The sequence below is a fragment of the Actinobacillus lignieresii genome, assembly GCF_900444945.1.
GTDB classification, from domain to species: Bacteria; Pseudomonadota; Gammaproteobacteria; order Enterobacterales; family Pasteurellaceae; genus Actinobacillus; species Actinobacillus lignieresii.
Genome location: NZ_UFRM01000001.1, coordinates 822,227 through 879,897 on the forward strand (window position 1 = coordinate 822,227; position 57,671 = coordinate 879,897).

Sequence of the window (57,671 nt, forward strand, 5' to 3'; positions counted from 1 at the left end):
TATTAGGCCCTGCCGGTGGTGTAAACAGCCAACCGTTTGAAGAACGTCGCGGCGGCGGTCGTCGTAACGATAGAAACGACCGCAATGATCGTCGTAGTGATCGCGGCGGACGTTCTGACCGTCGTGAAGGCGGCTTTAACGACCGTAAAAAAGGCGGTTTTAAAGAAAAACGTTTTAATGACAAAGGTCGTGGTCGTCGCGACTAATTGATCCCGTTAATAAATGCCCCGATTTTGGGGCATTTTGCTATTAGAACAAGCGGTTAGCTTTTTTCTCTTTTTTGCAATTATGTTTATCAAACCTCAAATCACGCAATGTTCTCTTACCATTTCGGAACAAGATATCCATTTTATGCGGTATGCGTTGGAATTAGCGGATCGTGCCGAAGCGATAGGTGAAATTCCAGTTGGTGCGGTATTGGTTGATCAAGAAGGCAACATTATCGGCGAAGGCTGGAATCAAGTGATTCAATTGTCCGATCCTAGTGCGCATGCGGAAATGCTTGCGATACGTCAAGCGGGCAAAGTACAACGCAATTATCGCTTATTAGACTGTACGCTTTATGTCACTTTAGAACCTTGTACAATGTGTGCCGGTGCGATTTTACATAGCCGCTTACGCCGTTTAGTGTTTGGCGCAAGCGATTATAAAACCGGAGCTATCGGCTCTAGATTTCATCTGTTTGAAGATTATAAAATGAATCACTTTCTTGAAATTCGAGGCGGTGTGTTAGCAGAAGAATGTAGCCAAAAAATCAGTCGATTTTTTCAACGCCGTCGTCAAGAACAAAAACGGCAGAAGCAAGCGGTCTAATTTCATTGATTTTTTACAAAATCCAATTCGATCTAAGGACACCTAAATGATGTCCTTAGATTTACGCTAAAAACTACTCTTTTAGTTGTTGTAGAAACAATTCCATAACACGCGTATCCGATGTTAATTCCGGATGAAATACACAAGCCAGTAAATTGCCTTGCTTGGCAAATACAACATTGCCCTGCCATTCCGCCAGCACTTCTACCTCACTGCCTATACGACTGATATAAGGTGCGCGAATAAAAACCGCCGGAAAAGGTTCAGCAAATCCTTTGATCATCAAGTCCGTTTGGAAACTATCAACCTGCCGACCGAAAGCGTTACGCTGAACTTGAATATTCATTTTGGCTAAATGAGGAGGCTCGCCGCCTTCAAGTTTATTCGCTAACAGAATCAATCCGGCACAAGTACCTAATATCGGCTTATCAAATGATTTGAGCGCCTGAAATAAATCGCTCGAATGCATCAAGCGCCTCATTGCGGTACTTTCACCGCCGGGTAACACCAAAGCATCAATTTGCTGCAATTCGGATAACGACTTTACTGCTATGGCTTTTGCGCCCAAAGTTTCTATTTGAGCGATATGTTCCGAAACCGCCCCCTGTAATGCCAATACGCCTACGGTATATTTTGTATAATCGTTCATTACCAACCACGCTCTTGCATACGATCTTGTACCGCTAATTTGCTGATTTCCAACCCTCTCATCGGTTCGCCTAAATCCGCCGAAAGACGAGCGATTAAGTCATAATCTTGGTAATGTGTAGTGGCTTCTACAATCGCTTTTGCAAATTTCTCCGGATTTTCGGATTTAAAAATCCCCGATCCGACAAATACGCCGTCTGCGCCTAATTCCATCATTAATGCGGCATCCGCCGGTGTGGCAATTCCGCCCGCCGCAAAATTTACTACCGGTAATTTGCCTAACGTTTTAATTTGCAACAATAGTTCAAACGGTGCGCCTAAGTGTTTTGCTTCGGTCATCAGTTCGTCATGACTCATATTAATCACTTTACGTAATTGCGCATTGACCTTGCGTAAATGGCGAACCGCTTCCACTACATTGCCCGTTCCCGGTTCGCCTTTAGTACGCAACATCGAAGCGCCTTCACCGATACGACGCAGTGCTTCGCCTAAATCTCGGCAGCCGCATACAAAAGGCACAGTATAATCGCTTTTTAACAAATGAAACTCTTCATCTGCCGGCGTTAATACCTCACTTTCATCAATATAATCTACGCCCATTGCTTCCAGCACTCTCGCCTCAACGATATGTCCGATACGAGCCTTTGCCATTACCGGAATGGACACCGCTCCCATCACTTCACGCACAATAGCTGTATTCGCCATTCTTGCTACTCCGCCTGCGGCACGAATATCGGAAGGCACACGTTCTAATGCCATCACGGCAACTGCGCCGGCAGCCTCTGCAATGCGAGCTTGTTCCGCATTCACCACATCCATAATGACTCCGCCTTTTTGCATTTGAGCCATTCCACGTTTAACCGGATCAGAACCTAAAATTTTAGTCATATGAATTTCCTTTTTATTGATGTGAAAAACGATGGCTATTTTTATTTTAAACAGATATGATTAAAAGCATCAATTTAATAAATATTAATGAGGTCAGAAGTGAAAAAATTAAGCTATCTACTCAATAAGCAACAAACTACGCCGCTTTATTTACAACTTTATCAGCAAATCAAGCGGTCTATTTATAGTCAAGAATTGCAACTCGGCGATAAATTGCCGTCTAAACGTCATCTCTGCGAGCATTTACAAATCAGTCAAAATACGGTGGAAAGTGCTTATGCACAATTATTGGCGGAAGGTTATATTGAATCTAAACCTCGCAGCGGTTTTTTTGTCTGTTTTCAGGCGGAGTTGGCTTATCCGAGTGCTAATGTCGTAAAAAATTTTGTCAATTCGACCGCTTCTCCCGACTATGAGATCGATTTCAACCCGAATAAAATCGACAACCAATCTTTTCCGTTTAACCGCTGGAAAAAGTGTGCCAATTGGGCAAATAAAGATTTTTTAAATATGGGCGATAAGCAAGGCGATCTCAATTTACGTCAGCAAATTTCTCAATATCTATTAGCTTCACGCGGGGTAAATTGCGAGCCGGAACAAATCGTGATTGGGGCGGGCGTAGAAAGCTGCTTACAGCAATTGATCTTATTATTTCAGCAACTCAACCCTACGATGAATTGGGCGATGGAATCTTACGGTTATCCGACAGTAGAAAAATTGCTGAATCTCTATCAAAAGCCGATTTTCAAAATGCCGTTCAGCTCGGAAAACTATCAGCTGGATATTCCTTTCTTAGAACAAAATCGAATTAACGTCGCTTATTTGACCCCCTCACACTTATATCCGTTCGGTCACATTTTAACCATTGGACAACGCCAACAATTACTCGAATGGGCGGTCGCACAAGACGGACGTTATATTATTGAGGATGACTATGACAGTGAGTTCCGCTACACCGGTAAACCGATTCCCTCGTTACAAAGTTTAGACCGACAAGATACAGTGATCTATTTGGGATCGTTTTCTAAATTACTTATGCCCTCACTACGGATTACGTTTTTAGTGCTACCTCGCAATTTATTAAGCGAATATCAGCAATATTGTGAATTTTTTAATGCCTCGGTTTCTCGCTTGGAACAGCAACGTTTAGCCAAATTTATTCAATCAGGAGAATTTGAAAAACATATTAATCGAATGAGGAAAATATACCGCCGTAAAATGGAATTATTGTGTGAGCTACTCTCACCTTATACCAAACAAATTAACTATTACGGCGAACATTCCGGCTTCTATTTGTTGATCGAATTATTAAACGAAACAAGAACATTAGATCAATTAGTCGAACTGGCAAATACAGAGAAAATTAAGGTCTATCCGATTCATCATCAACAACGTAGATTATTTAGTTTAGGCTTCGGCCATTTGTCGGAGGAACAACTACGAAAGGGATTAGATAAGTTATTACATTGTTGGAATATTGCTTGCTAACAAGCGGTCGAATTCGGCAATTTTTTGCAAAAATAAAGGCACGTAACTACGTGCCTTTCTCTTCATTACGTAAAGATTAGAAATCTAGTAATTCTTTTTCTTTTGCCGCTAATACTTCATCAACTTTTTTCACATAACCGTCAGTGATTTTTTGGATTTCGTCTTGTGCTTTACGCTCTTCGTCTTCGCTGATTTCTTTGTCTTTTAATAACGCTTTGATTTGATCGTTTGCATCACGACGTACGTTACGGATTGCAATTTTACCTTGTTCGCCTTCACCTTTTACGATTTTGATTAAATCACGACGACGTTCTTCCGTTAATGGCGGAAGCGGAACACGGATGGTTGCACCTGCTGATGAAGGGTTTAAACCTAAATCGGAAGTTAAAATCGCTTTTTCTACCGCGCTAATTAAAGAACGGTCGAATACGTTTACCGCTAAAGTACGCGCATCCTCCGCCACCACGTTCGCTAATTGACGAAGCGGTGTCGCAGAACCGTAGTATTCCACTTGGATACCGTCTAAAAGACTTGGTTGCGCACGACCGGTACGAATTTTAGAAATATGGCTTTTTAACGCTTCTAAGCTCTTTTCCATACGATCTTGCGTATCTTTTTTAATTTCATTGATCATTTGTTATTCCTTTCAATATTTGAGTCAATAATCCTGTCAATTCTACCTAAATCCCTTTCGTTTTCATAGCCCTAACATCAAATTTCTCGCTTACCGAACAGTGACGAGCAAACAAAAACGGTCTGCTTTCTTTATTTGCAAATAAGTTAAAGAAAACAGACCGCTTGTATCGCATACGGGGTATTAAGAAATAATCGTACCTTCGGTCGTACCGGTAATCACTTGTTTTAACGCGCCCGGTTTTACCATATTGAATACGCGAATCGGCATACCGTGGTCGCGCGCTAACGTAAACGCCGCTAAGTCCATAACTTGTAATTCTTGATCGATAACTTCCGCATAAGTTAATTGATTATATAATTTCGCATCGGCAAATTTAGCCGGATCTTTATCATATACGCCGTCCACTTTAGTCGCTTTTAAGACGATGTCCGCTTCGATTTCGATACCGCGTAAACAAGCTGCGGAATCCGTAGTAAAGAACGGGCTACCGGTACCGGCGGAGAAAATTACCACACGTTTTTCACGTAACATTTTGATTGCTTCGGACCAGTTGTAAGTATCGCAAATACCGTTTAATTGGAATGCGGACATTAATTTTGCATTTACATCCGCACGGTGTAACGCATCACGCATTGCCAAACCGTTCATTACGGTTGCAAGCATACCCATATGGTCGCCCACAACACGGTTCATACCGGCTTTCGCTAATTTCGCACCACGGAATAAGTTACCGCCGCCGAGTACTACACCGACTTCCACACCCATTTCAATCAATTCTTTAATTTCTAATGCCATACGATCCAAAATAGACGGATCAATACCGAAGCCTTCATCGCCTTGTAATGCTTCGCCGCTTAATTTTAATAAAATACGTTTATAGATTGGGTTGCTCATTTTAATTGCCTCTTAATGCTGTATGGACTAAAAACAAAATTACGCTATTATAGACCATCCGATTTAAACAGGAAATAAATAAGAAATCATATTTATAATTTGGAATAAAAAATGATACAAAAATTAACAAAACAACAAATCATTTATACCGTTATTGCCGTTCTATTCGCAATCTTTTCGGGTTATGTGATGTTGAAAGGCTCAGGCTTTTTTCCTTCTCCGACCTTAGCCGAAATACTGTTTGCCGTAATACTGATTATCGCGTTAGGCAGTTCTAAGATCTCTTTTTACGGCTTATTGTTACCGATTACAATCGGTTATGCGCTTTACACCCCGATTGGGTTATCCTTCGGCGCACCGTCTTATCAATATATCGCCTCTTTATTCGCCACCGATTTATTGGAAGGCAGAGAATTTCTTTCGCAATTGCCTCTTACCAACTATTTACTGGCTGTCGGAATGTTGGTAGCGGTCATTTTTTTCCGAAAAATCACTAAAAAATATCGAATCAACTTTTTAAATAATCGTGCGTTTATCGTCTGCTCGCTGGTCATTTCCTTATTCAGTCTGGCACCCTTTAAATTCTTTCACGAATTTTTTAACGAAAGTATGAAAGTAAAACAAGAATTGGAAGCCTTAAATAACAGTACGGAAATTCCGTCCGAGTGGGGAACTTCAACCCTTTCCGCCGATTCAAAATATGATGATTATGTGCTGGTAATCGGCGAAAGCGCACGTAAAGATTACCATCACGCTTACGGCTATCCGGTTGAAAATACGCCGTTTATGAGCAATGCGAAAGGCACTTTGATTGACGGTTTTACCGCCGGCGGCACCAATACCATTGCTTCGCTCAAATTATTATTGACTAAGCCGAATACGCAAACTTGGGAAGGCAATTACCGCTTAAATTTGGTTGAGCTAGTCAAATCTGCCGGGATTAAAACTTACTGGATTTCCAATCAAGGCTATTTGGGACGTTTTGATACACCGATTTCTTCATTGGCAAATAAAAGCGATGAGAAAATCTTTCTAAAAACGGGCGATTCGTTTAGCCAAAATATCAGTGATTTCGCCTTATTACCGAAATTTAATCAGATCGTTTCACAAAACGCTCAAGGTAAACGCTTTATCGTGGTACATCTGTACGGTTCACACCCGATTACCTGTGATCGCCTAACCGATTATCCGAAAATCTTTGATGATGCGAAAATTGCGCAAAAATATCACAACGTGAACTGTTATCTTTCTTCAATGAAAAAAACCGATGAATTGCTGGAAAAATTATATAACGAGTTAAATCAAAATAAAGCGAAAACCGGCAGAAGTTTCTCTATGGTTTACTTCTCCGATCACGGCTTAATTCATAGCGAAGACGACAAAGGCATTCATATTTTAAATACCGCACAAGGTAAGTTACACTTTGACGTGCCGTTATTTAAAATTTCAAGCGATGATACCGAACGCCACGTTTATAAAGTGTTTAAATCCGGTTTAAACTTTACCGATGGTATCGGCAAATGGATTGGCATTACTAATGAGAAATTAAATCCGCAAGCGGATTTATTCAGTAATCAAAGCGATAAGAACGATTACGGGTTGAAGCAAGTGATTGAAAAAATCCCGGCAAAAGCCGATCCGGCGATTGTGATTCCGACCAAATAATCTTGCAAAATAATAAGCGATCATTTTTAAACTGAAATTTGCAAAAATCCGAATAAAAATGACCGCTTGTAGCAGACAGAAAAAAAGCAGGCAATCGCCTGCTTTTTATCATATTGAGAATTAAGCGTTACCGCCGGTGATTTTAGCAACTTCCGCTGCGAAATCTTCTTCAACTTTCTCGATACCTTCACCAACTTCTAAACGGATAAAGTTAGTTACTTTCGTATTTACAGATTTTAAGTAGTCGCCTACAGATTGTGAAGGATCCATTACAAACGCTTGACCTGTTAATGAAACTTCACCGGTGAATTTCTTCATACGACCTTCAACCATTTTCTCTGCGATTTCTTTCGGTTTACCAGAGTTGATAGCGATGTCGATTTGGATTTGGCGTTCGTGTGCAACAACTTCTGCAGAAACATCTTCAGGGTTTACGAATTCAGGACGGCTTGCCGCAACGTGCATCGCAACTTTTTTCAATTCTTCGTCCGAACCTTCACCCGCTACTAATACACCGATTTTAGCACCGTGTAAGTATTGTGCAATCACTTGACCGTCTAAGTATTGAACACGACGAATGTTCATGTTCTCACCGATCTTAGCCACTAATGCCGCACGTTTTTCTTCGAATTGTGCCGCTAACGTTTCAATCGTTGTACCTTTGTTTGCTAATGCGAAATCGGCAACTTCGTTTGCTAAACCTAAGAAACCTGCATCTTTTGCTACGAAGTCGGTTTCGCAGTTCATTTCAACTAACACACCAAAGCCTGCACCGATACGCGCTAAGATAACGCCTTCTGCCGCTACACGACCTGCTTTTTTAGCCGCTTTAGCTTGACCAGATTTACGCATATTGTCGATTGCTAATTCGATATCACCGTTTGCTTCCACTAACGCTTTTTTACATTCCATCATACCTGCGCCGGTACGTTCACGAAGTTCTTTTACGAGTGATGCTGTGATTTCAGCCATTTTGTATTCCTCTAAGGTTAAATTAGATAAGAAAAGCAGGAGGATAAAAATCGCCCCTGCTCTAAAGTGATTTAAGGGCTATGCCTTAACAATGATTATTCAGCTGTCGCTTCTAACTCAGCTTCAACGTTTGAACCACGACCTTCTTTAACTGCTGCTGACGCTGCGTCTAAGTAAAGTTGGATTGCACGTGTTGCATCATCGTTACCCGGAATGATGTAATTAACGCCGTCCGGAGTAGAGTTGGTATCAACGATAGCAAATACTGGAATACCTAAGTTGTTTGCTTCTTTGATTGCGATATGCTCGTGGTCGGCACCGATAACGAAAATCGCATCAGGAAGACCAGCCATATCTTTGATACCGCCTAAGCTTAACTCTAATTTTTCTAACTCACGAGTACGCATTAACGCTTCTTTTTTAGTGATTTTGTCAAAAGTACCGTCTTGAGTTTGAGTTTCTAAATCTTTTAAACGTTTGATTGACTGACGAACTGTTTTCCAGTTAGTTAGCATACCACCTAACCAACGATGGTTTACGTAGAATTGTTGGCAATCTACTGCTGCTGCTTTAACCGCTTCAGACGCCGCACGTTTTGTACCAACGAATAAAATTTTACCGTTGTTGCTTGAAATGCGAGTTAATTCCGCTAAAGCTTCGTTGAATAAAGGTAAAGTTTTTTCTAAGTTGATTACGTGAACACCGTTACGCGCACCAAAAATGAACGGTTTCATTTTTGGGTTCCAGTAACGAGTTTGGTGACCATAGTGAACGCCCGCGTTAAGCATATCGCGCATAGAAACTTGTGCCATAAGAATTTTCCTTAAATGTTGTTTGCTTTGTCACTTATGAAAGACAAAGCGGGGTTTAGCCTCCACATATCCTAATAAATCAACCACTTACGTAGCACCCCGATCATTAGCTTGTGATATGTGTGTGTGTTTTAGTGTTAAAAAATAAATGTGAATGTTTTTCGCCTAAAATTCCTCAGACAAAAAACGGGGCGAATTATGCCAAAAAACAGACAAAATTGCTAGCAAATTTTTGCAAAAATACCGGTAAATTTAACCGCTTGTTTTAGCTGCAATAGCCGCAATCCATGCACTCGCAACGTTCCCTTTCACTTAAATTGATCTGCTTACTGTGGAACTGTTGTAAGGTACAACGATGCCCCACGCTGATGATAATACTGTTCGGCAATCGCTCTCGAATCGTCCGATATAAAATCGCTTCGGTCGGTTCGTCTAATGCCGAGGTGATTTCATCAAGGAAAATCAATTCCGGCTTCGCAAGTAGGATACGGACAAACGCTACTCGTTGCAATTCGCCAGGCGAAAGCGTCGCTTGCCAATCGGTATTGAAATCCAACGAATCTACATATTTATACAAACAACATTCTTGCATCGCCGCTTTTAATTGTTCGTCCGTAACCGATAAATTCGGATAACAAATCGCATCGCGTAAACTGCCTTGCGGCACATAAGGGCGTTGTGGTAAAAACAGCGGCTGTTCTAAACAGGCACGTTCCGCCACTCCGAAGGTTTCAAACGGATAAATCCCCGCCAACGCTTTTAGTAAAGTAGTCTTACCCGTACCGGAAGCCCCTTGAATCAACAATGAATCGCCGGCTTGTAATTCAATATTGATATTTTTCAGCAAAATTTGACCGCTTGCGTCTTTGACCCCAAAATCTTTCAGCACAAAGCCTCTTGAACACGGATAAGACGCATTTACCGGCATTTGGTCGAGCTTATCCAAGGTAATGAAGAAGCCGTATAAACGATTCAAACGAGCTTGGTATAAAGTAAATTCTTCATAAAACAAGCGGAAAAAAGACAATGCGCGCATTAAGCGATTAAATGATTGTACCGTTTGGTGCATATCGCCTAATGTCGCTTGGCCGGCAAAGAAACGGGGCGCTTGTAACATCAAGGGTAAAATCATCGCAACTTGTGTTACGCCGGTATTAAAGCCGTCCAACCCCAACATTTTGCGCACAATCTTCCAGCGGTTTGCAATGATATAATCGAATTTAGCGGTTAAATTACGTTGTTCTCGAGATTCGCCCGAATAGAAAGCGATACTTTCGGCATTGTCTCGCACACGAATCAACGAATAACGGTAATCCCCTTGTAATTTTTCTTTATTAAAATTCAAACGAATGAGCGGTCGCCCAATCCAAACCGATAAAGCGGTCGCAAAAATGATAAACAGATAAATAAAGAACACCACACCCTTCGGAATATCTACACCAAATAGCGTCAGCAGTCCCGATAAGCCCCATAAGATAATGGTAAATTCAATAGTTGCTACAATCGAATTAATCACGCCTCGAGTGACTTCCACCGTCCCCGTTACAAAAGCAGTCGCATCTTGTTCGATACGTTGATCGATATTATCCGGCAACGTTTTCTCATACTGTAGCAAATAGTAATTTTTATTTTGCAACCAGCGATTTAACATCTCACTGTTGAGCTTTTCCAACCATTTAATTTCAAACGATTGGGTAAGAAAATAATTGATGATCGAGTGAATAATTTTCACGATCACCAATAACGCATTAATCCCCGCAAAAAACCAAAATGCTTCGACCGCTTTATCTTGTAACGATTTATATAAACCGTTGTAGAAAAAGGTATTTAGTACGCTAATCCGTACTTCCAGTAAGATCAAAAAGATCAATAATAAAAGTAAACCGAGCGTTTTCCCTTTATGGCTTTTTTGCCAACACGGTCGGGTAATATGCCAAAAACGATGCCCGAATTCGGTTTGCTTGAGTAGCCAACCGGTTGCAAGAAGCCCGACGGATGCGCAGCAAAGCGCCGTTATCAGCCATAAAAAACTATTATTTAACTCTGTTTGCCAGTTCATTTAAAAATTCGTAACCCGATAAAGAGCATAAAAAAAAACAAGCGGTCGGAATTGGCAAATTTTTTGCAAAATCCGACCGCTTGCCAAATGGCTATTTAGAATGAATATTCCATATTTGCCCAGTAAGTACGAGGCATACCTAACACGGCGAAACTGCGATCATACTGACCGCGCTGTACCTGCCAATAGTGCTTGTTAAAGGCGTTTTCTACCCCACCGCGTAAAGTCAGCGTTTGTTTATCCGCCACTTCCACGACATATTTCGCACCGAAATCCACTGTGGTATAAGACGGTAAACGATAATTCGCCTTACTATCTTGATAAGATTTACCATAGTATTGTAATGCGGCATTCAGCGTTAAGTTAGCCACAAACGGCGTATCCCATTCCACATTCGCTTTTGCCATCCAACGAGGACTGGTCACTTGCACGCCGTCGGTAATCACATCGGCATAAGTCGGGAAATCAAAGACTTTCGCTTGATTATAAGTTAGCCCTAATGACGGGCGTAATGTGTTATTTAACAAACTTGCATAGGCGTTAAATTCAATTCCACGGTTACGTTCTTTACCATGCTCTTTGCCCGCAAATGCTTTCAACGCTGCTTTATTGCCACGAATAATACCCGGACGGCGAATTTCATACGCACTTAATGTTGTCGTTAGCCAGTTATCCCAGTTTTTACGTACACCGACTTCAATTTGCTTGCTGACACGAGGGCTATTCATCTCACCAGTTTCCGCATCAATATTACCCGGCTCTAGATCTTCCAAATAGTTACCATAAAATACTAAATCCGGATTCGGCACATAAGCAAGTGTTACCATCGGGCTAAAGCGATCCGCTTTCACTTCCGTACCGGCTTTTTTATCCTGTTGCTTAATCCACTGGAAACGACCGCCTAAAGTTAAGCGAACGGTATTTTCCACAAAGCCCAATGTATCTGCGAAGGCAAGGCTATTGGCGCTCAGTTTTGAATCCACACCCTGCGTATTTGCAGTTAAATCAAAATTCTTTAATTGAGCAAAATTCGGGGCATAGATTGTGCCACCTTTAATTTTTCCGTTAGTTTTACTGCTTTGGTCATGATCTCGCTGGCGTATCACCGAATCAAAGGCTAAATTCCAGTTATGTGAAATAGCCCCCGTTTCAAAATCGCCTTGTAATTTCAAATTACCGCTAGTTAGCGGAACTATCGAACATAAATCATGGTTCCCCTTAAAGGTAGGTTCTCTTCAAGTTATTCCTCAACAAGTTGATGTGGCAAGTAAATCAAGAGCATTTAAAAAGAATACTTTTAATATTCCAATTGATTTAATGGTGGTTGCGGATTTATCGGGCTCTATGGACTATGATTTAAGTAATGTTAATAAAATTCCTAATTCGCCGATGAGTAAACTAAATATTTTAAAATCAGTACTTTCTGAAATAGCTCAAAAAACTTTATTAAGTGATGATGCAAATAGAAATAATCGAATTTTTGTAACTCCTTTTGCAATGGGAGCAGAAATTAATAGTAATTCCTGTGCTATACCATATCAATGGACACCACCAAAAACAGATACAGAACTACAACAAATTAAAAATACATTAAATAGTAAAAATTCAGGAACTTCATTTACACGAGCAGCGCTTATTCATAATTTAGTTTATCGATTAGATACAAAAAAAACTCTAGAAAAAATCGGAGAAAATAATACTCGAGTGTTCTCTTTCCCTAAAGGATTATTCTGTTTACAGCGGATGAGAAATACTAACCCATCGTGGTATGGTCAAACTCAACGTGATAGTTTTGTTAATTATGTAGAAACTCTTAAAGCCGATGGTGCAACACTAGCGAGTTCAGGTTTATTAGTTGCAGCTAATAGAATGTTAAATGAGAAAAGTAGAACTGAACAATTAGGAGAACAAACAAAACGAGTCATTCTTGTTCTATCTGATGGTAACGATGAAATTCTAAAAGGTGAAACAGAAGGCGTCCCTTTTGTTAATTATAGCCGTATTACTGATAATTTAATCTATGGAAGACAAGAAGAATTTAGTAATACTCCGGAGATCAAATCTTTCAGAAATGGGAATGGATATAAAGAACTAAATATTTATTTAAAAGAAAAACAAACATCTAAAGATAAGAATAAAGGTGCTTGTCATGTAATACGTGAGAAACTTAATAAATTAAATAGTGATGAGAATACTAAAATTGTATTTGTTGAATTTGGTTATAAATCAAAATCTAAAGAAGCCTGGGAGTATTGTGTAGAAGGAACAAAAAATTATTACTCTGCAACAGATAAAGAATCTCTCCTCAACTCATTCAAACAAGCCATTGGTGAAACGGATGATGTAGGACGTAGTATTAACTAATAATATCCATATAAATAAGCAGTCTGAATTTGCAAGATTTTTACAAATTCAGACCGCTTTTATTTGCTCTTTTTTAGCATTTAACCGCTTTTAAGTTTATTAGGTAGGATACTTTGGAACAGTTCTCGGCTTTTTAACGGTTGAGAACCTAAGTAAGGTTTTAATGCCATACGAGTAAAGCGTTTCGCCGCTTGTAAGGTGGCTTTATCGGAAAAATCCAATTGTTCGAAGGCCAATAAATCTTTACCAAGAAAACTGGCGTTATTCCGTAGCAATGAAGCAATAAAGCCTTCATTTTCTTTAAATTGATAAGTCATCGAAGGAGATACCGGATCACCGGTGGCGGCACAAATAGAAAAGTTTACCCCATAACCTAATGCTTTAAGCATTTGAAATTCAAATGTGCGTAAAATCGGCTCAATTTGTTCCGGCTGAGCGGCAAGGCGTGTCATACACTGCAAATAGTGCTGAAATAGTTCTGGGTAAGCGGTCTGGTTTTCCAGTACTCTTGCAAGCACTTCATTGACATAGAACCCGCTATATAAGGCTAAGGTTTGCATCGGTAAAGTTAATGACGCAGGTTCCGCTTTAGTCAAAGTTTTTAGATCGCCCTTACCGCTCCAACGTAACAATAAAGGCGTAAATGGTTGTAATACGGCTTTCAGCGGCGAACGAGGTCGTCTTGCACCTTTAGCAAGCAGTGTGATTCTTCCGTGTTCTTCGGTAAAGAAATCGACTAATAGACTTGTTTCGCTATATTCGCGACGGTGAAGAACAAAACCCCGATGCCAGTTTTCAATCATTATTGAAGTTTACTCGTCCATATAGCCTAAGCTGCGTAATGCACGTTCGTCATCCGCCCAGCCGGCTTTCACTTTCACCCATAATTCCAAGTGAACTTTGTTATCAAACAAGCGTTCCATATCGGCACGCGCTTCCATTCCAATCGTTTTGATTTTTTGCCCTTTTGCGCCGATAACCATTTTTTTCTGACCTTCACGCTCTACTAAAATCAAACCGTTGATTTCATAAGTGCCGCGCTCGTTCAGTTTAAATTGTTCGATTTCTACCGTGACCGAATACGGCAATTCCTCGCCGGTAAAGCGCATTAATTTTTCACGAATAATTTCCGATGCCATAAAGCGTTGGCTACGGTCGGTAACATATTCTTCAGGGAAATGGTGAACCCCTTCACGTAAGGATTTACGTACGATTTTTTGCAGGATATGTACGTTTTTACCACGTTGTGCCGAGATCGGTAAAATTTCTGCGAAATCGAATTTTTGTGAAAGCTCGGTAATATGCGGTAAAAGTTCGTCTTTTTCTTTAATGTTATCAACTTTATTAATCGCTAATACCACCGGCGCTTTTGCTGAACGCAATTTATTTAATACCATTTCGTCATCGTCGGTCCATTTTGTACCTTCAACGACGAAAATAATTAAATCCACATCGCCGATTGCCGAACTTGCCGCACGGTTCATTAAACGGTTAATTGCTCGTTTTTCTTCGATATGCAACCCCGGCGTATCCACGTAAATCGCTTGATATTGATCTTCGGTATGAATACCGACAATACGGTGACGAGTTGTCTGCGCTTTACGAGAAGTAATTGAAATTTTTTGACCTAAAATTTTATTTAATAAGGTCGATTTGCCGACATTCGGGCGACCGACAATGGCGATAAAGCCGCAGTAGGTTTTAGGTTGTTGATTTTGTTCTGTCATTTTTTATCCTTTATTTTCCACAGAGATACCAACAAAATACGGTATCAGTGTATATTTCTGTGGTTTCTTCTATTTCGTCGTTAGTTTAGCCAATACTTGTTCGGCTGCATTTTGTTCCGCTTTACGGCGGCTGGTACCGATGCCGATAAAGATTTCTTCCAACATTTCAATTTTGCAAGTCACTTTAAAGGTTTGATTATGCGCTTCACCTTTAATATCCAACACTTCGTAAGTTGGTAACGGCAATTTACGGCCTTGTAAAAATTCTTGTAAGCGTGTTTTCGGATCTTTTTGCGCATCGCCCGGTTTCATCTCGGCTAATAAATCCTGATACCACAGATGAACTTGTTCAATCGCCTTATCCATGCCCGCATCTAAGTAAATAGCGGCAATAATCGCTTCGACACAGTCGGAGAGAATCGATTCACGGCGATAACCGCCGCTTTTTAATTCGCCCGCACCTAATTTCATATATTCGCCTAAGCCGAATTGACGCGCTAAAATCGCTAACGTTTGTTCGCGTACTAATGTTGCGCGCATACGGCTTAATTCGCCTTCATTAGCCTTAGGAAACTTCTCAAATAACGCTTTACCGATCGCAAAATTTAAAATCGAATCGCCCAAAAACTCTAAACGTTCGTTATTTTTTGCGCCGGCACTTCGGTGAGTTAAAGCCTGTAATAGATAATCCAAGTTAGTAAACTGATAACTTAATTTTTTCTGTAATCTTTCGAGTTGCATATTATTCATTCTAAAACAGAGTAAAAATACAAGCGGTCGTATTTTGCCGATTTTTGACAAAAAAGACCCGCTTGTATGATGTACTTCGCTCAAATATTAATTGATTGAAGTAAACATTCTGTCAAAACGTAAACCGCTTGGATATTCATTCGGTTTTTTATCTAAACTTAACCAAATAAATGTCGCTTTACCGACTACGTTTTGTTCCGGTACGAATCCCCAGAAGCGGCTGTCTTCACTGTTATCACGGTTATCGCCCATTACAAAGTAATGTCCTTCCGGTACAATCCATTCGCCCGGAGGCATACCTTCTTGTGCAAATAAGTACGGTTCATAATTAAATGCAAACGGGTTATTTAAGATTTGGTGGGTAACGTCGCCTTTCTCGGTACGTTCAATTTGCATTTCGCCGTGATAGAAGAAATCCGCATTCGGCTTACCTTCGCCGTATTCAAATACCGTTTGTTTACCATCTGCGTGAGTAACGGTTAATTGCTGTGTATGCGAATCGTATTTCACTCGATCACCGCCAACACCTACTACACGTTTAATATAATCGACATGCGCTTGTTTCGGTGCTTTAAATACAATCACATCGCCACGTTCCGGATGACCAGTTTCAATTAAAGTATTTTGCCAAATCGGATCTTTAATGCCGTAGCTGAATTTATTCACGACTAAGAAATCCCCTACACGTAGGGTCGGTTCCATCGAACCGCTCGGGATTTGAAACGGTTCAAAAATAAACGAGCGTAGCACCGTGACAAAAAACAATACGCCGAAAAGCGAAGCGAAGAAATCACCGATAGCGGAGCGAGGTTGAATTTCCGCTTTTTCTTCTTCGGTTAAAGGACGGTTTAAACGTTTTTCTTCTCTGGCAATTGCCGCATTACGACGAGGATCCGCACTAAATTTATAGAATGCCCAAAAACCGCCGCAAATAACGACTAATGCAACCAATAATATAGAAATGGTGTTCGGTAACTGCATTGAATCCAATGTTTTCCAAACACCATATAAAATTGCGATAAAAATAATCGGCATAATTTGCGCCATTGTTTTCTCCTTAGTTTATTGATTACGGAAAACACGGAATATGCGGTCGATTTTGCAACATTTTCACAAAATTTGACCGCTTATATTCCGTGTATGCGTAACAACTAGTCTTTACCTACATGAAGAATCGCTAAGAACGCTTCTTGCGGTACATCTACGTTACCGAGGGATTTCATTCGTTTTTTACCCTCTTTTTGTTTTTGTAGCAGTTTTTTCTTACGACTCACGTCACCGCCGTAACATTTCGCCAATACGTTTTTACGTAACTGTTTTACGGTCGAACGAGCAATAATATGGTTGCCGATTGCCGCTTGAATCGCAATATCGAATTGTTGGCGCGGAATCAACTCTTTCATTTTTTCCACTAGCTCACGTCCACGATAAGGCGCGTTATCTTTATGTACGATTAATGCCAACGCATCGACACGATCACCGTTGATCATAATATCGACACGCACCATATCCGCCGTTTGGAAACGTTTGAAACCGTAATCCAAAGACGCATAACCGCGAGAAGTCGATTTTAAGCGGTCGAAGAAATCTAACACCACTTCGCCCATCGGGATCTCGTACGTAAGTGCGATTTGGTTACCGTGGTAAACCATATTGGTTTGTACGCCGCGTTTTTCCACACAAAGGGTAATCACGTTACCTAAATACTCTTGCGGCACTAACATATTACATTCGGCAATCGGTTCGCGAATTTCCGCAATATTACTGATCGGCGGTAATTTTGACGGGCTGTCCACATAAATGCTTTCGCCGTTGGTTTGTACCACTTCGTAAACTACCGTCGGTGCGGTGGTAATTAAGTCGAGATCATATTCGCGCTCTAAACGTTCTTGAATGATCTCCATGTGTAATAAGCCTAAGAAGCCGCAACGGAAACCGAAACCTAATGCGGTCGAGTTTTCCGGTTCATAGAAAAGCGAGGCGTCATTCAGACTTAATTTACCTAATGCGTCGCGGAACGCTTCATAATCGTCCGAGCTAATCGGGAACAAGCCCGCATAGACTTGCGGTTTAACTTTTTTAAAGCCCGGTAACACTTCGGTCGCCGAATTATGATGATGGGTTAAGGTATCGCCCACCGGTGCGCCTAAAATATCTTTAATCGCACAGACCACCCAGCCCACTTCGCCGGTTTTAAGTTCTGCGGTATCCACTTGTTTCGGTGTAAAAATACCTAAACGATCAACGTTATACGATTGACCGGTACTCATCACTTTAATTTTATCGCCTTTTTTGATTGTACCGTTTTTCACACGTACTAAAGACACGACACCTAAATAGTTATCAAACCACGAGTCGATAATCAGCGCTTGTAACGGTGCATCGGGATCCCCTTCCGGTGCCGGAATTTTTTTCACGATGTCTTCCAACACGTCTTCAATACCTAAACCGGTTTTTGCCGAACAACGCACCGCATCCATCGCATCAATCCCCACGATGTCTTCAATCTCTTCCGCCACTCGTTCCGGTTCTGCCGCCGGTAAGTCGATTTTATTCAGAATCGGTACAACTTCTAGATCCATTTCAATTGCGGTATAGCAGTTTGCCAATGTTTGCGCTTCCACACCCTGACCGGCATCCACCACTAATAACGCCCCTTCACAAGCGGCAAGCGAACGAGAAACTTCATAAGAGAAGTCCACGTGTCCCGGTGTGTCGATAAAGTTTAATTGATAAGTTTCGCCGTCTTTCGCTTTATAATTAAGCGTTACGCTCTGTGCTTTGATCGTGATTCCACGTTCGCGTTCTAAATCCATCGAGTCTAAAACTTGCGCTTCCATTTCACGATCCGATAAGCCGCCGCAAGTTTGGATTAAACGGTCGGATAAGGTTGATTTACCGTGGTCAATGTGGGCAATAATTGAAAAGTTACGAATATTTTGCATTTTCATCGGGCAATAAATGTCCTGTGTTGTAATAAATTTATTTAAAGGGAAAATTAACCGACCAATTCTACTTTAAATCCGCTACTTTGGAAAGGAAAAGCACAAAAAAGCAAGCGGTCGTTTTTCCAAGAAATTTTGCAAAAAAATCTTGAAAAAAGACCGCTTGTATAAATAAAAAATTATAATAGTCGTTTGACGGCTTGAGAAACATCCGAAGCTAAACTAATTGCAGTAATTACCGCGACGCCGTCCGCTCCGTTTTGTTTCAAGGTTGCCACGTGTTCGGCTTTCACTCCGCCGATAGAAACAATCGGCTTACGAATTCCGGCTTCACGGGCTTTTTTAACAAAATCCAAACCGATCGGCGGATTATGTTTTTCTTTGGAATTGTTCGGGAAGACCGGACCTAATCCGCAATAATCCACTTCAATCATTTGCTCGGAACGCCAAAGATCTTCTAAGGTATTATTCGATAAGCCGATAATCAAAGGTTTATCGGTCATCTGCCGAATCATTATCGGAGACATATCCTTTTGTCCGACATGTACACCGTCCGCATCAATCTCGATTGCTAACGCAACGTTATCGTCCACAATAAACGGAACCTTGTATCGGCGACATAAATCACGGCATTGAATCGCTAATGCTTTTTGCGCATTCGGCTGATCTTCCAGCGAGTTTTTGCTTTTATCACGAAATTGAAAGCAAGTAATCCCCGCTTGCAATGCCTGTTCTAAAATCAACAAGAGATTTTGGCTTCGATCTTCGGTCGGATTCAGACAATCTTGCGTGCCGGCAATAAAATAAAGTTGGAGCATTTGTCGAATATCGTACATTATCATTTCCTTATTTTGACAGTTCCTGATACGCCCAATGGTTTGTCGGCCCATGCCCTTGCCCGATATTCAGCGGATGCGAAATCGCCGCACTGATATAGGCTTTTGCAACTTTTATCGCATTTTCTACCGCCTGTCCTTTGGCTAATTCCGCAGTAATACAAGCGGAAAACGTACAGCCGGTGCCGTGCGTATGACGGGTCGGGAAACGTGGACATTCCAAAGTAAACTGTGAATTTGGTGTAAATACCCAATCACGGCAATGCGTACTTTGCGAATCGGCTAAATGCCCGCCCTTAATCACTACTGTCTTAACACCTAAATCTTGCAATTTTTTTGCCGCCTGATAAGCGGTCGTATCATCGATAATTTTCACACCGGTTAAGGCTTCCGCTTCGGGTAAATTCGGCGTAATCACATCTGCGAGCGGTAATAAATGCGTCTTTAAGGCGTTAATCGCATTTTGTTGTAATAACGGCGCACCGCCTTTAGCGATCATTACCGGATCAAGTACTAATTTACCGAAATTATACTGACGTAAAGCATTTACCACACATTCAATCACTTCCGCCGTACCTAACATACCGATTTTAAAGGCTGAGATTTGAAAGTCTTCTGCGATTGCTTTAAGTTGCGATTCAATTGTACTGAGCGGCACGCTATGAATATCGAATACGCCCAACGTATTTTGCGCGGTAATCGCGGTCAGCACCGATGTGCCGAAAACACCTCGCATTTGGAAGGTTTTTATATCCGCCTGAATCCCCGCTCCGCCACCGCTATCCGAACCGGCGACAGTTAAAGCCTGTGCTATCTTTTCCATATATTTCTCTCTAGTAAGTCGTTCACTATGGTTTCAATTCAACCGTATATGTTTTTAGCTCGGGTACAGTTTTAGTCAAACCGTTCTTTTGCATAAACTCGCTGAATTTTTGATATTTTTCACGATCTAATTTACGAGGTTCATCCGCTAACTTCGGTAACGTATCACGCCACGCGAGACGATTTAATTCCGTATCCAATTCCTTTGGCTTATAGCTGACAAAGCTATGCCACGCTTCGTCCGGCGACTGTTTTAAATAATGCGTTGCTTGTTCTAAAGCGGTCAAAAATGCGGAAAATTTTGCATCGTTCGCTTTATCTTTATGCGCGACCAGAATTAATTCTTCATAAACCGGTACGCCGAAATCTTCCACAAAGAATGCTTTACCTTCATGTTTTTCCAACTGCATCTGGTTTAATTCAAAATTACGAAAGCCGCCGATAATCGCATCAACTTGACCTCTAATCAGACTGGGAGAAAGTGACCAATTTACATTGATCAATTCCACGTCTTTCGCTAAAACCCCCGAATTAGCTAACATAGTATTAAGCAACGCATCTTCAAAACCGCTTACCGAATAACCGATTTTCTTACCTTTTAAATCGGCGATATTTTTTACCGAGCCGTTTTTCAAAACGATTAAGCTATTCAGCGGTGTCGGAACCAACGTACCGAAACGGACTAACGGCAAACCTTGATCGACTTGTAGTTGTAATTGCGGTTGGTAATCCACCGCAATATCCGCCTGCCCTGCGGCAACCAGTTTCGGCGGCATAGACGGATCCGCCGGCTCGACAAGCTCGACATCCAAACCGTTTCGCTTAAAATAACCTTGTTGCTGAGCCACAATAATCGCAGCGTGATCAGGATTAACGAACCAATCTAATAAGACCGTCATTTTTTCGCCAGCCTGTGCTTGTAATGCCAAGCTACAAGCGGTCAGAAAAGCTAATTTTTTTACATATTTCATCCTTTTCTCCTTTAAGAAAGATTATATTGTTTGATCAAGCCCCATTTGCCAAAATTCGACTTCCATACGTGTCGCCGTGGTAAAAATCTCTTGTAATTTTGCGAGATGTTCCGCCGGCAAGTTTTCGCAGAGCTGATTAAGATAATCAGCCAGTTTTGCCACTGCCGCTTGGTATTCGGGAGCCGCATAGGTATCAATCCATGCCTGATACGGTGTATTTTCTACCGCACTGTCGGCTAACTTTTTACCGATTTCCGCATAGCCGATTGCACAAGGTGCTATCGCGGTAAATAGTTCGGCTAATCCGCCTCGCATACCGCAATCGAGTACATAACGTGTATAAGCGACACACGCCGAGCTTTCCGGCGTTTTACGCACCTCTTGTTCCTCAATCCCCCATTCACGACAAAACTGCAAGTGCAGTTCCACTTCGTTTAAGATGGCTTGTGTCGCATCCAATGCGTAACGCATTTGGTCAAAATTTTCCGCTTTATAAATACCGAGCGATAATGCTCGGCAATATTGATAAAGATACAGATAATCTTGTTTCAAATAATGCTGAAAGCTACTTTTCGGCAAGCTACCGTCCGCCATTTTTTGCACAAAAAGATGTTCAGTATATGCACGCCAGTAAGGCTCTGCATTTTGGATAAATTGCTGAATAGCGGTCATTTTTTCTCCTTTTTTAACCATATCATTTAAGATAACGTTCTACCTAAATACGGTTCCCAATCTTTCCAAACCGGTTGTAAGCCCCGTTTAACCAATTCGGCAGCAATAATTTGCGGAGGACGCTCATCATCCGGTGAGAATTGTTCGAGATGTTTATCGTCTTCTTCCGCATAGCCGCCCGGCTGTGTTTTCGAGCCTGCGCTGATGGTATTGATCGCAATCGGAATCACGTTATTGCGGAAATTGGCACTTTCACGAGTCGAAAGCGAAAGTTCTACTTCCGGGAAACAAAGACGGAATGCACAAATAATTTGTAACAGTTGCTTATCGCTCATTTGCGAAGCCGGCTGTAATCCACCAACACAAGGTCGTAAACGAGGAAATGAGATTGAATAACGGCTTTGCCAATATTTATTTTGCAGGTAATTCAAATGCTCGCCGACAAAGTAAATATCGGTACGCCAGTCATTTGAAAGCCCGATTAATGCACCTAAACCGATTTTATCTATGCCCGCTTGCCCTAAACGATCTTGGCTGTCCAAACGGTAAATAAAATCCTGTTTCTGACCGCGTAAATGATGTTTGGCATATTCGGCGGCATTATAGGTTTCTTGATAAACCAGCACGCCGTCCAAGCCGAGTGTTTTTAATTCGGCATATTCTTCGGATTGAAGCGGCTGTACTTCCATTAATAAGGCGGAAAAATGCGGGCGGATCAGTTTTAATTTTTCTCTAAAATAAGCCATACCGACTTTGGTTTCGTGTTCGCCGGTTACCAGTAATAAATGCTCGTAGCCCATCGACTTAATCGCTTTGATTTCATTGAGAATTTCTTGCTCGTCAAGAATCTTACGCTTAATGCGGTTACTCATTGAAAAACCGCAATAAGTACAGTCATTGGTACATACATTAGAGAGATAAAGCGGTAGATAAAAGCCGACCGTATTACCGAAACGCTGACGAGTAAGCTGTTGAGCCAGCTGTGCCATCGGTTCTAAATAGGCTTCCGCTGCCGGCGAGATTAATGCCATAAAGTCATTTAAATCTCGGTTTGAACTTTGCAGCGCATTCTCTACGTCCGCTGAAGTTTTTGCTCTTAACGATAAAGCGAAATGCCCCCAATCGAGCGTTTGCCAATAATCGCTAAAATGCGAGAACTGATTCGTTTTCATTGCAACTCCCTAGCCTAAAAAGCCGGTTAATGGGCTGGTTGCCTGTGCGGTTTGACTTACTTTGCCAAGCCCTGCCAAATAACCTAAACGACCGGCTTCCACCGCTAATTTAAAGGCTTGTGCAACTTGAATCGGATCACGGGCTACCGCCATTGCCGTATTAACTAATACCGCATCCGCACCCATTTCCATTGCTTGTGCAGCGTGGCTCGGTGCGCCGATACCGGCATCCACTACCACCGGCACTCGGCTTTGTTCAATAATAATGCGTAAAAAGTCTTGGGTTTTTAGCCCTTGGTTGGTTCCAATCGGTGCCCCTAACGGCATCACCGCCGCACAACCGACTTCTTCCAAACGTTTGCATAACACCGGATCCGCACCGCAATAAGGCAATACGATAAAACCTTCTTTCACCAACATTTCCGCACCTTTTAGCGTTTCAATCGGATCCGGCAGCAAATAACGAACATCAGGGTGAATTTCAAGTTTTATCCAGTTAGTTTGTAGTGCTTCTCGTGCCAGTTTTGCCGCAAAGACCGCTTCTTCCGCCGTTTTCGCCCCCGAGGTATTCGGTAACAGTTTTACGCCGCTCTGAATCAACGGCGTTAAAATATCATCTTGTGTCTGTGCTAAATCCACACGTTTCATCGCCATTGTGGCTAATTGAGAACCCGATGCGACAATACTTTGTTGCATCACTTTAGGGTTTGAAAATTTGCCCGTGCCGGTAAAAAGACGGGAGTGAAATTCGGTATCACCAATTTTAAGCAGATCTGTCATATTCTTTTTCCTTATTTATATGCCTTCCGAGTGAAGGATTTTTTCTAAAATATTACTATTTCTAATTTGTACTAAACGTTATCAGCCGCCGGCTATCGCTTTAAATACGGTAAGCTTCGCCCCTTCTTGCAACAGATAATTTTGCCATTCGCTTTTCGGAATAATCTGTTGATTTAATGCGACCGCCACACCTTGTAAATTAGCTTGTGAAAGTGCTAACGCCGTTTGGATAGACGTATTTTCCGCTACGTCAAACGGTTGATTATTAATGAAAATTTGCATATTTCCTCACTTTCAAAATTCGTTTATAACTTATAATGTTCCGCATACTCGACAACGTTTATCTTTTACCATTTCAATTTGTTGCCACATCAAACTTCTTCCGTCAAACACACCGAACTTTCCGTCACAAGAAACGGGTAAACCCAGTAAAAATTTCAGCGCTTCTAACGCCTGTAAACTGCCGATAATACCGACAATCGGTGCTAAAACACCGGCGGTGCGACAATTTAGATTACCGATCTCAGTATCGGGAAATAGGCAGGCGTAGCAGCCGTGTTGATAAGGCGGAAACACACCCAATAATTGCCCGTCCATACCGACCGCCGAACCGGAAATCAGCGGAATTTGGTTTTCCACACACACTTTATTAACCGCATGACGGGTTTCCATATTGTCCGAGCAATCCAACACTACATTGACTTTATTTACCCAATACGTCAAATTGTCGGCAGTTAATTGTTTATTGATAGCGACAACTTCAACCAACGGATTAATCGCTTGTAAATTTAGCCGAGCCTGCTCGCTTTTCGGCTTATTCAAATCTTTCATGCCGAACAATGTTTGGCGTTGTAAATTGGTTAAATCCACCTTATCAAAGTCGGCTAAATAAAGTTTTCCGACACCGGCGGATGCGAGATATTGTGCAACCGGCGAACCGAGTCCGCCGCAGCCCACTACCAATACTCGACTTTTGGCTAACTTTTGCTGCCCTTCAATGCCGCATTCCTCCAACAGAATTTGGCGGCTATAACGCAGGAAATCTTGATCAGATAAACTCATAACAATCTCTTAGTAAAAAATCTTAGAAAATCAACCGCTTGTACTATCGCATATATTGAACCCACGGCAGCCAACGGCGTAGTAGCCTGTCGGTAATAAAGTACAAACAAAGCGTCATTAGTAATAACACGGTTAAAGCGGCAAATAACAAATCGGTTTGCATTCGAGCATTGGCGTGTAACATCAAATAGCCTAGCCCTTGTGAAGACCCGACCCACTCCCCGACAACCGCCCCGATAGGTGCAACCGAAACTGCAATACGTAACCCAGATGCTAATGCAGGTAACGCCGCCGGCAGACGAACCCGAAGCAATATGGCAAGCGGTTTGATTTCTAAGGTTTTTGCCAATTCCAAATAGGCTTTGGGCGTATTACGCAGTCCGTCATAACAAGCAGCCGTCACCGGAAAATAAATGATCAATACGGTCATCGCAATTTTGGAAGCCATACCGTATCCGAGCCAAAGCACTAATAAAGGGGCGATAGCAAAAACCGGAATAGCTTGAGAAATAACTAATAACGGTAATAAGAAACCGTTTAACCATTTGGAAAGTGAAAGTGCTAAGGCGGACATTACTCCAAGTAGGAAACCCAGACTTAGGCCGGTAATAATTTCAATAAAGGTAATTTGGCTATGCTGCCAAAGTAGCGGAAATTGGCTGACGATTTGTTCAAATACCGTAAGCGGAGCAGGTAACATATAATGCGGTAAAGCAAACCCGGTGACGACCGCCTGCCATAATAAAATCAGTAATAAGCTCAAACCGCCGATTTTGAATAGACGTTTAAACATGCTCGCCCTCCACACACTGATTAGAGAGCATATTCAATAGTTGCTGTTCTAATTGCCATTGTTCGGCATCTGAACCAAAACGAGGTGCGTTGTTTGACGGTTCAATCACATTCGATAATTGTGCAGGTTGATGTTTAAGAATATAGATTTGATCGGCAAGACGAATCGCTTCTTGCGGGTCGTGAGTGATTAACAGCACGGTTTTATCGGCTAAAAGCTGTGCCGCCAGTTGTTGTAACTGCAAACGTGTAACCGTATCCAAGGCGGAAAACGGCTCGTCCATCAGAATAAGATCCGCATCTTGCATCAAGGTACGAGCTAAAGCCACTCGTTGACGTTGTCCGCCGGAAAGTTGGTAACAGGGCTTATTTTTATGCTCCGACATTTTTACCGCCGCTAACAATTGCTCTGCCTTAGCTAAGGTTTCCGCATTTTTCTTACCTTGCAAATGAGCGGCTAATTGCACGCTATCCAATACCGATAGCCAAGGAAATAAGGAATCTTGCTGAGCCAGCCACGCAATTTTCGTATCAGAGGCAAGTTTGATTGAACCGATTGACGTTGTTTCCAATCCGGCAATTAAACGCAATAAGGTTGATTTACCGATCCCAGATGCACCGAGTAAAGCGCACCATTTGCCTTTCGGCAATACGAAGTCGAAGTTATTAAAAATAACCTGCTGTTTGAATGCAAAATGCAACTGATGAATTTCGATACAATTCATTGAATACCTCGAAAAATAGGTATGAAAAACGACCGCTAATTAACGGCTAAAATGAATTGAACGAGGTGAATTTAATGAAAAAAAGATTGGAATAATTGAAATGAAAATAAGCATATTAGTTTCCTACGTCAGTACTAACTGTATCAGGTTCACGGGTTTAATCTCAGCTTCTTAAGAAGCACCCCGACTAAAAATTAGTACCAGTTTAAAGAAATTATCGAGAAAAGCCAACCGTTTGCTTAAAAAAATGAGAGAAATCTCACAGATTTAATTAGCAAGCGGTCTAATTTTATTCAAAATTAACAAAATCCGTACTTATCGCCGGATATAAAAAAGCGATAACACCATAAGATATTATCGCTTCTTTAGCTAATGCCAATAGGTTATTTATTAATCTTCTTTAGACTTCCAAATTAACGGATCCACACCGCGATGAATTAAATCTTGATGTTCTTCAATCTTAAAGACCGGCTCTTGTCCTGCTTTGACTTGGCGAACATAATCTTTTAATAAACGCCATACGATTGGCGCAAGAATCAAGATTGCAATTAAGTTAATCACCGCCATAGAAGCCATTACCGTATCGGCAAACGCCCAAACGATACCGCCGTCACGCACCGCACCGAAGTACACGAAGAACAACACAACCGCACGGAAAGCCCACACAAACCAAGGTTTGTTTTTGATATAACGAATATTAGTTTCCGCATAAGCATAGTTACCGATAATTGAGGTATAGCAGAATAATAACAAAATAAACGCTAAAAAATGTACGCCGAACTCGCCTAAATGGTATTGTAATGCGGTTTGAGTAAGTTCAACGCCTTTTAAGGTATCGCTACCGTAATTATCCGACATCAAAATAATAACTGCCGTACAGGTACAAACCACCATGGTATCGACAAATACGCCTAACATTTGGATTAAACCTTGGCTTGCCGGATGTTTCGCATCGGACGTCGCCGCTGAATTCGGTGCGGAACCCATACCGGCTTCATTTGAGAATAAACCGCGTTTAATCCCCATCAACATCGTTTTTGAAACTAAAGCACCGAACATACCGCCTGCAGCCGCTGAAAAATCGAACGCACTGTCAATAATTAATCCGAATACCGCCGGAACACGTTCGATATTCATACCTAAAATAATGACCGCAATGATCAGATAAAATAATGCCATCATCGGCACGATTTTAGCGGAAACTTGCCCGATAAGTTTTACCCCGCCGGAAATAATAATACCGGTTACAATTACCAATATTAAACCGATATATTGTCCGTCCCATTCCCATGCTTTACTGGTCGCCGCCACAATCGAGTTGGATTGCACCGCATTAAAAGCAAAACCGAAGGTAAAAATTAATGTAATCGCAAATGCAATCGCCATCGGTTTAAATTTCAAACCGCGCGTAATATAGTATGCGGGGCCGCCGCGGAACATACCGTTCGGATCACGCGTTTTATATAGTTGGGCAAGCGAAGATTCCGCAAATGCCGAACTCATTCCCATTAAAGCGGTAACCCACATCCAGAATACCGCACCCGGACCGCCTAAAGCGATAGCGGTTGCCACCCCACCGATATTACCGACACCGACACGGCTGGCTAAACCGGTTGTAAACGCTTGGAAAGGCGTTAAAGATTTCCCTTCCGCTGAACGTCCGCCCCACATTTCACGTAAACTACGAGGTAATAAACGCAGTTGAACAAAGCCGGTGGTAATCGTAAAAAACAGCCCCGTTCCTAAAAGGATTAAAATAGTGATGTCCCAAAGCGGACCGTCAATCGTATTCACAATCCATGTCAGGACATTTTCAAAACCCGAAACAATAAAATCCATCAAAGACCTCTTATAGTATGAAAAATAAAAACGAAAACGTTTGCATTTTAATGATTTTTTAACTTTTGAAAAGATCTTTAATCTTTCCATTAGTAAAATCTATCGTTTGAATAAACCCGCTCCGCCGGATGTTTCGATAAAACTACTATGGAACAAGGTAACACCAAAGATAACCAATATCATACCAACGAGAATTTTTAAAATTAGCATCGCTTGCCGACTGGTCTGTTCTGATATATACCACGTACTTAAACGTATCGCCCTGTTACGTGCGATAATCACTAACCATGCAAAGAGCGTTAGTGTCATACCGGTACCTATTGCCATCGCTAATGCGGATAGCATTCCCCAAGCATAAATATCTAAGGTATAGGCGAGAAATAACACCAAGATCGCACCGGAACACGGTCTGGCACCGATACTTAAGATTACCATCGCTTGAGCTTTCCAATCTTTTGCTTGGTGTATTTGGGTTGAAGACGGCAAGTGCTGATGTCCGCAACCGCAATTCTCGGTATGTAAATGTTTTTGAGGTCTGATAAGCGGTGTGATTTTGCTATTTTTTTGCAAGTTTATTGCGGAAATTCGCTGAATTTTAGGAATGGTATCGGATTTGCGCTTAAACGCTTTTAAGGCTTGGTAGCACCAATAGATGCCAAATAAGATCATCAAAACAAAGCTGCCTCGTTCCACCCATTTTAAGGTGAGATTAAAGTAGCTGCGTGAAAGGGTAAAAGCGACGACGATAATCGAAACCAGCGTAATTGCCGCAAAACCTTGCGCCAATGCGGACAGAAAGCTGATTTTCATCGCCTGATTCAGTTTCGTTTTTTCGAACGATAAGTAACCGGTTAAAATAAACTTACCATGTCCCGGGCCGACCGCATGAAATACACCGTATAAAAAGCTGATAATCAGCAAGGTAATACCGGCTTGCTGACGATTCTCACTCAGACTGGTCATCGCCGCGGAAATCTGCTGATTGAAACTTTTCTGCCACTCCAATACTTTGAAAAGAAATAGGGAATAATTGTTATAAACGGTAAAAAATAATAAAAAACAGACCGCTATCCATACAATGTGCTTTACTCGCATACCGCTACCACCTTTTGAGCAAATTGCGCCCCCAGTGTATTATCTTCGCCTTCAGGCATATCAGGTGTTTGCGTTTTATCCAAACTTGAAGCGTATAAACGTAACTCGCTATTCACTTTAGGTTGTTCAAGCGTTGCTTTACATGCCGAATTACTGATAGTCAAATCCGCTTTGTTATTATATTCCATTGCCATATAGTAACTCGGTTCATAGGTATAAAGGCGAATCGGATTGTTTTTTAGATCATAAGGTCGGCTTAAATAAAAGGTAACATAAAAGATAACTTTATTTCCGGCAATCCTAAAAGTCGTATTTGACGGTTTTGTCGTAAATTTTAACGGTTCGTCTTTGGCATTATACAAATAACTGAAATAGTGGTTTTCAATCGCCGTTTGTACCATTTCCGCCGTAATGGATTTCTTTGTCGCTTCTCTATCCGAACTGCTTTTCACCTCATAAATCAGTTCGGCCGAAGCAATTTCATCCATCGTCCATTCCATTTGAAAACCTTTCAGGGATGTTCCCTCTACTAGAATTTTATTTTTAAGGTCAAGAAAGGAATGGGGATGTGCCGCTACTTGTGTAGAAACAAATGAAATGAAACAAAAAAACGCAAATTTAATTAATTTCATTAATTCTCCTTATAAAAGCAAAAAGCGAACAAGTCACCCTGTTCGCTTTCCTAAAAAATAAAATGAGTCGGTCGATAAGCCGAGTTCTGTCGCGGACAATCATTCCTCTAGGCTTGCATTCGCATACAAGCTCAAGCAACCTACCCGAACTCTGGACGGGCCATCCATTGAGTTCCTATTTGGTCTTGCTACGAGTGGAGTTTACCGTGCCGTGGAATGTTGCCACCCACGCGGTGCGCTCTTACCGCACCCTTTCACCCTTACCTGCGCTAATGCACATCGGCGGTTTGCTCTCTGTTGCACTGGTCGTCGGTTCACACCGCCCAGACGTTATCTGGCACTCTGCCCTGTGTAGCTCGGACTTTCCTCTCGTTTACTTGTCCCGCTAGGTCGTTCTTGCGAACAATTAAGGGCTTCAATAAACCAGCGATTGTCTAACCAACTCAGAATAGCGAGTATAGCGGATTTGCAAAGTTTTGCCAATATTTAACCGCTTGTTCGACTAATTATTGGCAAATAAAAAAGGATTAAGTTCCGAAAAACTTAATCCTCTTGCTAATTCACATTACGAGCTAAATTAAGCGCGTTTGAAGTCTAAGTGAACTAATTTTGGTTTGGTCGGGTGACGTTGAATCGCTTGTACTTTAACTTGCTCTTCTTTACCCGCTACAACGATAGTTAATACTTCGTTATAGAACGCATCGTGTGCTTGTGCGTTGTTCACTTTATCGTGATCTAAGATGATTGATACAGGCTCTGCGTTACCACCGTAGATAATCGCAGGAACTTGACCATTGTGACGCAGGCGGCGGCTCGCACCCTTACCTTGCGCAGAACGAACTTCAGCTTCAAATTTGAATGACATTGTTTGATTCTCTTAAAGTAAAAAGGAACATAACGTTCCGTGAATATAAAAAATAGCAGGCGACCCAGCTATTTCACAAAATAATTTCGGCTAAAAAAGCCGAGTGCGTATTCTACGCACTTTTTTACCAAAATGCAAAACAAAAAGAGGCGAATAATCTCGCCTCTTTCAATTATTTTAAACCGTTAAGCGATAAGCGCTTTCACTTGTTTTGCATACGCATCCCAATCGGTAATCGGGCGAGTCGCAACGCCTGAATCCATCGCAGCTTTAGCAACCTCTGATGAAACCGCCACGATTAAACGTGGATCAAATGGTGTCGGGATGACATAATCCGGACCGAATGATAATTCACCGTAGGTTGATAACACTTCAAACGGAACCGGCTCTTTCGCTAAGTTTGCGATTGCGTGTGCCGCCGCCATTTTCATTTCTTCATTAATCGTGGTTGCGCCTACGTCTAACGCACCGCGGAATAAATACGGGAAGCAAAGTACATTATTTACTTGGTTAGGATAATCCGAACGACCGGTACATACGATTGCATCCGCACGTGCCGCTTTCGCTTCGTGTGGTGTGGTTTCCGGCACAGGATTCGCTAACGCAAGAATTAACGGATCTTTCGCCATGGTTTTGATCATATCTTGAGTTAATGCGCCCGCTTTAGAACAACCTAAGAATACGTCCGCTCCCGCGACCGCATCCGCAAGGGTACGCCAACCGTTATCTTCAATCGCATAGAATTGTTTGGTTTCGTCCATATTATCGCCGCGACCTTGGTAAATTACCCCTTTAGAATCGCACATGGTAATATTTTCTTTTTTGAAACCTAAAGAACGTAATAAGTTGGTACAAGCAATCGCAGACGCACCCGCACCGTTTACCACTAAACGCACTTCGCCAATATCTTTACCTACGATTTGTAAACCGTTTACTGCCGCCGCACCTACGATAATTGCCGTGCCGTGTTGGTCGTCGCGGAATACAGGAATACCCATACGCTCACGTAATTTTTTCTCGATATAGAAACATTCCGGTGCTTTGATATCTTCTAAGTTGATCCCGCCGAAAGTCGGTTCTAACGATGCGATAATATCGACTAATTTATCCGGATCGTGTTCGTTAATTTCGATATCAAAAACATCAACGCCGGCAAATTTTTTGAATAATACGCCTTTACCTTCCATTACCGGTTTGGACGCCAATGCACCGATATTACCTAAACCGAGTACCGCAGTGCCGTTTGAAATAACCGCTACTAAGTTACCACGAGCGGTATAACGACGAGCAGCAGCGGGATCCTTCTCGATTGCCAAGCAAGGTTCGGCAACGCCCGGAGAATACGCTAAGGCTAAATCATGTTGCGTTGCAAGTGATTTAGTCGGCGTAACCGAAATTTTGCCCGGTACCGGAAATTCGTGGAAGTCTAATGCTTGTTGTTTTAAATCGCTCATGGATACATCCTTAACATAAATAAGATTTTTGATGATGTGTATTTTCTTTATCTTTATCCATAGCACATTATTTCATACGCTTCTTATGCTACAAATAAAACGGTCGAATTGTACTGTAAAAGTTATTGTTTTTGTGTGATTTAGATCTAATTTTTAACATTTTCTTAAAGATAACAAAAAACGATAAGACTTGGCAAAGTTTATACTCGACCTTACTCAAAAAATTACTCTAATTAGGTAGAAATTATCGGTAAGTTGTTTTTCGGCTTGATTCTTTGGCTTTACTCATTCAAGATGATAAAACAAATACGTATTTATGTTCAAAATTATGCTATTACTGACCAAACTCATTACCGCTATTATTCTGCCGCCATTTAATGCTCTGATTTTATGGATTTTTTCTTTATTTCTCCATAAATTACAATTCAAAAAGCTGAGCTATTTTTGCACCACATTAGGTATGGCGATTCTCTATATTTGTAGTACGCCGTATTTCTCTCATCAATTGATTCAAGCGGTCACTTTTAGTGAAAAACTTACCATTGAGGATTATAAAAAGGCGCAAGCGATTGTAGTGTTGGGGGGAGGGGTACGTAACAGTCACGAATTATTCGGTCGTTATGCGATTGCCGCCGCACCGTTAGAACGTATGCGTTATGCGGCTTATTTACATAAACAGACCGGTTTACCGATTTTAGTGACCGGCGGAAGCCCTGAAGGCAGAGAACCGGAAGCGAAAATTATGGCGCAAGAATTACACGATTTCTTTAATGTTTCGGTAAAATGGGTCGAATCAGCATCCAATACGACTGAAGAAAATGCCATATTAAGTAAAGCGATGCTTAAACAGGAAGGTATCGATCGCATTATCTTAGTTACGAATCAGTGGCATATGAAAAGAGCGAAAATGTTATTTGAACGTGAGGGATTTAACGTACTTGCCGCCGGCACCACCGCTCATCAAGCGCTTGATATCGGTATTTTACCCTTTATTCCGCAAGCGCAAGCCTTACAGAACAGTAGCATTGCACTTAAAGAGTGGATTGGTTATTGGAAAGAAAAACTGATCGGATAATTAGCATAATAAAGCCCCGTTTGAGGGCTTTGTACTAAAGTGAATGAATCAGATGTTCGATCATCAAACCGGCAATATCAATACCGCTTGCCTGTTCAATCCCTTCCAGCCCCGGGCTGGCATTTACTTCCAATACCAACAATCCGCTATCGGAACGAATCAGATCAACACCCGCCACGCTAAGCCCGATGGCGTTTGCCGCTTTTACCGCAAGCTGCTGTTCCGCTTCAGTTAATGCTATCAGTTGTGCTTTACCGCCTAAATGGATATTTGCACGAAATTCGCCCTCATTACTTGAACGTTGCATCGCCGCCACGACACGATCTCCGATGACAAACGCTCGAATATCCTGCCCTTTTGACTCCGCTACGAAATCTTGCAGCAAATAAGTTAATTTCGCTTGCTGTAAAACCCCTAAGACACTTTGGGCGGTTTGTTTGCTCTCGGCTAACATAACCCCTACACCTTGCGAACCGGATAAGGTTTTCGTTATCAACGGGAACTGATGTTGGGCTAAATGTCCGTCCATCGAACACAGTTCTCCGGCTAACGAACTTGCCGGCACTGCAATTTGTGCGGCAACTAAAACTTGTAAACTTAGCCATTTATCTCGTGCCAAAGCGAAAGCGGTCGAATTATTTAATACTTTTACCCGTTTCGCTTCAAAATAACGCAAAACTCGACATCCCATTTCCGTACTGGTTGTGCCGAAACGAGGCAACACCGCATCATAATCGGGTAATAATTGCGGAAGCGGTCGATTTTTATCGTAAATTTCCCCTGTTTGGTAATAGAGCCGCAATACGGATTGACCTTGCTCCACCGCTAATTTTATTAACATTCGATTCGGGTCGAGAATATCTAAGCTAATTCCCCGTTGCTCACAAGCCTGTTGTAAACGTTGGCAACTGTATAAACGAGGCTCACGACACAACATTAAAAATTTCATCGTTTCAACAATCCTTGTTGTTGGAAAAACGGTAACATATGCGGACGCACCGCTTTATTTAAGGTTTTGTCAATCGCCGCTTGCCACTGCTGTCCTTCACCGGTTCTCGCCTGATAATAAGCGGTCAAAATTTCGTTATATTTTGCAAGTTCCGTTTGATCCAACGGCTGATATTGATCTTCGTAACAGACCAAACTTATAGGCAAACGCGGTTTTAGTGCGGGATCCTGTGCTGGATAACCCAAACACATTCCTACTAACGGCACACAATATTGCGGTAGCCCTAATACCTCCGCCACTTTCGCCACATCATTACGTAATGCCCCGATATATACACCGCCTAAGCCGACCGATTCCGCAGCCAGCAAAACATTCTGTGCAAAAATGCCCGTATCGACCGCACCGATTACGCTGACTTCCGCCCAATCCAATTGAGAATCCGGCACTAATTGCTTATGTTTGTTAAAATCGATACAAAAAACCAAAAACTCGGCACATTCGGTCACATACGCCATACCCGATACCTCACGCAATGCTTGGCGTATGGTTTGATCTTTGACACGAATCACGCTTACGCATTGCAAATGATTGGATGTTGAGGCTTGTTGCCCGGCTTGGATTAAGGTTTGGAATAGATCTTCCGAGATAGGTTGTTCGGTAAATTTACGAATAGAACGATGCGAAAGTATCGTTTCTAAGGTTGGTTTGCTCATCATATTGCCTCCGATAAAATAAACGTCCGACATTACACGTTTTTTCAATCTTATGTGGCAGTGACGTAAAAATCAAACTATTCGCAATAAAATTGGTGTAAAACGGCTAAAATCGCTCTCACTTTTTCATCTTCCACTCGATAAACGCGTTCCCGATGTTTCACTTCGGCAACAATCACACCTGCCGCTCTTAAAATTGCCAATTGATTGGAGGTTGCCGCTTGCGGCATACCGATAGCTTGGCATAGTTCGCTTACATTGCAATCCTTTTCCAATAAGCAACATAAAATCGCCAATCTATTCGGGTTTGCCAATAATTTTAGAAAATTGCTCGCTTCACCCGCCTTTTCAAATATCTCACTCATTTTACTTCCTGTTTTATGCTCAATAAGGGTTAAAAAAATCTATCGTTAATTTTAAAAAATTTATTGACAGAATTCAATCACAAAAATATTATATAAAAAAATCATTATATAAATAAATAATTATATCAACTAATGTATATATAAGGAGTATCCTATGAAAGCGAATGTCGGTGGAATTGATAAAGTCTTACGTATTGTGATCGGCGCATTACTGACCGTACTCGCCGCAACAGGCACAATCGGGATTTGGGGTTATTTAGGCGTAATCATACTATTAACCGGTCTTTTTTCCCGTTGCGGCTTGTATTCACTACTGGGTATTAATACCGCCCAAAACTGCCCTGTTTGTCCGTTCAAAAAGAAATAACTAAAAAGCTTGAAGCTGTATAAGCTCAATAATAAGGAGCAGATATGTCTGATAACATCCAAAATTTTGATCTTACCCGTCGTTTATTCTTACAAAGTAGCGCATTAGGCCTAACTGCGACAGCAAGCGGTCTATTATTACCGAAATCTGCTCTAGCCGAACCTAAAGTATCAGCAGCGATAAAAATTGTTATTGCCGGCGGCGGTGCAGCCGGACTTGCCACCGCCTCTCGTTTAGCCGAACGATTGGATGAAAAAGCCGAAATCATCGTAATCGAGCCGAACAAACAGCATATCTATCAACCGGGCTTTACCCTAATTGCTGCGGGATTAAAACCTGCCGATTATTCGGTATCCGATACCGGTGACTATCTTCCGCCTCAAGTGAAATGGATTGAAGCTAAAGTGGAAGAATTTAACCCTGATGCGAACAAAGTGCGTTTATCTAACGGTGAAAATTTAAACTACGACTATCTGTTCGTAACCACCGGTCTAAAACTGGATTATGACGCCATCGAAGGAATGGATACCAAATTAATCGGTACTAACGGTTTAGGCAGTATCTATCATAGTGCCGTCGGTGCGGAAAAAACTTGGAAATTGCTCGATGAGTTTAGCCGTAAAGGCGGAAATGCCGTATTGCTCCGTCCGAATACCGAAATGAAATGTTCCGGTGCGCCGCTAAAATATACTTTTATTGTGCGTGATTATCTCCACCGTCGCGGTACATTGGCTAAATCGCATATCAGCTACAACAGTAATAACGGCTCGTTCTTCAGTGTGCCGATTGTTTCTGAAAAAGTACGTATGATGTTCGAAGCGCGCGATATTCACTACCACTATCATCGTATTTTAAAAGCGATTGATCCTGCCAAACGTATTGCTACCTTTGAAAGTAAAGACGAAGGTAAAGTAGAACTGCCGTACGATTTTATCAATGTTATTCCGCCGCAAGTCGCACCTGATGCCGTTCGAAATTCACCGTTGGCATGGCAAACCGGTCCATGGAAAAACGAAGGTTGGATGGAAGTATCGAAAAGTACGCTACGCCATGTCCGTTATCCGAATGTATTCGGGGTAGGCGATATTGCCGGCGTACCGAAAGGCAAAACCGCCGCCAGTGTAAAATGGCAAGTGCCGGTTGCGGTCGATCACTTAATCTGTGAGTTACAAGGCAAAGAAAGCCAATTGATTTACAACGGTTACACCTCTTGTCCATTGATCACCGAAGTCGGACGAGCGATGTTAGTCGAATTTGATTATAACAACAATTTGCAACCGTCTTTCCCGGGAATTATCCATCCGTTAGAAGATTCGTGGACAAGCTGGTTGCTCGAAACTATCGGTTTAAAACCGACTTATCTCAGTATGTTACGCGGTAAAGCCTAAGGAGCGGAAGATGAACAGTTTAGAATTAACGATGGTAATTGCCGTCGTACAAGAAATGTTAGCGTGGGCATTTTACCCGTTATTAATTTTAGCCGTAATATTAACCGTGGCTTTAGTCATTTTGCTTATCAAAGAAAAAGGCTTTCATCTCAAACGCTTAGTACAAGCGGAGGTCGTCGGTTTAGTCGGCGGCTTTATCGGCGTTCTCGTGCTGTTTTGGCTGACTCAATCCGGCTTATCCGATATCGGCGCGCCTATCGATGCTTTCGCATTGCTCGTTACCTATGCGGTGAATTTCTTCGGTTTTGCCGTACTGTATTACACCGTTAAAGGTTGGTTATTTAAAAACTAAACAAAGAAGGAACTATGTTAAACGAAGTAAATCCGGCACCATCGGCGGAAAATCCGACAAGCGGTAAAAAATTGGCGAATTTCCCCGTACCTTTATTTGCCAGTGTGATGGGACTCAGCGGACTGACGATTGCTTGGTATAAAGGGCATGAAGTCCTAAATTTACCTAGTGAGATCAGTGACGGTTTGCGTTATCTCACCACGTTGATTTGGCTGCTACTGTTCGTTATCTATCTGTTTAAAGGCATTCGCTTTCCGCAACAAGTTAAAGCGGACAGTATGCATCCGGTCAAAATGAACTTTTTAACCGCCATTTCCATCGGCTTACTATTATTGTCGGTGGCATGGAAGCCGGCTTCAATAGCGGTTTCGCAAAGTTTATGGATGGTCGGAGCTATCTTACATTTAGGTTTTACTTTCTTTGTAGTGGATCGCTGGATTTTCAAAAGCCAATTTAAATTGGCGCAAATAACACCGGCGTGGTTTATTCCGGTCGTCGGTAATATTATCGTGCCGGTAGTGGGGGTTAATTACGCACCTAGCGATGTAAACTGGTTCTTTTTCAGTATCGGTTTTCTGTTCTAGATTGTATTGCTGACTCTCGTATTACATCGAATGTTCTTCGCTGATCCGCTACCGACTAAACTGAATCCGACCTTGTTCGTTTTAATCGCACCGCCCGCGGTCGGTTTTATCAGCTATACCAAATTGGTGGGTGAACTCGTGCCGTTCGGTCAAATACTGTACTTCTTTGCGATGTTTTGGACGCTATTTTTAGCTCTGAAAGTACGTGTGTTTTTAAATACGCCGTTCTTCCTCTCGGCATGGGGCTACTCTTTCCCGCTGGCGGCATTCAGTATCGCCAGCCTTGAGATGAGCGGTTTAGCGAATATAGAAACGGCACTTTATTACCGTATTATCGGTTCGGTTATGCTGATTATCAGCACACTTATTATCACTTATTTAACTGTGAGAACGTTGCGGGAAATAATTAACGGTAGCGTTTTCCAACCCGATTAATTCATGCAAATACAAGGAGCAAATTATGTTTACTAACTGGAAAGAACAAACACAAATCACTAAACAAGCATTCGGTAAAATGGCGCAAGCCCATCCGAAAATGTTACAAGCAATGGGTGCTTTAAATGCGGCATCGGCAGAAGAAGGGCTAGATGCGAAAACTCGTGAACTAATTGCGCTTGCTGTTGCTATTACTACACGCTGTGAAAGCTGTATTAGCGTTCATGCAGAAGCGGCAATTAAAGCAGGCGCAACCGACAAGGAAATTGCTGGTGCGTTAGCGACTGCTATCGAAACTAATGCAGGCGCGGCTTACGCTTATGCGTTAAGAGCTTTTGAAGCGGTAGAAACCCAACGTTAATTTAATATTGAATCCCCCAAATAAAAGCGGTGAAGTTTACAAATTCTTTTGCAAATTCCACCGCTTTTTCTATAGTTTTTCTAAATAGCTACGCCCGCCTAATGCACTAACTTGACGCATAATCCACGCTTGACGTTTACGCATGGTCGGCCCCGGTTTATTCACCCGAAACACTAACGGATTCGGTAATGAGGCGGCTAATAATGCCGATTCTTGTAAGGTCAGATCTTTCGCTCGTTTTTTAAAGAAGTGCTTCGCTGCCGCTTCTACGCCAAAGACACCCTCGCCGAATTCAGCGATATTTAAGTACACTTCCAAAATACGGCGTTTGCCCCAAGTATTTTCCATCACGAAAGTGAGCGGTAATTCAATACCTTTTCGCAACCAACTTTGTCCGTGCCATAAAAACATATTTTTGACGGTTTGCTGAGAAATGGTGGAGGCTCCCCGCACTTTTTTCGACTTAGCATTACGCTGCAATGCGATTTCAATCGCTTGTAAATCGATGCCGAAATGGCTTTCGAATTTTTGATCTTCCGAAGCGATTACCGCCATCTGCATTTGCCAAGCGATTTTATCTAAGCTGACCCAATCATATTGGATTTTATAATTATCGCCGGCGATCAAATGCTCGACTTTTTTCTGCGCCATATAAGCGGAGAACGGCACGGGCAATACCGAAAAGATCATCAAAAACGTAACGAAAACGCCGGCAACCCCCGCGCCTAAACGACTGGTTCCGAACCATAACCAACCGGATCGGGAACTTATCGCCTGCGGAATAAAAAACTTGATGATTCTACGGCATAGACGTTTAATCAAACTAAACATGGTAACTGACTTCTTTTTGCGCTTTCGTTTACGCCTTGCCATTCAGTTTCTCGTTTAACCATTCGATAAATTGCGGCTCCAATGTTTTCAGCATATTGGAAGCGCGCGTAATGGTTGCGGCACTGGTGTTTAAATTTTGTTGAATCTCTCGCTGCGGAACTTCGCCCTTTAACAAATTACCGACAATTTGGACCCGTAATCCTAAAGAGTTGCGCTCGTCCGCCGTTAAAAACGAGGAAAAAAATTGCTCTAATTTATCTTCCGCAACCGCCTGTTGTATTAAAACCATAAACTGTTGCCACTCTTGCGGATCACGTTGACTATAAAGAATTTTCATTGAACCTCCAAAATAAGGAAAGCGGTCTGATTTTGGCAAAATTTTGCGAAAATAAAACCGCTAGTAAAATAAATTATTTCTTAGATTTTTTACCGCCACGTTGGTCGTCTAACTCAGCGTCTTTCGGTATGCTAAATTTGAACAAATCAGACGATACGCCGCCACCGGTAATATTGCGTAATACGTATAAATTACTCTGCCCGTCTCGTTCAATGGTACTAAAACCTTTTAACATACCGCTTTGATCGATACGCACATCAAACTGTTTTAAATTACTTTTTTTCGATTTCGGTTTTAATACGAACGTATCCGCGTTTTGCGTCACATCATATTGATCCCAATGGCTTTTATCGCTGCTGGTTAATAACACGAACGGCGTATTATTAACCGCATCTTGCACCGTATTCACCGTCACTTGTGAAACAAACGGGTCGTAAAACCATAAATTCGCACCGTCCGAAACAATTAAATTTTCCTGTGGCGATTTAGTATCCATACGGAACAAATTCGGGCGTTTTACTTGGAATTTACCTTTACCCGATTGAATTTGTTTACCTTTGCTCGAACGTACCGTTTGATCAAAATCCGCACTATATTGGCTGACTTGCTCTAAACGGCGTTGTAATTCGGCAACAGACTGCGCATCGGCAAACGCTGCGCCGGTCATAGAAACTAAGGCAAAACCTAATAATGATTGCTTAATTAATTTTTTCATTTTTTGTTCCTTCTATCAAAGAGAATCAAGTGCCTCTTTGACAACCTATTCTGTAAAAGTTTCACAAAGCTCGTACTAGCATAACGATACAATAAAATAAGCCAAACACCAAGAAGCATTTGGCTTTTATTTTATTGATTAATTATTTTTCACAAAATTAATGCGATTCGTCCCAGTTATCGCCCACGCCGACTTCGGCAATTAACGGTACTTTAAGCTGAATCGCTTTTTCCATTTCCGCTTTGATTAATTGGCTGTAATGCTCGATCAATTCTTCTTTTACTTCAAACACCAATTCATCGTGTACTTGCATAATCATTTTGATGTTGTCATCGTTTCGAATCGCTTTATCAATACCAATCATTGCCACTTTGATAATATCCGCCGCCGTACCTTGCATTGGTGCGTTGATTGCTACACGCTCCGCCGCCTTACGACGCATTGCGTTACTAGATTTAATTTCCGGCAAATATAAACGTCTGCCGAATAGCGTTTCTACATAACCTTTTTCACTCGCACTTTCACGAATATCGGTCATAAATTGTTGCACCGCCGGATAGCGTTGGAAATAGCATTCCATATATTTTTTCGCATCGGCACGTGAAATACCTAATTGGTTTGATAAACCGAACTCTGACATACCATAAATTAGACCGAAGTTAATCGCTTTAGCACTACGGCGTTGTTCACTTGTTACTTGATCCAACGCTAAACCGAAAATTTCCGCTGCCGTTGCACGGTGAATATCTTTACCTTCAGCGAAGGCGGTAATCATCCCTTCATCATTTGCTAAATGTGCCATAATACGCAATTCGATTTGCGAATAGTCGGCTGCGACAATTTTATAGCCATCACGAGCAATAAACGCCTGACGAATACGTCTGCCTTCCTCATTACGGATCGGAATATTTTGTAAATTCGGATCGCTCGATGAAAGACGACCGGTCGCCGTTACCGCTTGGTGATAAGAGGTATGAACTCTACCTGTTTTGAGGTTAATCATTGATGGTAATTTATCGGTATAAGTCGATTTCAACTTACTTAAACCACGATGTTCCATTAATAATCTCGGCACTAAATGCCCTTGTCCCGCTAATTCATCCAACACTTCTTCATTGGTAGAAGGTGCACCTTTCGGTGTTTTTTTCAAGACAGGCAAACCAAGTTTAGTAAATAAAATTTCTTGTAATTGCTTAGTAGAAGCAAGATTAAAGATTTCGCCCGCTTCACTATGCACTAACTGTTCCAACTCAGCTAAACGCTGTTCAATTTCTGCCGATTGTGCGAGTAATTTTTCAGGATCAATCAATACACCGTTACGCTCAATACGAGAAAGCACTTCAACCAACGGCATTTCAATTTCATGAAACAACTTAACCAGTGTCGGCTCTTTTTCTAATTCCGGCGTAAGCACTTGATGTAATTTCATTGTCACATCCGCATCTTCCGCCGCATATTTAGATGCGACATCAATCGCAATTTTATCGAATGTCAGCTGGTTTTTACCCTTACCGGCAATTTCTTCAAACTCAATCGTTTTATGTCCTAAATAGCGATCCGCCAATTCGTCCATATTATGGCGACCGGTGCTATTTAGCGTATAAGATTCCAGCATCGTATCAAATGCCACGCCTGCCACCTGCACACCGTGATTGGCGAAAATGGTTAGATCATATTTAATGTTTTGCCCGATCTTTTTCACGTCCGCACTTTCTAATAACGGCTTAAGTTCGGTTAAACAAGCGGTCAAATTTAACTGATTTTTTGCAAGTTCGAAGCTTGTGGTCGTTTCTGCTTCTGCCGGCTCGGCGAACAGATCGCTTTGCTGAGGCTCAAGCGTTACCTGTTCTTTGTGCGTTAGCGGAATATAGCACGCTTCGCCGTTAGACAAACCGAATGAAATCCCGACTAAATTTGCCGACATAGAATCTAAATTATCGGTTTCGGTATCCACCGCCACTAATTTTGCTTGGTTGATCTTTTCAATCCAACTCTGCAATTGTTCTATTGTGGTTACCGTTTCATATCGGCTACGATCAATCTCCACTTTTGCAAAAGTTTGTTCGGTTTCAACCGCTTGTGGTACTGAAGCAGTCGCTTGATAATTGTTAGGGATTTTTTCCGCTGAATTTTGCGTGACGGGGTTAGCATCATTCATGACTTCATTCAGCCAACGCTTAAATTCATAACGCCCAAACAACTCAACTAATTCGTCACGTTTTTGCGGTTGTACTATTAATTGTTCATGGGTGACTTCCAGTTCAACATCGGTCTTAATCGTGGCAAGCAAATAAGATAAATCCGCGGCTTCTTTCTCCGCTTCTAATTTCGGTGCAAGTGTTTTAGCACCACGGAATGAAAGCGTAGCTACTTGATCCAAGTTCGTATAAATATCTTTCAGCGAACCGATTCCTTGCAGCAAGCCTAATGCGGTTTTCTCACCCACGCCTTTCACACCGGGAATATTATCCGAAGCGTCGCCTTGCAAAGCCAAGTAATCAATAATTAGCTCCGGCGGAATCCCGTATTTCTCAATCACGCCTTCACGATCAAGCAAGGTATTGTTCATCGTGTTAATCAGCATAATATGATCGTTCACCAGTTGTGCCATATCTTTATCGCCGGTACTGATTAACACATTTTTGCCATCATTCGCCGCATGCACCGCAAGCGTACCGATCACGTCATCCGCTTCCACACCTTCAATTGAAATCAACGGGATGCCTAACGCTTTAATAATCGTATGTAACGGCTGCACTTGCGCACGCAAATCATCCGGCATCGGCGGACGATGCGATTTATATTGTTCGAACAACTCGTCACGAAAAGTCTTACCCTTCGCATCAAAAACCACCGCAATATGGCTCGGCTCAACCTGAGCTATCAAACTTTTCAGCATATTTAACACGCCATACATCGCCCCCGTCGGCTCACCATTTTTATTAGTCAGCGGCGGAAACGCATGAAACGCACGATAAAGATAAGAAGAACCGTCCACAAGAACGAGCGGATTTTGAGCAATTGTAGCCATTAAATAAAATCTCTTTTGTTAAAAATTTGTAGTCTATTATAACGAAAACAAGCGGTTAAATCCCCTTTAAATTTTGAAAAGTTTTGGGAGAATTTAACCGCTTGTAAGTTAAATATTAGCCTTAATACCTAGTTGCCGCTTTCATCACTTTCACAAATTCCGCTAATTCGCTAAGTAATTGCGTTTGGCTATCTAAATTCTGTTCGATAATTTTCACAATCGCCGATCCGGAAATCGCACCGTCACAACCGAGTGCTAACGCTTCTTTAACTTGTTCAGGTTTAGCAATTCCAAAGCCTTGCAAAATCGGGGCGGAATTTGACCGCTTGAGGCTTTTAATAAGGTTATCTAAATTTTTGGCGTGAGCTTGGTTCTCAGCACTGGTTACACCGGCACGAGAAACCAAATAGGTATAGCCCTCAGTTAAACGTGCAATACGTTCAATTGTTGCTTTATCCGCATTCGGCGGACAAATGAAGACTGATTGAATGCCGTGTTTTTTCGCTGCTTGAGTAAATTCTTCAGCGGCAAGTACCGGCACATCAGCAATTAATACCGCATCAACGCCGGCTTCGGCACAACGTTTGAAAAATACTTCTTGAGTTGGTACGAAAACTAAATTAGCACAAAGTAGCAAGCCAATTGGAATCTCAGGATATTTTGAGCGAATTTTGGCAATCATTTCAAAACACGCATCGGTGCTGTAACCACCATCTAATGCCCGTTTATTCGCAGCTTGAATCACCGGTCCATCTAACAGTGGATCAGAAAATGGGAAACCAAGTTCCAAAGCATCCGCTCCGTTAGCGATTAATGTTTCGATAATTTCAAACGAACGATCAAAATCCGGATCGCATAGGGTAACAAACGGCACAAAAGCTCCTTCGTTTTTCGCTTTTAAATTAGCAAACAAAGTATCAAAACGACTCATATTAGTTTCCCCCATTTAAAATTTTATCTACGGTAAAAATATCTTTATCGCCACGCCCGGAAAGATTGACCACCAAAAGTTGTTCTTTATCCGGATTTTGTGCAATCAGTTTTAGTGCGTAAGCCAATGCATGTGAACTTTCTAATGCCGGAATAATGCCTTCATTTTGTGCTAATGCTTGGAAAGCATCTAACGCTTCTTTATCAGTAATAGATACGTAATCTGCTCTGCCTGTGGCATTTAAATAGGCGTGTTGAGGCCCGACTGACGGGAAATCCAGCCCTGCCGAAATCGAATAAGATTCTTCGATTTGACCGTCTTTAGTTTGCATAATCGGCGATTTCATTCCGAAATAAATGCCGGTGGTACCATGTTTAAGCGGTGCGCCATGTTCGCCGGTTTCAATCCCTTTGCCAGCCGGTTCTACACCGATCAATTGCACGTCTTTTTCCTCAATAAAATCTGCAAACATACCGATGGCATTCGAGCCGCCGCCAACCGCAGCAATTACAGCATCCGGTAAGCGGTCTTCTTTTTCTAAAATTTGACGCTTTGTTTCTTCGCCAATCATTTTTTGAAATTCACGTACCATAGTCGGGAACGGGTGTGGACCTGCCGCCGTACCGATTAAGTAATGGGTCGTTTCGTAATTTGCCGCCCAGTCTCGCATCGCTTCACAGCAAGCATCTTTTAATGAGCAAGAGCCTTTTTGTACAGGAATCACTTCCGCGCCCATTAAACGCATACGAAAGACATTCGGCGACTGACGTTCCACATCTTTCGCCCCCATATAAATGACACAAGGTAAATCTAACATTGCACAAGCTAATGCGGTCGCAACCCCGTGTTGCCCAGCACCGGTTTCCGCAATAATACGAGTTTTGCCCATACGTTTTGCTAATAACGCTTGTCCTAATACTTGGTTGGTTTTATGTGCGCCACCATGTAACAGATCTTCACGTTTAAGATAAAGTTTAGTTTTGCTTCCTTTGGTGAGATTACGGCAAAGCGTTAATGCAGTCGGGCGACCGGCGTAGTTTTTCAGTAAGTCGGTAAATTCCGCTTGGAATAACGGATCATTTTGTGCTTCAACAAAAGCAGCTTCGAGTCGTTTTAAGACCGGTACGAGAATTTCCGGAACGTACATTCCGCCGAATTCGCCGAAATAAGGATTAAGAAGTGTGTCGGACATATCATGTTCTCTCTATAAATATTATGTACTATTAAAATAGTACATAACTTCACGATATGCAAGTAAAAATTTATGATGATGAATTAAAGAAGAGAAATATTGGTGTAAGAACGGTTTGAAACCTTATAACTCAATGAGTTATAAACTCCCCTCTTTAGCAAAGAGGGGTAACAAGTTAGAAATTAACCTCTTGCCACCGCAAGTGGTGAGAAAGTTTGTGCGGTCGGCATCACTTCAATACGGTTAATATTAACGTGTTCCGGTTGTTGGTTTAGCCATAACACAATGTTGGCAATATCTTCCGGTGCGACATAGTTCACGTTTTCATATACTTTTGCCGCTTTGTCGTCATCGCCTTTAAAGCGTACGTTCGAAAATTCCGTACCGCCGCATAAACCGGGTTCTACATTGGTTACACGTATTTTCGTACCGGCTAAATCCGCACGTAAATTGAGGCTAAATTGTTTCACGAAAGCTTTAGTACCGCCATAAACGTTACCGCCTGGATAAGGATAATTACCGGCGATTGAACCTAAATTGATAATATGTCCGCTATTACGTTCAACCATTTCCGGTAAAATCAAGCGAGTAACCGTCACAAGCCCTTTAATATTAGTGTCGATCATTTGATACCAATCTTTTAAATCGGTTTTATAAGCCGGTTCCAACCCTAATGCCAATCCGGCATTATTCACTAATAAATCGACCGCTTGCCAGCCTGCCGGACGGTTATTTAACGCCTGAGTGGTAGCATCTTCATCACTGACATCAAACGCAAACGGTAAAAAATTATTGCCAAATTGCGAATGTAATTCGTCAAGGCGTTCCTTACGTCTGCCGGTACCAATCACTTTATAACCTGATTGAATCAATAATTTACAAATTGCTAAACCGAATCCTGCCGTTGCACCGGTCACTAATGCTGTTTTCATTGTGTTTGCCCTCTTATCATTTTTAAATCATATAAATAACAAGCGGTCATATTTTGCAAATTTTTCACAAAATACAACCGCTTGTTAGCTTAAACCTCATCGATTATAAATTCAAACCAATCTATCACATCTTTTTCATGAATGCCGTTTGGAATAAGAATATCGGCATTTTTAACCGATTGCGGATCGTTAGAAATCAACGGATGCCAATCGAATAACGGCTTACCTTCATAAAGTAAACGGTAAGCACAGGTTTTCGGCAACCAGCCGAAATCTGGCAAATTTTTCTTGGTTAATTTGGTGCAATCCCGTTCAATTTTGAAACGATTCGGATAATTGCTACAACGTCCTGTATTCACGTCCAGTAAATTACAAGCAACCGAAGTGTAATATAAACGCTCTCGTTTACCTCTGCCTTGAATATATTTGCGGTAGCAACATTTTCCGCAACCGTCACACAATGCTTCCCATTCGGCATCATTCATTTCAAGTAGGCTTTTTGTTTGCCAAAAGTTTGGCGTTAATTGATTCGTCATCTTTTTTTGTTAAATAGCTGTTACAGTTCTTTATTTTAGATAGATTTTAGCATATTCTAGCGTAGTTTTAAAAAGCAAACGTTTGCCACACTGGAGGATGAATGAAAAGCGATGTAGAAATTGCTCAAGCTGCCATTATGCAGCCGATTAATAAAATTGCGGAAAAATTAGGTTTAAATGCCGATCAAATCGAACAATACGGCAAATATAAAGCGAAAATTAACCCTACAGATGCGTTTAAATTACCGGCTAAAAACGGTAAATTAATTTTAGTGACTGCGATTAATCCGACGCCGGCAGGAGAAGGCAAAACCACAGTAACCATCGGTTTAACCGATGCGTTAAATCAACTTGGTAAAAATGCTGTGGTTGCGGCACGTGAGCCGTCATTAGGCCCGGTATTCGGCGTGAAAGGCGGTGCGGCTGGCGGCGGTTATGCACAAGTATTGCCAATGGAAGATATTAACTTACACTTTACCGGCGATTTCCACGCAATTACCAGTGCTAATAACCTTTTAGCTGCGTTATTGGATAACCACATCTACCAAGGCAATACATTAAATATTGATACCAAACGTGTGTTATGGCGTCGTGTAATTGATATGAATGATCGTCAATTACGTAACGTATTAGGCGGTTTAGGCAATCCGACTGACGGTGTGATTCGTCCGGACGGTTTCGATATTACCGTGGCTTCAGAAGTGATGGCAATTTTCTGTTTAGCGAAAGATCTTGTCGATTTAAAAACGCGTTTAGGTAATATCTTAGTTGCTTACACTAAAGATAAACAGCCGGTTTATGCGAAAGATTTAAATGCGCACGGTGCAATGGCTGCCTTGTTGAAGGATGCGATTAAACCGAATTTAGTCCAAACGATTGAAGGCAGCCCTGCCTTTATTCACGGTGGTCCGTTTGCTAATATCGCTCACGGTTGTAACTCGGTGACTGCAACGCGTTTAGCATTACATTTAGGCAATTATGCGGTGACGGAAGCCGGCTTTGGCGCGGATTTAGGTGCAGAAAAATTCTGTGATATTAAATGCCGTTTAGCGGATCTTAAACCGGATGTGGCGGTAGTCGTTGCCACAGTAAAAGCGCTGAAATATAACGGCGGTGTTGAAAAAGCGAATTTAGCTGAAGAAAATTTAACCGCTTTACAACAGGGTTTACCGAATCTGCTTAAACATATCAGTAACCTCAAAAATGTATTTGGTTTACCGGTAGTGGTCGCATTAAACCGCTTTGTATCAGATACTGATGCAGAATTAGCCCTAATTCAGACCGCTTGTGCGGAACAAGGTGTGGAAGTATCACTTACCGAGGTTTGGGGTAAAGGCGGTGCCGGTGGTGTGGACTTGGCACAAAAAGTGTTAAAAGCGATTGATGAACAAGAGAACCGTTTTAATTTCGTCTATGATGCGAATGAAAGCGTGCAAAACAAAATCAGAGCGATCGCACAAAAAATTTATGGTGCGGACGATGTGAGTTTTAGTGCCGAAGCCTTAGCGGAAATTAAAAATCTGGAAAAATTAGGTTTAGATAAATTACCGATTTGTATGGCGAAAACACAATACTCATTAAGCGATAATGCCAAATTACTTGGTTGCCCAAGCGGTTTTACTGTTACCGTACGTAGTATTAGCGTCTCTGCCGGTGCCGGCTTTATCGTTGCGATTTGCGGTAGCATTATGCGTATGCCGGGCTTACCGAAAGTACCGGCGGCAAATCGTATTGATGTGGATGAAAACGGTTTGATTACCGGTTTATTCTAACCATAACGCTTACAAAAATCCCCGCCAAATGCGGGGATTTTTTATAGGATAATTTGCAAAAAAGCAGTGAAAAATGACCGCTTGGATGCGTGCAATCTGTCAGATTTAACGAATCACGACTGCAGTGCCGGTTGCGACCACAATAAACATACCTTTATCGCCGCCCATTGATTGATATTCCATTGAAACACCCACCACTGCATTGGCACCGACACGTTTCGCTTCTTTTTCCAATTCGGCTAACGCTTCTTGTCTGGCACTATTTAACTTACTTTCATAAGCCCCAGAACGACCGCCAATCACGTCGGTAATACTCGCAAAAAAATCACGAATAAAATTCGCACCGGAAACCACTTCGCCAAACACTAAACCTTTATATTCAGTGATTTGGTGACCTTCAATAGTTGGTGTGGTGGTAATAATCATATTTTCTCCTCGTAAACGTGACTTCGCTTACTTTAGTAACTGTTGTTTTAATACATCCAATGCAATCGCACGGTGTGAAATTTGCTTTTTCTCGCTGGTTTCCAACTCGGCAAAACTACAATTTTTAGGCGGGTAGAAAAACAGCGAATCATAACCAAAACCGTTTTGACCGCGTTCTTCACGTAAAATTTCACCGAAACATTCGCCTAAGGCAATTTTCGGTGTCGGATCGGTTTCGTGTTGTAGAAAAACGATACAACTGACAAATTTCGCCCCACGTTTTTCACCCGCAACATTTTGCATTTCGGCTAATAATTTTTGGCGATTCGCCTCATCATTACTGTCTTCCCCCGCATAACGGGCGGAATAAAGCCCCGGTGCACCGCCAAGCGCATCTACCGCTAAGCCCGAATCGTCCGCAATGGCCGGTAGTCCGGTCATTTTTGAAGCATAACGTGCTTTTAACAACGCATTTTCAACGAAAGTCAAACCGGTTTCTTCCGGTGATTCAATACCGAATTCACTTTGCGCCACCACATCAAAGCCAAATTGCGCTAATACATCCGCCATTTCTTTGACTTTACCTTTATTTCCTGTGGCTAACACGACTTTAGTTTGTTCCATTTATGATCCTTTTGCAAAAATTTGATAAAAAATGACCGCTTATTCAATGCCTTTTTGATAAGACATCATCAATAACGTACGCCATTTGTCCTGCCCTTGTTCATCTTTGCCCATATTGGCAATATGCGGAAATCTGCCCCACTGTTCAAAGCCGTGCTTACGCATTAGATTTTGGCTGATTTGATTCAATTCGAACACGTATGCCATCAGAGTATGAATATTATGTTTCAACATTTCCGCTTGCATAAACTTGATGATCTTCGAACCGTAGCCTTTACCTTTAGCACTACCGTCTAAATAAATACTAATTTCAGAGGTATGCACAAACGCCGGTCGCTCGTAAAACGGCGAAAAGCTAAACCAGCCGGCAATGCCGTTTTCATCTTCTACCGTCCAAATCGGGTATTGTTCGCTGGTTAAATGAAAATCAAACCAAGCTCGACGATTAATCGGGGTTGCCAATTCCAAATCCGCCGTAATTTGATGAGTCGGAATCGCTTGATTGTAAATATTTAAAATGGTTTCGAAATCCGCTTCCGTCGATTTTCGAATCTGCATTTAGTGCCTTCCTTTATAAAAATTATGCGGTAATCATATTCGGTAATACGACCACTACTTCAACACCGCCTTCCGGACGGTTTTTAATACTGAATTCGCCTTTTAATTCCGCCGCGCGTTCTTTCATGATTGTCAGCCCGTAATGCCCTTCCGGCTCAATATCACTTGCAATACCTTTGCCGTTATCACGAATAATTAAGCAATGTTCACCATCGGCATTGGTTTCCGCCACCACATAGATTTCCGTTGCATTAGCATGTTTAATCGCATTAATGACCGCTTCACGCACAATCTGTAACGCATGAACTTGTTGCTGCGCACTAAAAATTTGCGAAGGCAATTTACAATTCAGACGAATTTGAGCCGATGTTCGGATTCTTAATGAGTCCAACACTCGTTCCAACGCATGCGTAAGATTAGCTTCTTCTATCGTTAAACGGAATGTCGAAAGCAATTCGCGCAATTGACTATAGGCTTCGTTCAGAGCCTTTTCAAAATCGTTTAAAATGACTTTCTGTTTGTCCCAATCTTGTTTAACTTCGCCGTTACGCTTTAATAAGCTGACTTGAATTTTAAAAAACGTCAGCGACTGCGCCAACGAATCATGCAGTTCCCTCGCAATAATCGAACGCTCTTCCATTAACAACAACTGCTGTTGTTGCTTTTGTACCTGCAGTACGTAAAGACTGCGCCCTATCATTTCCGATACGTTTTGGATTAAACGCTCATCCGGACATAAAAGTGACGGTTTCCAACGCAATAAAGCCAGCTTTTCATTTTCAATCGCAATTTCATTAAACTGCCAATCTTGTTCCGGCGCATTATCAATGGTTACGTTCCAATAATCCGCGCCATAGACCTGAATTTCGATACCGCGTAATTGTTCATTATCCAAAATCGTTTGTAATACTTTAAATAGTACGCTTTGATTGACCGGTTTGGCGGTTAGTAATTGAGAACATTGGAAAAGTACCAATAACGAGCGATTAACCGCCATTAAACGCCGCGTTTTATCTTCCACTTTTTCTTCCAAAGAAGCGTAAAGTTTAGCCAGCTCGCTTGCCATCTGCGTAAAAGCGGACGAAAGAAGACCGAGTTCGTTAGGATCATCCACCGCCAATCGGATATGATCAAAATCTTCGTTTTTCACTTGTCGGCTTGCCGTGACCAATTGATTAAGCGGAGTAATAATACGTTTACGGGTGTACCATACGCCGAAATAGGCTAACGCAATAATCAGTAACATCGACACGGCAATTACGCCGATTGCCACTTTTAATTTCAGTTCGACAAATTCCTGTAACTGCCAAACAAAATTATTCACCTGATTCGCATAACCTTCTATGTTGGCTTCATAGGCGTTTCTATCCCGCTTAACGATAAAAGACTCCATTTCCAGCCAGTTTTTTTGCAACTTGGCATAAGCCTCCGTAACCTCTTTCGGCAATAAACACTTATGTTCTAAAGAGTCTTGAATCTCCGGCGAATTTAAACTTTGGCGATATTCGGCTAGACGAGCCGGAATAGATTGCGGATGATGTTCCATTTCATAAAGAAAACGGTAACTCTGCATTCGCAACGAACCGGAGACATTAATCAGCCCCGCATCCGATTTATTACTCCACATAATACTGAGTGAAATGCCGCTGATTAAAGAGGCAAAAGCAATCATCACCAGAAAATAGAATCCGATACGACGAGCGATAGAATATTTAGAATAATTAACCGGTTTATTCATTATAAATTAAGTAATTCCGTTAATGTTTTTGCAATACTGTCTTCACTATTGGAACCGATGGTTTTATCGGCGCGCTGCTTGACTTCTTCTTCCGAATCCCCCATTGCAATGCCGAGTCCGACAAGCTCCAGCATCGAAATATCGTTAAAATTATCACCGAAGGCAATCACATTTTGCGGTTCGATACCTTCCATTTTCAGTAATTCCGCTAACATTGCGCCTTTGCTATTACCTACACTGGTAATATCCACTCTATCCACCCAAGACCATTCCGGACTGAATTGATCAAGCGGTAACTTTTTCACGAAATTTTGCATTTTTTCCAAATTCGGATCACTAATCAGCACTTTCCAAACCGTCGTTCCCTTATCGATTTCTTGCTGAAAACTTTCCAATTGATAAACGTTAGGACGAACGGATTCCGGACAAGAAGCAACCCATTGCTGTAATTTTGCAAAATGCGGATTTAGTTGTTCGTAAGTCATTGCATCGCGAAAATAAACTGCGGTATGAATTCCTTGCGATTTAGCATCATTAATCAGATGAGAGGCTTGCTCCGCCGTTAGCGGTTTACCGGATAGCACCTTATCATGCTGAAAATCATATAAATAAGTACCGTTACAACACACTACCGGCGTATCTAACTCGATTTCCGCATAATACGGGCGAACGGCCGTATGATGACGTCCCGTTACGAAGAAAACTTTTATGCCTTTTTCACGTGCTTTTTTGATTGCTTGTTTACTGGATTCGAGAATGGTTGCGTGGGGATTAAGAAGGGTTCCGTCGAGATCGAAAGCAATAGCTTGATAGGTCATAAATTTTCTCCTGCATAAACGTAAAAAAGGCTACTTTATAAAGTAGCCCCTATTTTACTCCAGTTAAAGAGAAACTGTAAATTATTTGCCGGAGTTATATGCCGGTGTTTGATATAACGGAGCCGGACCATTAGGACCTGCCACATTACCACCCTCATTTTGTTTTAATACGCCGCCGTTCGCAGTTACTTCAACTCGACGATTTGGACGTAAACAGTCTTTTAATTCTTGACCGTGAGGAATACCGTCACAAGCTTTCACTTGTTGAGCTTTACCGTAACCGACCGCATTAATATTTGCAGTCACGCCTTGTTGAACTAAACGCGCTTTAACCATATTTGCGCGACGTTGTGATAAATCCAAGTTATATTTTTCAGAACCTAAGCGGTCTGTATAACCTGCAACTTTAACTTGTTCCGCTTTAGAAGATTTTAATTGAGCCGCAACATTATCCACAACTTCTTTACCTTTTGCGGTTAATGTATCTTTATCAAAGTCGAATAAGAAGTCGCCGCTTAAGTTAAATGATGCGTTACCGTTACAACCGTTCGGATACCAGAAAAAGCTTTGAGCATTCATATCTTTGTCAAATAATACTTTGAATTGACAAATTTTATGCACACCGTTTTCACGGTAGTTAAATGCATAATCCCACTCACGCACACCGTATAAACCTTCTTCAAAATGCGGACGACCGATTAGATTATATAATTGATCTTTATTCATACCGCGTTCAATTTGGCGTACGTTTTCCCAATTAGGCCATGAACCGAATTGAGAACCGTCATGATTAAACTCTGATTCTGAAATTTTAGGGAATACCGGATTCTCTGTGGTACCTTCATCGGTTACGTTACTTAAATTACCGCAAGCCGTTACTGCTAAAGCGATACCCGATAATAATCCGCGAAAAACAGTCGTATTTTTCATCGTAAGATGTCCTTTATAGATTAAAAACTTCATTCATTTTATATAATGCTAAATACCTGAATACGGCATATAGATTATAATTAATTCTACAATATAATAATGTTTTATTCTAGCACTAAATTGACGAAACTAATTAAATAACGATATTTTCTATTCTTAATTGTAAATTTTTATTTCCTTTAAACTCATTAATATCCAGTTTATAAATAAGTCGAGCCGACTTAATTGATAGATCGGGAAAAATACGCAAATCCGCATTAAACCAAATCGCATCAAATAAGCCGCCGAAAGGCTGCTCTACCATCAGTTTCAAATGTTTGCCGCCTAATATTCTTTGTTGCAGTATTTTAAACTCTCCTTCAAAGAGCGGTTCGGGAAAACTTTGTCCCCAAGGTCCGGCTTTTTGTAATAATTCCGCAATATGAATATTTAATTCGTTCGAAGACAATTCGCCGTCGGTATAAATTACGCCCTGTAATTGTTCCGGCGCAATTATTTCGTCAATCACTTCATCAAATATATGCTGAAATTTAAGAAAGTTATTTTGATGAATCGTTAGCCCCGCCGCCATCGCATGACCGCCGAATTTCACGATTAAATTCGGATGTTTCACATCAATACGTTCTAATAAATCACGCATATGCAAGCCGGCAATCGAACGCGCCGATCCTTTTAAATATTCGCTATCTTCGCTCTCTTGCGCAAATACAATGACCGGTCGATGAAATTGATCTTTAATACGCGAAGCTAGAATACCAATGACGCCCTGATGCCAATCGGCCTGATATAATGCGATACCGTGCGCTTGATCTTTTTGCATTAACGCAGGTAAATTTGCGCAAATCGCCAACGCCTCGGTTTTCATTTCTTGCTCAAATTCTTTACGGGTCTGGTTTAAGCTGTCCAACTCAAAAGCCAGCTGACGGGCAATCTCCATATTTTCCGCAATTAATAATTCCACTCCAAGCGACATATTTTCCAAACGCCCCGCCGCATTTAAACGAGGTGCGATGGCAAAACCTAAATCTCCGGCTTGTAAAGAAGACAACTCTCGTTTAGATACTTCCGCTAATGCACGAATACCCGCTCGGCAATGCCCCGAACGAATTCGAGTTAATCCTTGATATACTAGAATTCGGTTATTGTGATCAAGCGGAACCACATCCGCAACCGTTCCTAATGCGACAAGATCCAGAAGCTCGGCTAAGTTCGGCTCTTTTGAAGAAAATAATTGTGCCTCACGCATTTGACTGCGTAATGCCAGCATGACATAAAAAGCAACCCCCACGCCGGCCAGTGATTTGGAAGGAAAAGAACAATCGGCTAAATTCGGATTAACCATCGCATCCGCATTCGGTAACGTTTCGGCAGGTAAATGATGATCGGTAACCAATACTTTTATATGATGCGACTTTAACAATGCAATTCCTTCAAAAGAAGAAATACCGTTATCCACGGTAACGACCAAATCCGCACCTTTTGCCAATACCATCTCGGCTACGGCGACACTTAAGCCGTATCCCTGAGAGAAACGATCCGGAATTAAATAATCTACATTTTTAAACCCTAATTGGCGCAATGCCAAAATCGTCAATGCCGTACTGGTTGCTCCGTCCGCATCAAAATCTCCGACAATTACAATGCGGGATTGTTGTTTAAATGCATCAATCAAGAGGCTGACTGCCTGTTCTATATTCGCAAGTTGCTGCGGACGATATAAATATTGTAAAGAACGTTCCAATTCCTGAATGGAATTAATGCCTCTGCTTTGGTATAAGCGATTTAATAAAGGATTTTCAGATAGAGTGACCGAAGTTAATGGCGGTCGTTGTTTGATTAGCTTTTGCACTATTTTTCTTCTTTTCGTTATAAATAAAACAAGCGGTATCATTTTGCAAAAATTTTACAAAATCAGACCGCTTGTATTCAAGAACTTAATGCTATTCGCTTAACATTTTAAGTAATTCTTTAGGTTCTACATAACCGGCAATCAATTGACCGGTGCTATCGACTATATTCGGGGTGCCTGTTACGCCGAATTTAATGCCGAGTTCATGGTGTTTTTTTACGATATTCGGTGTTTTTACTTCTTTCGGTAAAGTACCGTTTTCCGCATCGGTTAATGCTTTCACTTTATCCGCCGATGTCCAAATCGCTTCCATTTGTTTTGCGGTTTGTGTATTCATTCCGCCGCGAGGGAAAGCGAGGAAACGAATGGTAATACCCAAATCGTTATACTCTTTAATACGTTGGAACATTAAATGGCAATAATGACAGGTAATATCCATAAATACGGTAACTACGTGCTTCTCATTTTTTGCCGGATAAATAATCATCTCTTTTTCCAATGCATTTAAATCCGCTAACAATGATTTGTTAGTAATATTAACCGCTTTGCCGTTTTTCAGTTCAAAAATTTGCCCTTGGATCACAAAACGTCCGTTTTCACTGATTTGTACCACGCCTTCATTTGAAACGGCGGTTCTAAAACCGGGCAGCGCCGAATCACTGATTTTTACATTCGTCGCGCCCATCCCTTCTAACGTTTTTACCAAGCTCATATCATCAGCCATCACGGGAGATATGCATAAGCCCATTAAAGAAACGGAAAATAATGCCGTTACATTTTTTTTCATGATTAAATATCCTATAAATTAAAATTTTAATTTTGCTTCAACATATTTAGCACGCGTTAAGAACTTCTTACGTTCTTTATCCGCCATACCCGAATTTGAACCGGGTAATTTCACCGTCATCGGATTAACCGGTCTTCCGTTAAGATGGAATTCATAGTGTAAATGAGGTCCCGTAGAAGCTCCCGTATTTCCCGATAACGCAATACGCTCACCTTTTTTCACACTTTGTCCGACTCTTACCAACGTTTTACTCAAGTGCATATAAACCGTGGTAATGTGACCGTGACGAATTTTAATATAACGCCCCGCACCTTTTGCCTGATAAGCGATATGTTCAACCACACCGTCCGACGGTGCGATAATCGGCGTTCCCGTCGGTATGCCGAAATCCACCCCATTATGCGGTCTGACTCTGCGCGTGACCGGATGTAAACGTCTAGGATTATAGTGCGATGATACCCTTGCATTAAATAACAAAGGAATACGGGCAAATCCTCTACTGAGGGTTTCACCGTGGCTACTGTAATAACGTCCGTTATCCGCTTGAATCGCATAATAACGTTTCTTACCGCTGACAATCAGGATGCCTTCTACGTTGCCGACTTCCGTTACCGTACCGTTGATGTATTCACGTTTTACCAAAATTGCGAAACGATCGCCTTTTTTCAGTTTATTGGTTGCAATTTGCGACTGCAA

Annotated in this window: 58 protein-coding genes, 1 other RNA gene, 2 pseudogenes and 1 riboswitch (2 of these 62 running past the window's edge); of the genes and pseudogenes, 12 read left to right on the top strand and 49 right to left on the bottom strand. The window is 41.7% G+C overall.

Features of this window, described 5'->3' with window-relative positions:
* Together DY200_RS03730 and tadA are read left to right on the top strand one after the other, a co-directional pair.
* On the top strand, nucleotides 1–206 hold the final stretch of the coding sequence (locus tag DY200_RS03730; RefSeq protein ID WP_012262860.1) for a DEAD/DEAH box helicase. Its footprint begins 1,654 nt before the window's first position; only the last 206 of its 1,860 coding nucleotides appear in the window; the start codon falls outside the window, past its left edge; it ends in the stop codon at nucleotides 204–206.
* 82 nt (nucleotides 207–288) lie between these two features.
* A complete protein-coding gene (tadA, locus tag DY200_RS03735; protein ID WP_005618867.1) occupies nucleotides 289–813 on the top strand; it encodes a tRNA adenosine(34) deaminase TadA in 525 nt (174 codons plus the stop codon).
* A 73-nt stretch (nucleotides 814–886) separates the two neighbouring features.
* Here the strand turns inward: tadA and pdxT are convergent, their stop codons facing one another.
* Together pdxT and pdxS are read right to left on the bottom strand one after the other, a co-directional pair.
* Entirely contained in the window at nucleotides 887–1,462 is a 576-nt protein-coding gene (pdxT, locus tag DY200_RS03740; protein WP_115586971.1) for a pyridoxal 5'-phosphate synthase glutaminase subunit PdxT, read from the bottom strand.
* Complete coding sequence (pdxS, locus tag DY200_RS03745; RefSeq protein WP_115586972.1) at nucleotides 1,462–2,349, bottom strand: pyridoxal 5'-phosphate synthase lyase subunit PdxS; 888 nt, start codon at nucleotides 2,347–2,349, stop codon at nucleotides 1,462–1,464. Before pdxS ends, pdxT begins: the two co-directional genes overlap by 1 nt.
* 99 nt (nucleotides 2,350–2,448) lie before the next feature.
* Between pdxS and pdxR the strand changes: the two genes are divergently transcribed.
* A complete protein-coding gene (gene pdxR, locus DY200_RS03750) occupies nucleotides 2,449–3,837 on the top strand; it encodes a MocR-like pyridoxine biosynthesis transcription factor PdxR (RefSeq protein WP_244924179.1) in 1,389 nt (462 codons plus the stop codon).
* 76 nt (nucleotides 3,838–3,913) lie between these two features.
* Here the strand turns inward: pdxR and frr are convergent, their stop codons facing one another.
* On the bottom strand, nucleotides 3,914–4,471 hold the full coding sequence (gene frr, locus DY200_RS03755) for a ribosome recycling factor (protein WP_005596791.1): 558 nt from the start codon (nucleotides 4,469–4,471) through the stop codon (nucleotides 3,914–3,916).
* Between the two features lie 183 nt (nucleotides 4,472–4,654).
* Nucleotides 4,655–5,368 carry a UMP kinase gene (gene pyrH / locus DY200_RS03760; protein ID WP_115586974.1) on the bottom strand — a complete coding sequence of 238 codons (714 nt, stop codon included), beginning with the start codon at nucleotides 5,366–5,368 and terminating at the stop codon, nucleotides 4,655–4,657.
* Between the two features lie 111 nt (nucleotides 5,369–5,479).
* Between pyrH and DY200_RS03765 the strand changes: the two genes are divergently transcribed.
* Entirely contained in the window at nucleotides 5,480–7,033 is a 1,554-nt protein-coding gene (locus DY200_RS03765) for a phosphoethanolamine transferase (protein WP_115586975.1), read from the top strand.
* Nucleotides 7,034–7,153: 120 nt separating this feature from the next.
* Here the strand turns inward: DY200_RS03765 and tsf are convergent, their stop codons facing one another.
* The 4 genes and pseudogenes from tsf to DY200_RS03785 form a co-directional block, all read right to left on the bottom strand.
* A complete protein-coding gene (gene tsf / locus DY200_RS03770; protein WP_005603944.1) occupies nucleotides 7,154–8,005 on the bottom strand; it encodes a translation elongation factor Ts in 852 nt (283 codons plus the stop codon).
* Nucleotides 8,006–8,100: 95 nt separating this feature from the next.
* On the bottom strand, nucleotides 8,101–8,817 hold the full coding sequence (gene rpsB / locus DY200_RS03775) for a 30S ribosomal protein S2 (RefSeq protein WP_005596781.1): 717 nt from the start codon (nucleotides 8,815–8,817) through the stop codon (nucleotides 8,101–8,103).
* A gap of 265 nt (nucleotides 8,818–9,082) precedes the next feature.
* On the bottom strand, nucleotides 9,083–10,876 hold the full coding sequence (locus DY200_RS03780; protein ID WP_115586976.1) for an ABC transporter ATP-binding protein/permease: 1,794 nt from the start codon (nucleotides 10,874–10,876) through the stop codon (nucleotides 9,083–9,085).
* Nucleotides 10,877–10,971: 95 nt separating this feature from the next.
* A pseudogene (locus DY200_RS03785) lies at nucleotides 10,972–12,060 on the bottom strand (TonB-dependent siderophore receptor); the annotation flags it as partial.
* A 76-nt stretch (nucleotides 12,061–12,136) separates the two neighbouring features.
* Here DY200_RS03785 and DY200_RS03790 point away from each other — a divergent pair.
* Nucleotides 12,137–13,240, top strand: a complete 1,104-nt coding sequence (locus DY200_RS03790; RefSeq protein ID WP_147291295.1) for a pilus assembly protein — start codon at nucleotides 12,137–12,139, stop codon at nucleotides 13,238–13,240.
* Nucleotides 13,241–13,320: 80 nt separating this feature from the next.
* Here the strand turns inward: DY200_RS03790 and recO are convergent, their stop codons facing one another.
* The 21 genes from recO to DY200_RS03895 form a co-directional block, all read right to left on the bottom strand.
* A complete protein-coding gene (gene recO / locus DY200_RS03795; RefSeq protein ID WP_115586978.1) occupies nucleotides 13,321–14,043 on the bottom strand; it encodes a DNA repair protein RecO in 723 nt (240 codons plus the stop codon).
* Nucleotides 14,044–14,052: 9 nt separating this feature from the next.
* Nucleotides 14,053–14,967, bottom strand: coding sequence for a GTPase Era (gene era / locus DY200_RS03800; protein WP_005611747.1), 915 nt, complete (start codon nucleotides 14,965–14,967; stop codon nucleotides 14,053–14,055).
* A 69-nt stretch (nucleotides 14,968–15,036) separates the two neighbouring features.
* Complete coding sequence (rnc, locus tag DY200_RS03805; protein ID WP_005618856.1) at nucleotides 15,037–15,708, bottom strand: ribonuclease III; 672 nt, start codon at nucleotides 15,706–15,708, stop codon at nucleotides 15,037–15,039.
* Nucleotides 15,709–15,804: 96 nt separating this feature from the next.
* Nucleotides 15,805–16,764, bottom strand: a complete 960-nt coding sequence (lepB, locus tag DY200_RS03810; protein ID WP_115586979.1) for a signal peptidase I — start codon at nucleotides 16,762–16,764, stop codon at nucleotides 15,805–15,807.
* 104 nt (nucleotides 16,765–16,868) lie between these two features.
* Nucleotides 16,869–18,662 (bottom strand): translation elongation factor 4, encoded by a 1,794-nt coding sequence (gene lepA, locus DY200_RS03815; RefSeq protein WP_115587971.1) that lies wholly within the window; start codon nucleotides 18,660–18,662, stop codon nucleotides 16,869–16,871.
* A gap of 179 nt (nucleotides 18,663–18,841) precedes the next feature.
* Nucleotides 18,842–19,498, bottom strand: a complete 657-nt coding sequence (gene thiE / locus DY200_RS03820) for a thiamine phosphate synthase (protein ID WP_115586980.1) — start codon at nucleotides 19,496–19,498, stop codon at nucleotides 18,842–18,844.
* A gap of 10 nt (nucleotides 19,499–19,508) precedes the next feature.
* Nucleotides 19,509–20,321: a bifunctional hydroxymethylpyrimidine kinase/phosphomethylpyrimidine kinase gene (gene thiD / locus DY200_RS03825; protein WP_115586981.1), complete on the bottom strand. Its 813-nt coding sequence runs from the start codon at nucleotides 20,319–20,321 to the stop codon at nucleotides 19,509–19,511.
* Between the two features lie 25 nt (nucleotides 20,322–20,346).
* Nucleotides 20,347–21,291, bottom strand: coding sequence for an ABC transporter substrate-binding protein (locus DY200_RS03830; RefSeq protein ID WP_115586982.1), 945 nt, complete (start codon nucleotides 21,289–21,291; stop codon nucleotides 20,347–20,349).
* Between the two features lie 21 nt (nucleotides 21,292–21,312).
* Nucleotides 21,313–21,963: a thiaminase II gene (gene tenA / locus DY200_RS03835; protein WP_483396356.1), complete on the bottom strand. Its 651-nt coding sequence runs from the start codon at nucleotides 21,961–21,963 to the stop codon at nucleotides 21,313–21,315.
* 26 nt (nucleotides 21,964–21,989) lie between these two features.
* Nucleotides 21,990–23,135: a 2-iminoacetate synthase ThiH gene (thiH, locus tag DY200_RS03840; RefSeq protein WP_115586984.1), complete on the bottom strand. Its 1,146-nt coding sequence runs from the start codon at nucleotides 23,133–23,135 to the stop codon at nucleotides 21,990–21,992.
* Between the two features lie 9 nt (nucleotides 23,136–23,144).
* Nucleotides 23,145–23,906 carry a thiazole synthase gene (locus DY200_RS03845; RefSeq protein WP_115587972.1) on the bottom strand — a complete coding sequence of 254 codons (762 nt, stop codon included), beginning with the start codon at nucleotides 23,904–23,906 and terminating at the stop codon, nucleotides 23,145–23,147.
* A 90-nt stretch (nucleotides 23,907–23,996) separates the two neighbouring features.
* Nucleotides 23,997–24,197, bottom strand: a complete 201-nt coding sequence (gene thiS, locus DY200_RS03850) for a sulfur carrier protein ThiS (RefSeq protein ID WP_115586985.1) — start codon at nucleotides 24,195–24,197, stop codon at nucleotides 23,997–23,999.
* 30 nt (nucleotides 24,198–24,227) lie between these two features.
* A complete protein-coding gene (locus DY200_RS03855; protein WP_115586986.1) occupies nucleotides 24,228–24,977 on the bottom strand; it encodes a HesA/MoeB/ThiF family protein in 750 nt (249 codons plus the stop codon).
* A 43-nt stretch (nucleotides 24,978–25,020) separates the two neighbouring features.
* Nucleotides 25,021–25,770 (bottom strand): ABC transporter permease, encoded by a 750-nt coding sequence (locus tag DY200_RS03860; protein ID WP_115586987.1) that lies wholly within the window; start codon nucleotides 25,768–25,770, stop codon nucleotides 25,021–25,023.
* On the bottom strand, nucleotides 25,763–26,494 hold the full coding sequence (locus DY200_RS03865; protein ID WP_115586988.1) for an ABC transporter ATP-binding protein: 732 nt from the start codon (nucleotides 26,492–26,494) through the stop codon (nucleotides 25,763–25,765). Before DY200_RS03865 ends, DY200_RS03860 begins: the two co-directional genes overlap by 8 nt.
* 103 nt (nucleotides 26,495–26,597) lie before the next feature.
* Nucleotides 26,598–26,690: riboswitch (TPP riboswitch) on the bottom strand.
* A 194-nt stretch (nucleotides 26,691–26,884) separates the two neighbouring features.
* Nucleotides 26,885–28,333: an alanine/glycine:cation symporter family protein gene (locus DY200_RS03870; RefSeq protein WP_115586989.1), complete on the bottom strand. Its 1,449-nt coding sequence runs from the start codon at nucleotides 28,331–28,333 to the stop codon at nucleotides 26,885–26,887.
* Between the two features lie 99 nt (nucleotides 28,334–28,432).
* Entirely contained in the window at nucleotides 28,433–29,428 is a 996-nt protein-coding gene (locus tag DY200_RS03875; RefSeq protein WP_115586990.1) for a nickel/cobalt transporter, read from the bottom strand.
* Nucleotides 29,419–30,060: a DUF1007 family protein gene (locus DY200_RS03880; protein WP_012478387.1), complete on the bottom strand. Its 642-nt coding sequence runs from the start codon at nucleotides 30,058–30,060 to the stop codon at nucleotides 29,419–29,421. The genes DY200_RS03875 and DY200_RS03880 overlap by 10 nt, the downstream gene beginning before the upstream one ends.
* A 59-nt stretch (nucleotides 30,061–30,119) precedes the next feature.
* Nucleotides 30,120–30,506, bottom strand: an RNA gene (gene rnpB, locus DY200_RS03885) — RNase P RNA component class A.
* Between the two features lie 131 nt (nucleotides 30,507–30,637).
* Nucleotides 30,638–30,925, bottom strand: a complete 288-nt coding sequence (rplY, locus tag DY200_RS03890) for a 50S ribosomal protein L25 (RefSeq protein WP_005600595.1) — start codon at nucleotides 30,923–30,925, stop codon at nucleotides 30,638–30,640.
* A 185-nt stretch (nucleotides 30,926–31,110) separates the two neighbouring features.
* Nucleotides 31,111–32,379: a malic enzyme-like NAD(P)-binding protein gene (locus DY200_RS03895; protein WP_115586991.1), complete on the bottom strand. Its 1,269-nt coding sequence runs from the start codon at nucleotides 32,377–32,379 to the stop codon at nucleotides 31,111–31,113.
* Between the two features lie 316 nt (nucleotides 32,380–32,695).
* Here DY200_RS03895 and DY200_RS03900 point away from each other — a divergent pair, with 316 nt between their 5' ends.
* Nucleotides 32,696–33,454 (top strand): YdcF family protein, encoded by a 759-nt coding sequence (locus DY200_RS03900; protein WP_115586992.1) that lies wholly within the window; start codon nucleotides 32,696–32,698, stop codon nucleotides 33,452–33,454.
* Nucleotides 33,455–33,488: 34 nt separating this feature from the next.
* On the opposite strand, the gene DY200_RS03905 is transcribed toward DY200_RS03900, so the two are convergent.
* The 3 genes from DY200_RS03905 to DY200_RS03915 all read right to left on the bottom strand — a co-directional run bounded on the left by DY200_RS03905 (nucleotide 33,489) and on the right by DY200_RS03915 (nucleotide 35,481).
* Nucleotides 33,489–34,403, bottom strand: a complete 915-nt coding sequence (locus DY200_RS03905) for an ATP-grasp domain-containing protein (protein WP_115586993.1) — start codon at nucleotides 34,401–34,403, stop codon at nucleotides 33,489–33,491.
* Nucleotides 34,400–35,119 (bottom strand): oxygen-insensitive NADPH nitroreductase, encoded by a 720-nt coding sequence (gene nfsA, locus DY200_RS03910; protein WP_115586994.1) that lies wholly within the window; start codon nucleotides 35,117–35,119, stop codon nucleotides 34,400–34,402. Before nfsA ends, DY200_RS03905 begins: the two co-directional genes overlap by 4 nt.
* A 74-nt stretch (nucleotides 35,120–35,193) precedes the next feature.
* Nucleotides 35,194–35,481 (bottom strand): ArsR/SmtB family transcription factor, encoded by a 288-nt coding sequence (locus DY200_RS03915; protein ID WP_005600586.1) that lies wholly within the window; start codon nucleotides 35,479–35,481, stop codon nucleotides 35,194–35,196.
* Nucleotides 35,482–35,635: 154 nt separating this feature from the next.
* Between DY200_RS03915 and DY200_RS03920 the strand changes: the two genes are divergently transcribed.
* The 5 genes and pseudogenes from DY200_RS03920 (at nucleotide 35,636) to DY200_RS03940 (ending at nucleotide 38,968) form a co-directional block, all read left to right on the top strand.
* The gene (locus tag DY200_RS03920; RefSeq protein ID WP_005600584.1) at nucleotides 35,636–35,848 is read left to right on the top strand and encodes a YgaP family membrane protein; all 213 of its coding nucleotides are present in this window, start codon (nucleotides 35,636–35,638) and stop codon (nucleotides 35,846–35,848) included.
* A 44-nt stretch (nucleotides 35,849–35,892) separates the two neighbouring features.
* Nucleotides 35,893–37,236 (top strand): NAD(P)/FAD-dependent oxidoreductase, encoded by a 1,344-nt coding sequence (locus DY200_RS03925; protein ID WP_115586995.1) that lies wholly within the window; start codon nucleotides 35,893–35,895, stop codon nucleotides 37,234–37,236.
* A 10-nt stretch (nucleotides 37,237–37,246) separates the two neighbouring features.
* Nucleotides 37,247–37,588 (top strand): DUF5368 family protein, encoded by a 342-nt coding sequence (locus DY200_RS03930; RefSeq protein WP_115586996.1) that lies wholly within the window; start codon nucleotides 37,247–37,249, stop codon nucleotides 37,586–37,588.
* Between the two features lie 14 nt (nucleotides 37,589–37,602).
* Nucleotides 37,603–38,607 (top strand): annotated as a pseudogene (locus tag DY200_RS03935) (SLAC1 anion channel family protein).
* 25 nt (nucleotides 38,608–38,632) lie between these two features.
* Nucleotides 38,633–38,968 carry a carboxymuconolactone decarboxylase family protein gene (locus DY200_RS03940; RefSeq protein WP_005596608.1) on the top strand — a complete coding sequence of 112 codons (336 nt, stop codon included), beginning with the start codon at nucleotides 38,633–38,635 and terminating at the stop codon, nucleotides 38,966–38,968.
* Between the two features lie 69 nt (nucleotides 38,969–39,037).
* On the opposite strand, the gene mtgA is transcribed toward DY200_RS03940, so the two are convergent.
* From mtgA to DY200_RS03980, 8 genes are all read right to left on the bottom strand, one after another.
* Nucleotides 39,038–39,799: a monofunctional biosynthetic peptidoglycan transglycosylase gene (gene mtgA / locus DY200_RS03945; protein ID WP_115586997.1), complete on the bottom strand. Its 762-nt coding sequence runs from the start codon at nucleotides 39,797–39,799 to the stop codon at nucleotides 39,038–39,040.
* A gap of 28 nt (nucleotides 39,800–39,827) precedes the next feature.
* The gene (gene trpR / locus DY200_RS03950; RefSeq protein WP_115586998.1) at nucleotides 39,828–40,136 is read right to left on the bottom strand and encodes a trp operon repressor; all 309 of its coding nucleotides are present in this window, start codon (nucleotides 40,134–40,136) and stop codon (nucleotides 39,828–39,830) included.
* A 73-nt stretch (nucleotides 40,137–40,209) separates the two neighbouring features.
* Nucleotides 40,210–40,851, bottom strand: a complete 642-nt coding sequence (lolA, locus tag DY200_RS03955) for an outer membrane lipoprotein periplasmic chaperone LolA (protein ID WP_115586999.1) — start codon at nucleotides 40,849–40,851, stop codon at nucleotides 40,210–40,212.
* A gap of 157 nt (nucleotides 40,852–41,008) precedes the next feature.
* Nucleotides 41,009–43,882 (bottom strand): DNA polymerase I, encoded by a 2,874-nt coding sequence (polA, locus tag DY200_RS03960; protein WP_115587000.1) that lies wholly within the window; start codon nucleotides 43,880–43,882, stop codon nucleotides 41,009–41,011.
* 121 nt (nucleotides 43,883–44,003) lie between these two features.
* Nucleotides 44,004–44,813 carry a tryptophan synthase subunit alpha gene (gene trpA / locus DY200_RS03965; RefSeq protein WP_115587001.1) on the bottom strand — a complete coding sequence of 270 codons (810 nt, stop codon included), beginning with the start codon at nucleotides 44,811–44,813 and terminating at the stop codon, nucleotides 44,004–44,006.
* A 1-nt stretch (nucleotide 44,814) separates the two neighbouring features.
* Nucleotides 44,815–46,005 carry a tryptophan synthase subunit beta gene (gene trpB / locus DY200_RS03970; RefSeq protein WP_115587002.1) on the bottom strand — a complete coding sequence of 397 codons (1,191 nt, stop codon included), beginning with the start codon at nucleotides 46,003–46,005 and terminating at the stop codon, nucleotides 44,815–44,817.
* 182 nt (nucleotides 46,006–46,187) lie between these two features.
* Nucleotides 46,188–46,937, bottom strand: coding sequence for an SDR family oxidoreductase (locus DY200_RS03975; protein ID WP_115587003.1), 750 nt, complete (start codon nucleotides 46,935–46,937; stop codon nucleotides 46,188–46,190).
* A gap of 89 nt (nucleotides 46,938–47,026) precedes the next feature.
* Complete coding sequence (locus tag DY200_RS03980; protein WP_115587004.1) at nucleotides 47,027–47,473, bottom strand: YcgN family cysteine cluster protein; 447 nt, start codon at nucleotides 47,471–47,473, stop codon at nucleotides 47,027–47,029.
* 101 nt (nucleotides 47,474–47,574) lie between these two features.
* Here DY200_RS03980 and DY200_RS03985 point away from each other — a divergent pair, with 101 nt between their 5' ends.
* Nucleotides 47,575–49,245 (top strand): formate--tetrahydrofolate ligase, encoded by a 1,671-nt coding sequence (locus tag DY200_RS03985; protein ID WP_115587005.1) that lies wholly within the window; start codon nucleotides 47,575–47,577, stop codon nucleotides 49,243–49,245.
* A 105-nt stretch (nucleotides 49,246–49,350) separates the two neighbouring features.
* Here the strand turns inward: DY200_RS03985 and DY200_RS03990 are convergent, their stop codons facing one another.
* The 9 genes from DY200_RS03990 to mepM form a co-directional block, all read right to left on the bottom strand.
* On the bottom strand, nucleotides 49,351–49,671 hold the full coding sequence (locus DY200_RS03990) for a YbjQ family protein (RefSeq protein ID WP_005622442.1): 321 nt from the start codon (nucleotides 49,669–49,671) through the stop codon (nucleotides 49,351–49,353).
* Between the two features lie 27 nt (nucleotides 49,672–49,698).
* Entirely contained in the window at nucleotides 49,699–50,295 is a 597-nt protein-coding gene (rdgB, locus tag DY200_RS03995; RefSeq protein ID WP_115587006.1) for an RdgB/HAM1 family non-canonical purine NTP pyrophosphatase, read from the bottom strand.
* A gap of 39 nt (nucleotides 50,296–50,334) precedes the next feature.
* Nucleotides 50,335–50,853 (bottom strand): GNAT family N-acetyltransferase, encoded by a 519-nt coding sequence (locus tag DY200_RS04000; RefSeq protein WP_005596590.1) that lies wholly within the window; start codon nucleotides 50,851–50,853, stop codon nucleotides 50,335–50,337.
* A gap of 22 nt (nucleotides 50,854–50,875) precedes the next feature.
* Entirely contained in the window at nucleotides 50,876–52,591 is a 1,716-nt protein-coding gene (gene narQ, locus DY200_RS04005) for a nitrate/nitrite two-component system sensor histidine kinase NarQ (protein WP_115587007.1), read from the bottom strand.
* Nucleotides 52,591–53,409 carry a pyridoxal phosphatase gene (locus tag DY200_RS04010; RefSeq protein WP_115587008.1) on the bottom strand — a complete coding sequence of 273 codons (819 nt, stop codon included), beginning with the start codon at nucleotides 53,407–53,409 and terminating at the stop codon, nucleotides 52,591–52,593. Before DY200_RS04010 ends, narQ begins: the two co-directional genes overlap by 1 nt.
* A gap of 81 nt (nucleotides 53,410–53,490) precedes the next feature.
* Nucleotides 53,491–54,339, bottom strand: coding sequence for an OmpA family protein (locus tag DY200_RS04015; RefSeq protein ID WP_115587009.1), 849 nt, complete (start codon nucleotides 54,337–54,339; stop codon nucleotides 53,491–53,493).
* A 133-nt stretch (nucleotides 54,340–54,472) separates the two neighbouring features.
* The gene (gene recJ / locus DY200_RS04020; protein WP_115587010.1) at nucleotides 54,473–56,188 is read right to left on the bottom strand and encodes a single-stranded-DNA-specific exonuclease RecJ; all 1,716 of its coding nucleotides are present in this window, start codon (nucleotides 56,186–56,188) and stop codon (nucleotides 54,473–54,475) included.
* A gap of 91 nt (nucleotides 56,189–56,279) precedes the next feature.
* Entirely contained in the window at nucleotides 56,280–56,975 is a 696-nt protein-coding gene (gene dsbC, locus DY200_RS04025; protein WP_115587011.1) for a bifunctional protein-disulfide isomerase/oxidoreductase DsbC, read from the bottom strand.
* A gap of 18 nt (nucleotides 56,976–56,993) precedes the next feature.
* On the bottom strand, nucleotides 56,994–57,671 hold the final stretch of the coding sequence (mepM, locus tag DY200_RS04030; RefSeq protein ID WP_115587012.1) for a murein DD-endopeptidase MepM. It continues 813 nt past the right edge of the window; 678 of the gene's 1,491 nt are visible here — the last part of the coding sequence; its start codon lies off the right edge, out of view; its stop codon occupies nucleotides 56,994–56,996.

Bases quoted from the DNA above. Each gene is read 5' to 3' on its own strand.
- tadA (WP_005618867.1), top strand. From the start codon at position 289: ATGTTTATCAAACCTCAAATCACGCAATGTTCTCTTACCATTTCGGAA.
- pdxT (WP_115586971.1), bottom strand. From the start codon at position 1,462: ATGAACGATTATACAAAATATACCGTAGGCGTATTGGCATTACAGGGG.
- pdxS (WP_115586972.1), bottom strand. From the start codon at position 2,349: ATGACTAAAATTTTAGGTTCTGATCCGGTTAAACGTGGAATGGCTCAA.
- frr (WP_005596791.1), bottom strand. From the start codon at position 4,471: ATGATCAATGAAATTAAAAAAGATACGCAAGATCGTATGGAAAAGAGC.
- pyrH (WP_115586974.1), bottom strand. From the start codon at position 5,368: ATGAGCAACCCAATCTATAAACGTATTTTATTAAAATTAAGCGGCGAA.
- DY200_RS03765 (WP_115586975.1), top strand. From the start codon at position 5,480: ATGATACAAAAATTAACAAAACAACAAATCATTTATACCGTTATTGCC.
- tsf (WP_005603944.1), bottom strand. From the start codon at position 8,005: ATGGCTGAAATCACAGCATCACTCGTAAAAGAACTTCGTGAACGTACC.
- rpsB (WP_005596781.1), bottom strand. From the start codon at position 8,817: ATGGCACAAGTTTCTATGCGCGATATGCTTAACGCGGGCGTTCACTAT.
- DY200_RS03780 (WP_115586976.1), bottom strand. From the start codon at position 10,876: ATGAACTGGCAAACAGAGTTAAATAATAGTTTTTTATGGCTGATAACG.
- recO (WP_115586978.1), bottom strand. From the start codon at position 14,043: ATGATTGAAAACTGGCATCGGGGTTTTGTTCTTCACCGTCGCGAATAT.
- era (WP_005611747.1), bottom strand. From the start codon at position 14,967: ATGACAGAACAAAATCAACAACCTAAAACCTACTGCGGCTTTATCGCC.
- rnc (WP_005618856.1), bottom strand. From the start codon at position 15,708: ATGCAACTCGAAAGATTACAGAAAAAATTAAGTTATCAGTTTACTAAC.
- lepB (WP_115586979.1), bottom strand. From the start codon at position 16,764: ATGGCGCAAATTATGCCGATTATTTTTATCGCAATTTTATATGGTGTT.
- lepA (WP_115587971.1), bottom strand. From the start codon at position 18,662: ATGCAAAATATTCGTAACTTTTCAATTATTGCCCACATTGACCACGGT.
- thiE (WP_115586980.1), bottom strand. From the start codon at position 19,498: ATGTACGATATTCGACAAATGCTCCAACTTTATTTTATTGCCGGCACG.
- thiD (WP_115586981.1), bottom strand. From the start codon at position 20,321: ATGGAAAAGATAGCACAGGCTTTAACTGTCGCCGGTTCGGATAGCGGT.
- DY200_RS03830 (WP_115586982.1), bottom strand. From the start codon at position 21,291: ATGAAATATGTAAAAAAATTAGCTTTTCTGACCGCTTGTAGCTTGGCA.
- tenA (WP_483396356.1), bottom strand. From the start codon at position 21,963: ATGACCGCTATTCAGCAATTTATCCAAAATGCAGAGCCTTACTGGCGT.
- thiH (WP_115586984.1), bottom strand. From the start codon at position 23,135: ATGAAAACGAATCAGTTCTCGCATTTTAGCGATTATTGGCAAACGCTC.
- thiS (WP_115586985.1), bottom strand. From the start codon at position 24,197: ATGCAAATTTTCATTAATAATCAACCGTTTGACGTAGCGGAAAATACG.
- DY200_RS03855 (WP_115586986.1), bottom strand. From the start codon at position 24,977: ATGAGTTTATCTGATCAAGATTTCCTGCGTTATAGCCGCCAAATTCTG.
- DY200_RS03860 (WP_115586987.1), bottom strand. From the start codon at position 25,770: ATGTTTAAACGTCTATTCAAAATCGGCGGTTTGAGCTTATTACTGATT.
- DY200_RS03865 (WP_115586988.1), bottom strand. From the start codon at position 26,494: ATGAATTGTATCGAAATTCATCAGTTGCATTTTGCATTCAAACAGCAG.
- DY200_RS03870 (WP_115586989.1), bottom strand. From the start codon at position 28,333: ATGGATTTTATTGTTTCGGGTTTTGAAAATGTCCTGACATGGATTGTG.
- DY200_RS03875 (WP_115586990.1), bottom strand. From the start codon at position 29,428: ATGCGAGTAAAGCACATTGTATGGATAGCGGTCTGTTTTTTATTATTT.
- DY200_RS03880 (WP_012478387.1), bottom strand. From the start codon at position 30,060: ATGAAATTAATTAAATTTGCGTTTTTTTGTTTCATTTCATTTGTTTCT.
- rplY (WP_005600595.1), bottom strand. From the start codon at position 30,925: ATGTCATTCAAATTTGAAGCTGAAGTTCGTTCTGCGCAAGGTAAGGGT.
- DY200_RS03895 (WP_115586991.1), bottom strand. From the start codon at position 32,379: ATGAGCGATTTAAAACAACAAGCATTAGACTTCCACGAATTTCCGGTA.
- DY200_RS03900 (WP_115586992.1), top strand. From the start codon at position 32,696: ATGTTCAAAATTATGCTATTACTGACCAAACTCATTACCGCTATTATT.
- DY200_RS03905 (WP_115586993.1), bottom strand. From the start codon at position 34,403: ATGAAATTTTTAATGTTGTGTCGTGAGCCTCGTTTATACAGTTGCCAA.
- nfsA (WP_115586994.1), bottom strand. From the start codon at position 35,119: ATGATGAGCAAACCAACCTTAGAAACGATACTTTCGCATCGTTCTATT.
- DY200_RS03915 (WP_005600586.1), bottom strand. From the start codon at position 35,481: ATGAGTGAGATATTTGAAAAGGCGGGTGAAGCGAGCAATTTTCTAAAA.
- DY200_RS03920 (WP_005600584.1), top strand. From the start codon at position 35,636: ATGAAAGCGAATGTCGGTGGAATTGATAAAGTCTTACGTATTGTGATC.
- DY200_RS03925 (WP_115586995.1), top strand. From the start codon at position 35,893: ATGTCTGATAACATCCAAAATTTTGATCTTACCCGTCGTTTATTCTTA.
- DY200_RS03930 (WP_115586996.1), top strand. From the start codon at position 37,247: ATGAACAGTTTAGAATTAACGATGGTAATTGCCGTCGTACAAGAAATG.
- DY200_RS03940 (WP_005596608.1), top strand. From the start codon at position 38,633: ATGTTTACTAACTGGAAAGAACAAACACAAATCACTAAACAAGCATTC.
- mtgA (WP_115586997.1), bottom strand. From the start codon at position 39,799: ATGTTTAGTTTGATTAAACGTCTATGCCGTAGAATCATCAAGTTTTTT.
- trpR (WP_115586998.1), bottom strand. From the start codon at position 40,136: ATGAAAATTCTTTATAGTCAACGTGATCCGCAAGAGTGGCAACAGTTT.
- lolA (WP_115586999.1), bottom strand. From the start codon at position 40,851: ATGAAAAAATTAATTAAGCAATCATTATTAGGTTTTGCCTTAGTTTCT.
- polA (WP_115587000.1), bottom strand. From the start codon at position 43,882: ATGGCTACAATTGCTCAAAATCCGCTCGTTCTTGTGGACGGTTCTTCT.
- trpA (WP_115587001.1), bottom strand. From the start codon at position 44,813: ATGAGTCGTTTTGATACTTTGTTTGCTAATTTAAAAGCGAAAAACGAA.
- trpB (WP_115587002.1), bottom strand. From the start codon at position 46,005: ATGTCCGACACACTTCTTAATCCTTATTTCGGCGAATTCGGCGGAATG.
- DY200_RS03975 (WP_115587003.1), bottom strand. From the start codon at position 46,937: ATGAAAACAGCATTAGTGACCGGTGCAACGGCAGGATTCGGTTTAGCA.
- DY200_RS03980 (WP_115587004.1), bottom strand. From the start codon at position 47,473: ATGACGAATCAATTAACGCCAAACTTTTGGCAAACAAAAAGCCTACTT.
- DY200_RS03985 (WP_115587005.1), top strand. From the start codon at position 47,575: ATGAAAAGCGATGTAGAAATTGCTCAAGCTGCCATTATGCAGCCGATT.
- DY200_RS03990 (WP_005622442.1), bottom strand. From the start codon at position 49,671: ATGATTATTACCACCACACCAACTATTGAAGGTCACCAAATCACTGAA.
- rdgB (WP_115587006.1), bottom strand. From the start codon at position 50,295: ATGGAACAAACTAAAGTCGTGTTAGCCACAGGAAATAAAGGTAAAGTC.
- DY200_RS04000 (WP_005596590.1), bottom strand. From the start codon at position 50,853: ATGCAGATTCGAAAATCGACGGAAGCGGATTTCGAAACCATTTTAAAT.
- narQ (WP_115587007.1), bottom strand. From the start codon at position 52,591: ATGAATAAACCGGTTAATTATTCTAAATATTCTATCGCTCGTCGTATC.
- DY200_RS04010 (WP_115587008.1), bottom strand. From the start codon at position 53,409: ATGACCTATCAAGCTATTGCTTTCGATCTCGACGGAACCCTTCTTAAT.
- DY200_RS04015 (WP_115587009.1), bottom strand. From the start codon at position 54,339: ATGAAAAATACGACTGTTTTTCGCGGATTATTATCGGGTATCGCTTTA.
- dsbC (WP_115587011.1), bottom strand. From the start codon at position 56,975: ATGAAAAAAAATGTAACGGCATTATTTTCCGTTTCTTTAATGGGCTTA.